The sequence below is a fragment of the Bacillus xiamenensis genome (assembly GCF_001857925.1).
GTDB classification, from domain to species: Bacteria; Bacillota; Bacilli; order Bacillales; family Bacillaceae; genus Bacillus; species Bacillus xiamenensis.
Genome location: NZ_CP017786.1, coordinates 2,076,173 through 2,133,843, shown reverse-complemented (window position 1 = coordinate 2,133,843; position 57,671 = coordinate 2,076,173). Strand labels below are relative to the sequence as shown.

The following is a 57,671-nucleotide window of genomic DNA, read 5'->3' as shown; positions in this document are numbered from 1 at the left end:
AGTTGAACTGCTTGTCTTGTTTTCTCCTGAGGACTGCTCAGCCGTTCCACATGCTGTGAGCACGATACCTAGTAGTAGTATTAAGAACGGTAAACCGACGATTTTCTTCATTTTTTTCACCTCATGTCTTTGTATCGTCTTATAACATAATATTTTAAGGTAAATTTAAGGTTTTTTGAAACCTTTTTTTTGTTACAACGTCTATATCTAGGTTCAGAGTAAAAAAATAACTTGTTTATCAAGATTCGTAAACCTATAATCATGGAAGAATCATAGAAAAGGTGAGGGACATTATGAGAGCTGAAAGAAAAAGAAAGAAGAAAAAGGTTCTTTGGATTGTTTTATCGATTATTGGCTTGTTCGTTTTAGTTACTGGCGGATATGCCTATCATCTTTGGAACACAGCGGCATCAACGGTTGCAGGTATTCAGGAAAACTTAAAGAAGTCAGATAAGCGTGACAAAGATGTCGATTTAAGTAAGAAAGACCCGATCTCGATTTTAATCATGGGTGTCGATGAAAGAAAGAATGACCGCGGCCGTGCAGATACATTAATATACATGACAGTCAATCCGAAAACCAAAACAACCGAGATGGTGAGTATCCCGCGTGATACGTATACAAAAATTGTCGGAAAAGGCACAATGGATAAAATCAACCATTCTTACGCTTTCGGCGGTACACAAATGGCAGCAGATACAGTAGAAGAACTGCTTGATGTACCTGTTGATTACTTTTTTAAAGTAAACATGGAAAGCTTTAAAGATATTGTCGATACACTTGGCGGCATCACAGTGAACAGCACGTTTGCTTTCAGCTATGACGGCCATTCATTTGGTACAGGAGAGATTAACCTGAACGGCGATGAAGCCCTTGCCTATACAAGAATGAGAAAGCAAGACCCTAAAGGTGACTTCGGGCGTCAGCAAAGACAGCGTCAGGTCATTGAAGGCATCATTGCAAAAGGAGCTAACATCTCATCTATTACGAAATTCGGCGATATGTTTAAAGTTGTTGAAAACAACATGAAAACCAACATGTCCTTTGACGATATGTGGACGCTGATGAATGATTATCGTGATGCAAGACAGAATGTGAAACAGCACGAGCTGAAAGGCACAGGCACACGAATCAATAACATTTATTATTATCAGCTTGATGACAGCAGTTTAGCGAAAGTGAAGAAGGAATTGAAGGAAAGTTTAGAACAGTAAAAAACGAAGACTACGTGAATGTAGTCTCAGATTGTAGAGAAACTCATGTTTTTCTACAATCTTTTTTATTTTCATCGTAATGATGGTGGATAAGATTGAATGAAAAAGGCCTCCCACACACCTAGCCTAGCTTCGCTAGGTGTGTGGCAATCTTCTTCATGTTCTGACAGGCAGCTGTGAGAAGCACTTGCTCACTCACATTTTGTTTTCCCCTCAACCGGCAGTAGCGAAGCCCATGCAGTTGTTTTGAATCTGCAAAGCTTCGCTCTATTTTTTCTTTTCTTTTTTTGTATAGCTCTTTTCCAGCGGGAGACAGACGATTTTGTCTGACCTTTTCTTTATGTTCCTCCCACACATGTCTTGAGATGACCTTTTGATGATTTTTAGATCTTGTACAGTTTTCAAGAAAAGGACACGAAGCACATTTTTTGGGATCTGATTTGTAGAACCTATAACCTTTTCGATCAGTTGTGGTATATGAAAGCTTTTCACCCTTCGGGCATATGTAGTGATCGTGTTCAGAGTCATACTGAAATTTCCACTTCTCAAATAATCCTCTTGTTGGATGAAAGCGTCTATGTGCGATAACACCAAAAATACGTCGATCGGATAAACCTTTACAGATTGGGGTTGTCAAATAACCAGAATCAAGGGCAACAGCTTCTACTTGAAAACCAAATCGTGCGATTTGGTGATCCAGTCGTTCAAGATATGGTACAGAATCGTGGACATTACCTGGTGTGACATGAGCATCAGTGATGATATTGTACTTCATATCTGTTGTACGGTGGTCTAGGTAGAAAAAGCCTTCTGGCTTGTTTTCACGATAAAGATAGCCACTTTCAGGATCAGTCTTACTTTGACGAATGTCTTTTTCCGTTTTCACCTCCTCTTTTACCTTTAAGGGCTTTTTTCCGTGTGCCACCCGATCTTCTTGGATCGCTTCTTCTAAATCATTTATATAGTTCTGGGTATCTTGTTCAATCGTTTTTCTCGTATATTTATGTTTATTGGCATTGGCTTTAAGATGAGTTGAATCAGTAAAAAGAACGCGGCCTCCTACCATATCATGATTGATAGCTTGAAGCACGATCTCGTCGAAAATGTCTTGAAAAATCGTTGTATCTTTGAATCGAGTACGACGATTCCAGCTAATGGTCGAGTGATGAGGAACGGGGTCATTGATGTTCAAACCTAAAAACCATCTATACGCCATGTTATAGTAAATTTCTTTTTCAAGTTGTCTTTCAGAACGGATACCGTACAGGTATCCGATAAACATCATTTTGAACAAAATAAGCGGATCAAGAGAAGGGCGACCTTTATTCTCGCTATAATACGGTCTTACTTTATCTACGATAAATGAAAAATCAATGTACTGATCAATTTTACGAAGCAGGTGATCCTCTTCGACCAGTTGATCTAGCAATACAAATTCGGCTTCGTGCTGAGAAGAATTTCTAGTGTGGAACATGAGAAAAACACCTTCCTTTAGTATGCTTTTCTCTATTATAAAATGAGGGGATGGAAACTTTAAGGGAAAAATAAAAGCTGTCGAGATTTTCTCGACAGCCTGAGACTACGTGAATGTAGTCTTCGTTTTTTTATGATTGAAATGGGGCTGGCTTTTCGTCACTTAACCCAAAACGATGAAGGAGCTCTTGAACGATACGTTTCGATGCTTGTCCATCACCATAAGGGTTAGAAGCCTTCGACATGTGATCGTACTCTTGCTGGTCTTCTAACAGCTCTTTTGCCATCTGATAAATGGTTTCCTCATCTGTTCCTGCGAGCTTGAGCGTGCCAGCTTTCACGCCTTCTGGACGTTCTGTTGTATCACGCAGCACTAATACTGGCTTCCCTAAAGATGGAGCCTCCTCTTGCACACCGCCGGAATCCGTTAAAATAAAGTGTGAAGCAGCAGCAAAGTTATGGAAGTCCACCACTTCAAGCGGCTCAATTAAGTGCACACGATCGAGATCACTGAATTCCGTCTGTGCCGCATCACGAACGACAGGATTTAAATGAACAGGATATACGACCTGAACATCTTCAAACTCTTCTACAACACGTCTAATCGCTCTAAACATGTTTTTCATCGGCTGACCAAGGTTCTCCCTACGATGAGCCGTTAATAAGATCATTTTATCTGTGCCTATTTTCTCTAGAATAGGATGCTGATACTGTTCAGTGACTGTTGTTTGCAGAGCGTCAATGGCGGTATTTCCTGTGACAAATATGGTTTCTTCTTTTTTATTTTCTATTAAAAGATTCTGCTTCGCCTCATGTGTAGGCGCAAAATGAATATCGGCAATAATTCCGGTCATTTGGCGGTTCAATTCTTCCGGAAACGGTGAATACTTATTATGTGTTCTCAAGCCTGCCTCAACATGACCAACTGAAATTTGGTGATAAAAAGCAGCCAAACTTCCCGCAAAGGTTGTCGTTGTGTCTCCATGAACAAGGACAATATCAGGTTTTTCCTCTTGGAATAATTGATCTAGTTTTAACAGGGCGTTTGATGTGATTTCAGATAATGTTTGGCGTTCTTTCATAATATTTAAATCGTGATCGGGCTTGATATCAAAAGCTTTCAGCACTTGATCAAGCATTTGACGATGCTGAGCAGTCACAGTAACCGAAGATTTAATTTGTGGATATTTTTTTAGTTCAAGGACAAGGGGTGCCATTTTAATCGCTTCAGGCCTCGTCCCGAATACAGTCATTACATGTAATGTTTTCAATAGTCGATGCCTCTTTCCTTCTCAATTATTATGAGCCCATTATACAAAAATTATCTACAATTGATAATTGAACTTCATTATAGCTTAATAAAATATTTAAATAAAACATCACAATAGAGTTTGACTCCTTTTAAAAGTAAGATAGAATTTAATAGTATACTCTCTATATATACAATCGTATTTAAGGAAGGTGCAAAATTCATTGAAAAAAGTACGTAAAGCCATTATACCAGCTGCAGGTCTAGGAACACGTTTTCTTCCTGCAACAAAGGCCATGCCTAAGGAAATGCTCCCAATCGTAGATAAACCAACTATTCAATATATTATCGAAGAAGCTGTTGATTCAGGCATCGAAGATATTATTATTGTGACTGGGAAAGGGAAAAGAGCTATAGAAGATCATTTTGATTTTGCTCCCGAACTAGAACGTAATCTAGAAGAAAAAGGGAAGACAGAATTACTAGAAAAGGTAAGAAAGTCCTCTAATATTGCTGACATTCACTACATCCGCCAAAAGGAGCCTAAAGGGCTTGGTCACGCCGTTTGGTGCGCCCGTAACTTTATCGGCGATGAACCATTTGCCGTGTTACTAGGGGATGACATTGTTCAAGCCGAAACACCTGGGCTCCGCCAGCTGATGGATGAATATGAAAAAACCTTGTCATCTGTGATCGGCGTTCAGCAGGTAGCAGACAGCGATACGCACCGCTACGGGATCATTGATCCTCTTACACAAGAAGGACGCCGCTACCAAGTAAAAAACTTTGTTGAAAAGCCGCCGCAAGGAACAGCACCATCGAATCTAGCCATTTTAGGGCGCTACATTTTCACGCCAGAGATTTTTATGTTCCTCGATCAACAAGAAATTGGTGCAGGCGGAGAAATTCAACTGACAGATGCCATCCAAAAGCTCAATGACATCCAGCGCGTATTTGCCTATGATTTCGAAGGAAAACGATATGATGTCGGCGAGAAACAAGGTTTCATTGAAACGACCCTAGAGTTTGCCCTTCAGGATGAAGAGCTGAAAAAGAAACTCATTCCATTTATGAAACAGCTTCTTGAAAAAGAAGAAGCCCATTAAAAAAGCTGCCGGCATCGGCAGCTTTTCTCTTTATTTCATAACTGAAATGGTCAGCGTATGCTGTTCATTATCAATGACAAACAGATAATTTCCGCCCTTTACTGCGAATTTCGTTTGTTTCTCATTCATCCAGACATTCTGTTCTGTCAGCCCGAGTGTCGAAGGAGAAATCGTCATGATCTCGCGGAACACCATCGTATTCGCCTGTCCATTTTGAATCACATAATCCGTTTTTTCAGTCGTCAGCCGCTCAATGGCATCACCATGTTCACTTTTGACCGAGATAAGTGTTTGCATTCTTTGCTTCAGCACAGACTCCTCTTTCCCAAGGAAAGAAAGTAAGTATTCATACGAGCCTGCGGATGCGGGAGATACGTAGGAATTGAACTGTGCGGGTCCGATGGATAATGGCTTCAACTCATCTGCGTTTTGCAGCGCATTAGGTTTCGCATAATACGTCTCTGCTGCCGTTTTGATTTGAACGGTTTGTTTGTTTTCAGCCACAGCCTGTACTTCTTGTCCAAACGGCAACGTAACGTCTGCCTTTTTCTTCATGGCTTGGTCTTTATAGACTGTCATTGGATCTGCCTTGACTATGGCCAGTTGATCAATTTTTTTCATATCAGAGGCACCTTTCGTCTCATTCTTCGTTGACTGAGGCGCCTCTGTTTTATTTGATGGAATTGCACCAAATGTCGCCAGCGTACGAAGCGGGCGGTCCGAAAACATAGAAAGGGCAAGTAAGATGGTGAAGAGCGCTAAAATTGTCACTTGTAACGCTGGTCCGAAAAACGAACGTCGTTTCCCGTTCTCATGATAACGAGACACCCTTTCTGTCTTTTGTACACCTTTTCGGCCTTCCTTGTGCTTCAATTGGTATTCCTTTTTCTCTTGCTTGGATAGCTTGTTAAACCATTCAACAAACTCCTTATACTCTTTCACAACCTTTTTCGTATCATCAAACATACGAAGCTCACCATAATGCATCCAAGCAACCCGGTCACAGATTTTTTGGATTTGACTAATGGAGTGGCTCACAAAAAAGATTGTCTTTCCTTGTTCTTTAAATTCTGTAATGCGGTCCACACATTTTTGATAGAAGGTTTGGTCTCCTACAGATAACGCTTCATCAATAATGAGGATATCTGGATCAATATGTGCTGAAATGGCAAAGCCTAAACGAGATTTCATCCCGCTTGAATAGCTCTTTACAGGCTGATCGATAAAGTCGCCAATATCCGCAAACTCGACGATTTTTTCATATAGCTCGTCTATTTCTTTATTCGTCAGCCCCATCATTAAGCACTTTAATCGAATGTTGTCTTTACCGCTTAATTGATTATTCAGCCCTGCCGCAATGGCAATTAACGAAGGCTGGCCATCCATATCAATCTCACCGCTCGTCGGTGGAATGATTTTCGCTAGAAGGTTCGACATCGTTGATTTTCCAGATCCATTGATTCCTACAAAACCAATCGTCTCACCTTCATATACGTCAAAGGACACATCACGAACAGCAAAGAAACCTTTTTCATTTTTATTAGGAAAAAACAGCCCTTTAATCTTATCCGACTGTTTTTTATATAGGACGTATTGCTTGGATACGTTTCGAAACGAAACCTTTAGTTTCATCGTATAATCTCCTTACTTTTTAAAGAAAATCGACAAATTTATCCCTGAATTTCATATGAAGCAATGAACCAACTGTTAAAAGAAGGAGCGTCATCAGCCAAAAATAAAGCGTATATTTCACATCATGGAAGAACCATTCTCCCTTTAACAAGCTATTTCTGAAACCATCAATAATGTAGAACAGAGGATTCAGTCTTAAAATATCTCCTATCCATGCCTTGTCTCCAGTGAGCTTCTCTGAGATATTCCAAAAAATCGGCAACAAAAAGAAAAGTAAACGTGTCACGGATTGTAACAGAAATTGATAGTCTCTCACGAGTACGCTAATTGTTGAATTAAACAAACTAAACGAAAACATAAACGCGATCATACATATAAGGTAGTAAATATATTGTAGCCAATGCGCGTCAGGATATATGCCATAAGAAATCAGCACAATGAGATAGACACCCATCATGACAAAATAGCTAAACAAATTGGACATGATGACCACAGACGGCAGCGCACTAATCGGAAAATTCATTTTCGATACCATATTAATGCGTTTAAACACACTGTTTGATCCATCAAGAATTGTCGGGCTAATGAAAAACCACGGTATTAATCCGGCAAGCATCCAGATGATAAATGGAACCTCCATGCCTCCAATAACAATTGGCTGTCCTCCTCTAATTCCCATACCAAAAACAAACCAGTAAGCCAGCATTTGAATCAATGGATTTAAAAACTGCCATAAAACACCTAAATAATTCATCTGATATTTTGATTTTGTTTCATAAACAGCAAGTCGCATAATCAGCGGAAATGAGCCGATTTGCTCCTTCAATATCGTCAACATTGCGTTCATTGTTATCTTCCTTAGATATAAGTTTTTGGGATTACTTTTTTAAAAAGCACCGTTCATAATTGTAACAGAAGTTGAGGATTATTTCACTTTATATCATGATAAAAGGCTTACAAGCCATTAGCTGTAAGCCTTTATCCTGTTTATTTAACCTATTCAAACACTACTTCCACCACACGCTTCGATGACTCTCCGCTCTCTAAATAGCAGAACTTTTCATAAAACGGTGCGAATGAAGCTGGTAATGTAAAAGTCGGCTGTTCTGTTTCTCTTACCCATTCAATCACGCTTGATGTTTCTTTTACAAGCGGTCCTGGTGCTTCTTGTTCAAAATCGAAGTAGAAGCCTCTTAGTTTGTCACGATATGTTTCGATGTCTGGTACATAGAACAGCATCGGACGTTTGAGGTTTGCATAATCAAAGAACACGGATGAGTAATCTGTGATGAGCAGATCAGAAATCATATACAGGTCTCGAATGTCTTCGTAATGAGAGAAGTCATAGGCAAAGCCTTCATATGGTCCTAGATCAAAGTTTTCAGCGACTAAATAGTGCATACGAAGAATGATGATATATTCTTCTCCGATAGCTGCTCTCAGCTCATGCAGATCAAGGTCTAAATCAAACTTGTACTGCCCTTTTTTATAAAATTGATCGTCTCTCCATGTCGGTGCATATAAAATCAATTTTTTATCAAGCGGCAGGTTCATTTTTTGTTTGAGTGCTCTCATCGTTTCTTCATTGTTTTGATTGTGAAGGAAATCATTTCTCGGATATCCCGACTCAATCATGGTCTTCTGGAATTGGAACGCACGTGTAAAGATTTCAGTCGAGTATGCATTAGGAGAAATGAGATAATCCCAGTTCGATGCTTCTTTCGTGAAGTTCTTTTTGTATTTCTTTGTGTTTGTTCCAGGCATATGCACTTCGTCCATGTCCATCGCCAGTCGTTTTAACGGCGTACCGTGCCATGTTTGCAAATATGTTGTGTGGTCTGGTTTTGGAACCCATAGCGGCAAACGGCTGTTTACGACCCAATACTCGGCTCTTGCCATCGCAAAAATCCATTTGAATGACAGACGATTGATATAGTAGATGCCTCTTTCCTTAAACGGTGCTTCATGCCCTTTTTTAACGCTCCAGATCAGCGTATATTCAGGGTGATTTTCTTTCATATATTCATAAATAGCACGAGGGTTACAGCTGAATTGTTTCCCATTAAAGCTCTCAAAAACAACGGTTTTCTCTTTCACAGATAGCTTACTCGCCAGTGTAAAGGTCGTTTGGAACGTCCTTGTCACAAGTCGATTGCGGACTTTTTTGATTTTGCCGATTTGCTTTTTGACTTTCTTCCATTTGCTCTTCACATAGTACTTAGCACGTGTCTTCATGGTGTAATCATTAATTCGGATGCCAAGCGTTTGTCTTTTTTTCTTTCGGTACACTTCATATCGAATCGGTACATCGTTTCGTTTATGAATTTGAACAAGCCCTTTGAGTTTGTTTGAACGGTCTCCCAGCACTAAAGAAGTCGTTGTTAACGTTTCTTCCACTCCGTTAACATCGCAAATAAACTCAAGATAGAAACGATATACAAGGCGTTTGTTTAAGGAATAAGTTAATTCCTTCAAAGGGACTTCTGCTAAAAATTGATAAAGCTGTGGTGTTTGATGGTCATCACGGTATTCAATTGCTTCATCTTTTTTATGTGTGATCTTTACCGGAAAGCGGTGCTCAATTGGTTCTTCACCATTCTTCTTCAATAGAAGCTTTACTTCTTTGATTTGATATGGGTGCTCTGCACTCAGAACGCCTGCATACCCAGATAAAGATAACGTACATTCTTTGTTAAGCTCGATGTGATTGAATTTCACAACTTTGAGCTCCCGCTTGATTTTCAAAGAAGCATTTCCCTTGTCTGTACGATATGGAATAACATACAGCATCGCTTCTTTATTTTCTAAAAATGTCATCTCTGGCGTTTCAATGTCCATTTTCAAGCGACGTTTATAATATGGTGTTTTCTCTTCTATTTCAGAATCTGCATTGATATCGGCTTCTTTTACTTCCTCTTCCTCTTCTTCCGAATCAGAATCATAGGCTGAGTCTTCAAGCTCGTCTTCGTCCTCTTCTTTGTCTGCGCTCAGATAGTCCGTAACATATAAGTTATATGTCTGGCCTTGCTCTAACGAAAGCGGGAACGAAGCTTCATTCAGTACCAATTTGAATAGATTCTCTTCCTGATGAACAAGCGGAAGGAATAGTTCTTGTTTTGATACCCTTTCTCTCATAAACAGATAAAATTCTCTATCTGCTAATGGCATGTCATCGTAGATGCGGACGAGCATTTCTAATTTCTCATGATGATTTTTTAAACCTATAACGACACTCTTCTTTTGAATACCCTCTTCAATCATTAATCGTTAGTCTCCTCTATTCAAAAATCTTACCGCTATTTTGTATCATTATTTCACTTTCCAAGAATAGTTCCCCTGCTTTGTTTGATACGACCAGCCATCTATTGATGATGGTTTATTGGTCAGGAGCTCTCCCTCTACTTCTAGACGTTGCAGAACTTCTTGAAGTTCTTCTGTTTTGAAGCGAATGTAAAAATCAACATATTTCGTTTCGTTCAATTCAATGTTTTTCTTTGTTTGAAAATGACCAATTGGGAAGCTAACTTGATGGTTTTCATCAATTGTTTGAGAGATAATTTCAGCTCCATTGACTCGATCATATCCTGCAAAATCAATTTTCACATGATCCGCTTGGCTCATTTCGTCCTTCACCTCAAGCTGAAGGTGCAGAACATGGTGTTCAGAGCTTAGATCACGCAAGCTCCATTTCATGCGCTCCACGATACTTCTCAGTTCATCTTTACGCACACGGTTTTCGAGCATCTGATGAAGGGCTCTATTCCAAGCCGGCATTTCATCAGAAGGCACATGATAAAAATAAGCTTGTTCTCCCAATACCTTCTCGACATCTTCTTTATGCTTAGTATCTCCAAAGAAGACGGCATCCACTTGCTGTTTTCTGATTTGTTTAAATAATTCTCCATATTGAGAATCAATGTGGTGCGGGTTTTCCTCATAATGGGCTTCATGCACAAAAGCAGCATAATAAGTTGTTTCCGGTTGATCTATTTTAAACAGATGGCGATCTTGGTCCCGTTCCTCTGTTACCATCAGCTTTAACCGGTCATTTTGTGATTGAATCATAGATAGCCATTGCTGCTTTATATCCGCCTTCTTTGAAAATGTTTGAATTCCTGTTTTTTTATACCAATTAATATGGCGCACTGGATTTTTTTTTGCATCACCAGAGTAGATGATCTCCATAAAGATGCTGCCATCGTCCTTGATCAATTCCTCTAAGTATAGAGCGCCTGTATGAGGAACAAAGCTTTGTACTCTGCGCAAAGCTCCCTGCCAATCGTATTCTTCCCTCTTTACTAATTGCTGCTCTTCATTATATTGATCAATCGTCCAAATGGGGAAAGAAGGCAGTTCATATCTCGTCACCTGAATGGTCGATTCATCTGCCGGAATGACCGATTCATTGATCGAATGCGGTACTTCCCCTGCAATAAACTCCGAGTAATGCCTTTTGCTCCCGCTCTCCGGTAAAATATAATGTTCGAATACATTCATGATGTCAATTTGAGGATGGAAGGCCTCCTTCATGCTGCGGATACGTTCCTTCGCATTTACATCGAAGTTCAAAGTTAAAATCACAGCACGTTTATATTCCTCAGCCAGTCGCTTTAATCTTGCATTTAAAGACTTCGTTAAACTATCATCCTGTTTTGGCACATCACCTACAATAAAGTAGTAGTCCATATCAGGGATACCAACTGATGTCATTGTTTCATGTGGTTCAGGTTGATCCAATGTGTGTTCAACTTTTTTCTTCATCCAATTTTGAAACACAGGAAGCTCTCCTTAAAAATAATGATGCCTTGCTCATTGTATTTTACATGAAAAAGCACTTCTCACCAAAAGATAAGAAGTACTTTTTTTCAATCTATTAAAGTCCCGCAATTTCTTCCTTAATTTGTGTTGTCGAGATACCTTCTGTTCTCTTCAAGTAAACGACTTCACAATACTCTTTCAAGAAATCGAATTTGCCTTCCCAGTCATCTCCCATGACAAATACATCAATGTCATGCTCTTGTACATCGCGGACTTTTTGATCCCAGCTATTTTCTGGAATGACTTCGTCTACATAACGAATGGTTTCTAAAATCAGCTTTCGATGCTCGTAGCTATGATAAGCCTTTTTTGATTTTTGTAAATTAAATTCATCTGTAGAGATGGCCACCACTAAGTAATCTCCGAGCTGCTTTGCACGCTCTAGCAGCTTGATGTGCCCCCAGTGTAATAAATCAAATGTACCGTAAGTAATAACTTTCTTCATTGTAAACATAAACTCCTTTCTTTCATCCTTATTCGTCTGCTTCAAACAGTAATGTTTATCCGTAATCCTATTATCATCGATTCATATTTTTTCGCTCTTCGGAACCTCATTATATCACAACGCCCAACAAACGTTAAGCAGATGTAAAGACAAACTATTTCCAATTTAATGGGCACGAATGAAAAAGTCCGAAAAATCAATGTTTCACTAGGCTTCAGTCCTATGAAGTGATGAAAATGTCACGAAATTTAAAGGATTGTAAAGTTATTGTTAATATTTCATGGAGCAACTGTGATAAAATGATGAGTAGGTGAAGAATGAATTTACAATGAACGTTCATAGATAACAAGATAAAAAGGGGGTCTGAGCAATGCAAACAGAAATGGTCTCTAACCTTTCTTATGTAAATGGCGACTTAGAAGAATTTATCAGCTATATCAATCAACATCATATTTCCCAGAGAAGAGGCGCCATGATTGCGACGGTGAATCCAGAGATCGGCTATGCAGTCATGAAGGATGATGCGTACCATCAAGTGGTCTCTTCTGCGGATTATGTACTGCCGGATGGTGTAGGTGTTGTGTTGATGTCACGTATGACACAAAGTCCATTGAAATCAAGAATTGCAGGTTTTGATGTGTTCATGTCTATGCTCGATCTTGCAAACAAGCAATCTAAAAGTATCTTTTTATATGGGGCGAAAAAAGAAGTGCTTGAGGCTGTCAAACAGCGGATTGATTCGGAATATCCAAATGTGGTGATCGCAGGCAGCTGTGACGGTTATCAAGCCGACAAACGTTTTGTGGCAAAACAAATTGCTCGTTCAAAACCAGATATGGTATTTGTTGCTTTAGGTTATCCAAACCAAGAGAACTTTATTTATGAATACCGTCATTTGTTCCCGCAAGCTGTTTGCATCGGTTTAGGTGGAAGCTTTGATGTATTTAGCGGAACGGTGAAACGTGCACCACGCTGGATGATCAAAACAAATACAGAATGGCTGTACAGACTGATTGTCAATCCGTGGAGATGGAAACGAATGCTGAATATTCCGAAGTACGCTTTTGCCGTATTAAAAGAAAACAAAGGGAAAAAGCGCTACTATCCTGAGCAAGTAAAGGATCAGACGAAGCAGCTGTGAGAGACTGATACATGATGAATATACGCTCACTGATCATCTCATGTTATGCAGCTTTTGTGTCTTTCATTGGATGGCTGATGAGCGGCGTGAAACCTCGTGAAAACCAGGTGACGCTGCTTGTTTCATTCCAAGAGAATGCAGCTGCTCTCATTGATGCTTATCAACAACAGGCGAATATGACGATGAAGCTCACTGTCCTCTATACGAAGCATGCTTCCGTGATAGAAAAGGACGTGCCTCATGTGTCATTTCGCTATTTTCATGAAAAAAATCCCTTCCATCTCATTCAATGTATGTATACGATGCTGAAAAGCAAAGTCGTTGTCACGGATAATTATTTTCTGATGACAAGTGTGCTAAGAAATAGACCTTCTACTACTTGTATTCAGGTGTGGCATGCCAATGGCGCTTTGAAAAAGTTCGGTCTTGAAGACGCTTCAAATCGTGACCGAAGTTCTCGTGATCTGAAACGCTTCAAGCGGGTCTATGCGTCTTTCGATTATATCGTCACAGGCTCAGATCAAATGCGTGAGATTTTTAACACTTCATTTGGCGTCGATGACGATCGTTTTTTACCAACAGGTGTGCCGTTTACGGATGTGTACTATGATCAGCGCCCACCTTCCTTTGATACAGATGTTTTCCCAAAAGGAAAAAAAATCTTGCTTTATGCACCGACCTATCGAGATTTCGCTATGGACGATCTTGTCCTACCCTTTTCAAAAGAGCAATTGCAGAAAGAACTGAACGGTGACTACATCCTGCTCGTTAAGCTTCATCCTGCGGTTAAACATTTAGCCAAAGCTGAAACAGATGGTGAATGGATATTTGATGTGTCCGATCAGCCGCTCTATCCTTTGCTCTATGCCTGTGATGTCTTGATTACGGATTATTCGTCAATTGTGTTTGAATATGCGCTGCTTCAAAAACCTGTTTTATTCTTCACTTATGATCTAGAAACTTATCGAACGAAACGCGGCTTAGTCGATCATTATGAAGACATCATTCCAGGAAAGGCTTGCGTGACTCATGACATGCTCTTAAAGGAGCTAATGCAGCTAAACGAAGCAGACAATCGAGCCTTATTAAAAACCTTTGCTGAGGAATGGAACCAATATTCAAAGGGGCAGTCAAGTAAACAGCTCTTATCATTTATCGAACAGCAGCTCTTACACAAAAAACGTCCGGCTTCTCAATAGGAAGCACGGACGTTTTTTTATTGGTTATACACCGGAATATCATAATACAGCGTATAGTTATCAAGTAAGTTATATAAACTATACATACGAGTGACCTGTTTATAAGCCCATCCAATATCCGTTGCATATTGATGAGTGGCTGCCGCAGACCAGCGCATTTTATAAATCGTATCTTGTTGGTATGTGGCGTTATTGATATAGCTGTTACCAATGAATTTTGCCCCGCCGATAATGGCTGCTTCTGGCGTAAACCATTGCTGTTCATACGCATACTTTGCACCAAGGTAATTCGGATTGCTGTCATATGCACCAATGCCATACATATTATATACGATCTTATCATTAAATTTCGTACCGTTCGCTAAAACCGAACTTCCGTTACCAGTTTCAAGCAGCGCATGAGAAATTAAATAGATTTCGTTGATATGATACGTTTTCGCTGCTGTAATAAAGGCTTGTCCTTTTCCAGCTAGAATACCTTTCCCTGCTAAAATCTTCGAATTGACTTCAGCCGGATCGAGATTCGCAGCTTCAGAGAGTTTGAGAAATTGAAAATATGATGGCGTACCCTCAACGATATTGGCTGGGTCTACATATTTTAATACTTCTGCTGAACTCGCATTTCTCCAGCCAAGGCTGATCTTTATCCAGTTTCCTTCTTTCCCAAGCTGTTTCACTTTTGTGCCCTTGTTCAGCTGTGCCACAATGTTGCTTGAAGAACTTGAATCCGGTGTAGAACGTACATTTAACCCATCCGTATTCACTGTTGAAGTCGCTGCGTCTACATATGTCGCATACACATATGCCGCACCATCTGTCTGTGGTGACACCTTCATTTGTTTGTTCACCATCTCATTGACAGTGAGGTTATAATTCGTTTGCATAACCATTGGACCATTTTTGATTTTGGTTGCGGTGGCTGTCCAGCCATATTGGCTTTTCACAAAAGCAATGGCCGCATTGGCACTGGTTAATCCGGTGAATTGCTGCGTCATGTTGATTTTATATACCGGTGATGTTGTCGTTGTATAAGCTGCTGTTTCATTCCGTTTTTTGAAAAATGTCATGCCTTGATCACGCAATGCAGCAGTCGAAATGACACCTGTTTTGATCTGATATTGACCATAATCGGTTGTACCCGTTTTTTGGGCGGCCGCCTTCATTTTTTGTTTCGTCAAATAGCTAAGTGCTTGATTGAGTTTTGTCTGATTCACAGTCGCCTCTGTTGTGATACGGTATTGCTTGACAACTTCTGTTAAAGTTTTTGTACTACTGGCAACCCCATTTTTCTCAATGATTTCTTGCGCCTGCTTCACTTTGTTTTGATCATATACAGGTGTTGTCACCAAGCTATACGCTTTGGTGACGGCTTGCCCCTGGGCTGTTGTGATGTTACTTGTTACCTGTTGTGCCTTTAAGTATTCGGCACCTTTATTCACTTTTGCCTGGTCCATTGCTTGATTGACGACAAGTCGATACGTGCTGTCAGATGCTACACCTGTTTTTTTCGTTGTTGCGGACACCTTTTTCTTTTGGAAGAAAGCGGCTGCTTTTTTCGCTTGATCATCACCCAAAAGATTCCCAGTCACTACTTGATATGGCTGCGTAGAAGATATTTTTTTGGACGTATAGTGCCATTTCTTTTTCTTGAAAAAGTCCACTGTTTTTGCGTAAGCCGTATCGTTTAATTGATTGAGCTTCACGATATAATTTTTCGTTTTCCCTACTCGCTGCAACGTACCGGCAGCACCAGTTTGTTTCTTGATCTGCGCTACAGCTGAGGCTGCTTGTTTGCTGTCTTTGAAATAGCCCGATTCCATGCTATACACATTTTTAGCAGCTCCTGCCTTCTGAATCTTCCCGCTGATTTTTGCTTCTTTTTGCAGCTGGGTCAGAAGGATCTGGGCTTTAGACTGGTTAGCTTGTGCAGCTGATGTGACGATGTAATACGGCTTGCCTGCAGCCACCGTTTGAAGCACTGCTTTTATACCAGATTCCTTTTGAAAGCCTTGCAGGATGGTATTTGCCTTACTTTGTCCAACAATATTGCCTGAGATCAGCTGATACACGGTGCCCGCTTTGCTTTCAGTTTGGTATGTACTAGTGACTCCGACCTGCTTTTGTAATTCCGTCTGAATATTTTTGACCTTCGTTTCTGAATCAATGACTCCTGAAATGACCTGATAAGAAGGTTTGCTTTGATTGATAGGTTCATAGGAGCTATTGAGCCCTGATGTTTTCGTCAGCTCTAATGAGAGCTTTTTCGCCTGGCTTTCATCGTTGATTGGGTCAGATACGACCTTTTGTAAAGGAAGGCGGTCACCTACTGGAGACACAGTACCGCTCATGCCCAGCTCCTTTTTTAATGCCGTAGCACTTGCACTTGCTGCAGCTTGTGAGTCATATCCTGAGGCAATGAGTTGATAGGTTGATGTATTTCCTGAGGTTTGATAAGTGGCTGTCCACTTTTTGTCCTTTTTCAATGCGTCAACTGCTTTTTTCACTTCTGCTTCTGTTGTAAATACTTTTGAGGTGCTGATTGTATAAATGGATTGATCGACATAGGAGGCTGCTTGTGCTTCTTTGCCTGTGTGTAATGTCATACCAAAGGCAGCTGCGAGTAACATAATCTTGATGGTTTTTTTCACGTTCCCTGTCCCTCTCTTAATTTTGCATATAGTCTACTAATCTCTTTATCGACAAAAACATCAGACTTTGTTAACAGAATAAGATTAATATATTTAAATTCCATGAAAAATGTCATTTTCGGGGGGACTTTTACCCCAATACATCATCTTAAATTTACTTTAAAGATAAAATGATTTCTTAATTTTCCTTTAAAGATATGGTATCATAAAACATTATTTGAATTTTCTATCGATAATTTCAAATTCACTTCTATTGTCAATAATAACGAATTTTTTGACTTTTTCAATAGTATTATTAAAAGGAGTCATAATGATGAAAATGAAAAAGAAAATCTCCAAACAGAAAAAAATATTAAAACGAAAAATAAAATTTTTAAAAGATCCTTTAATGAATTTTACTAAGGATCAAAGGCACCAAAGAAATAATTTGTATGCATTCTATTATCAGCGTTTTGATGTTGTTGAAAAAACCGTACTTTATGAATCTAGAGATGGAAAAAGTATGACCGATAGTCCATTAGCCATTTTTGAATATTTGCTACATAAGCCTAATTTTAAAGACTATACACACATTTGGGCAATTGAGGATTTTGAAATGTTAAAACCAATTTTAGATAAGTATACCGATTATCAAAACATCATTTTTGTAAAGCGTAATTCTAAAGATTATTTGAAATACTTAGCTACTGCAAAATATTTAATTAACAACTCTACTTTTCAACCATTTTTTATATGTAAAAAGGAACAAGTCTATATCAATACATGGCATGGCACACCTTTGAAATATATGGGCTTTGATATTCCAGGAAACCCTGCACATTCTCAGAATGTATTGAGAAATTTTTTAAACTCTGATTATCTCATTAGCCCAAATGAACATACAACAAGTATGTTTATAAATAGTTATAAGTTGAAACATCTTTTCTCGGGGGGAATTATAGAAGAAGGGTATCCAAGAATTGATTTAACGTTGAATACCAATCCTCTTGAATTTAAAAAAGACCTTCACTCTTTTGGGGTAGACCTTTCTTTAGAGAAAAAAACCATAGTATATGCACCTACTTGGAAAGGGACAAGTGTAGGTAAAGTTAAAAACAATTTAATTCAGATCACTTCTGACCTGAATTACTTACACGAACGTTACAGTCAAGAATATAATATTCTTCTTAAGCTTCATCCATTCCTGTATCACCAAGCCAGTCAATTAGTAGAATTACAAGGTCGACTGATACCAGACTTTGTCGATACAAATATGCTGCTAAGTGCGACCGATTTATTGATCACTGACTATTCAAGTATATTTTTTGATTTTCTAGTTACAAATAAACCCGTTCTTTTTTATATGTGGGATGCAGATGAATATAATGAAGAGCGAGGCATGTATTTTAATCTTAAAGACCTTCCTGGTCCCCGTCTTTATAATATTAAAGATTTGGCAGATTCAATTGCTTGTATAGAAGACATAAATTCAAGATTTAAACATCAGTATAATCGATTTAAACATGACTTCACAAAACATGACGATGGTAAAGTGACTGAAAGAGTTGTTAAAGCTATTTTCAACAAGGATACGGAAACCATCCGTTTCATCAATACTTTTCATGAAAAAAAAGAAAAGATATTGATTTACCCTGGGGGGATGAAAAATAATGGTATCACTTCCTCTTTCATTAACTTAACACAAAATATTGATTATCATAAATATGATGTTAGTTGCTTTATGAGTACACCAAACTCCAAAGAAGTATTAAATAATATTGCTAAAGTCAATAAAAATGTCAGGTTTATTTTCAAGCCAGGCCTACCTGTCTATACTTTACAAGAAGTTTATAAAGATAAATTCATTCATAATCGTGGAGTAACAGGTAAACTAGGAGAAAGGCTCTATCCACAAGATGCTTATTACAGAGAATTCAGCCGCCTTTTCGGAAAATCCACTTTTGACCATGTCATTGATTTTAGCGGCTATAGTTTATATTGGGCTAAATATCTCGTTTCTGCAGATGCTAAAACAAAAATATGTTTTATGCATAATGATCTTCTCTCAGATAGCGAAAGAACGATCAATGGTAAGAAGCCTCATAAAATAAATTTGAGAGGTTTATTCACCATATATCATAAATTTGATAAGTTGGTTAGTGTTTCTAAAGGTACAATGGAATTAAACAAACAGAATTTATCTAACTATGCAGATGAAAGTAAGTTTGATTATGTGATGAACTCAATCAATCCAGACAAAATTTTAGGAACAGAATTACAATCTAGTGACCAAAACACATCAAGCCTTATCCTATCAAATAAGCCTTTTAAATCAAGAGCAAAAATTTTAAGCAGCAAACATGATAAAATCTTTCCTACATTAGTAGAAGATGATCTCTCCACTTTTTCAAACAAAGAGTTTGAAAACAAAGTGGTGATGATTACAAGAAAAGCTGTAACAAAACAAAACGAAGTTCTATATAAGTTCTCTTATGAAGATCATGTTGTAGGATGGTTAAATAAAAAATCTTTCAAACTTCTTCCAGATAGCATTATATGTGAAGAAGAAGTTCATAGATTGGCAGTCATTACCAATCCTAATCGTAATGATATTTGGACAAAGCCCTATAAAACGAAGGGAATTAAAAAGGTTTCTTCGAGTCACCCCTATAAGAATATTATTGTAGAGATAGATCGAGAAGCTAGAACTGAACGTTCACTCTACTGTAGATTCTATATCAACAAACAACTAATAGGCTGGATAGACTCATCAGCACTAAAAATACTGCAGAATTATGAAGTAAATGGTGTTCCATCTGAGGAAAAACAAGTAATGATTGAAAATGAAAAAGAAACATTATTGAACAAAAATTACCACGAACACGAAGAATTTATTCGCTCATTGCACAATAGAACACTTTTAGAAAGAAAAATAAATAAGAAAATGAAAATTGTCCATACAGAGAATCATACAATATGGACAAAAGCATATCCAAATTTCGGATTTGCTAAAGTCTGCAGCGCTGAGTTATATAAAGATGCTATTGTGACTGTACACAAGAGCCACAAAACAAAAGAAGCGACATATTACCAATTTTCTTTAGACGGAAAAGTGATTGGATGGTTAAATGTAAGAGCGTTTAAAACATTAGATCATCAAACTATTTTAAACCGTAAAGAAGTGAGCTATTCTGCTTCTCTGCATTTAAATGAATTTAAAATTTATAAAAAAACTAGTGAAAATACTAGGTTTAAAGTCTTAAAAGATTATTATCTGTACAATCAAAAAGAAGTTGATATTACTGAAGAAATTACCACGCCTATATCAACTTACTGTTCCATAGAGCTTAATAATGAAAAAGTCGGATGGGTAGATAAAAAGGCACTTGAAATTCATGAAGTTCAAGGGTTTAAAATAGGAAATAGGTTTGTTCCTTATCCTTCCAAAGAACACTATAATTTTGTTAATATGGGACGTTTGTCTCCAGAAAAAGGACAAGATAATTTAATTACTGCTTTTAAACAACATGTAGAAACCAATGCAAATAGCAGACTATATATTCTCGGCGATGGCCCTCTTAAAAATGACCTTCAAAAGTTAATAGACAAATTAAAATTGCAAAACTATGTGTTTTTAGTAGGCCAAGTTGAAAATCCATTTACCATCCTAAAAATGTGTGACTGCTTTGTTTTATCATCGCACTATGAGGGCCAGCCAATGGTACTTTTAGAAGCAATGACGCTAGGGATGGATATCTTGGCAACAGATATTATTGCCAATCGAACAGTTTTAGAGAATGGTAAATACGGTGCTTTAGTCAATAACAGTGTCGATGGGCTTGTAGGCGGGCTTAATAACTTTAGTACCCATACAAATCCTACTTATGCTACATTCAATTACAAAGAGTACAATAAAAGAGCAATGGATACTTTTTATAAAGTGTTAAATTAACTAGAAAAGACTTTCAAGCTGTATACCACACTTGAAAGTCTTTTTCTTTTTATATATGTGACACAATGAGTTCACAAGATCCTTCAATCGAGAAGCTCCCTGTTTCAGCTGGCAGGATAAAATGAGCCCCTTTTGGCAGTGGGTACGTGTTCCCATTATGCTCTAAAGACCCTTCCCCATTAATAACACTGCACAGCAAAAACGGATAATCCTGCGAAAGCTCTACTTTTTGATCAATTTCCCATTTATACACAGAGAAATATTCTGCTTCGACAAATGTTCGAATGGTCACCCCTGGACGAGTTTCTACTGATTCATCTGCATAACCGTCTACATGAGGAACCGTTGTGACATCAATAGCTTGCGCGAAGTGAAGTTCACGCTCATTGCCATTTTGGTCTTTTCGTTCATAATCATACACCCGGTAAGTCGTATCTGAGCTTTGCTGCGTTTCAAGGACAAGCGTTCCTTCACATAGCGCATGAATGGTTCCGCTCGGCACATAATAAAAATCGCCAGGCTTAATTTTCACTCGCCGCAAGAGACCTTCCCAATCTCCGCTGTTCATCATGGTCACCAGCTCAGTTCGTGTTCTTGCATTATGACCATAAATCATTTCTGCTCCTTCTTTGCAGTCAATGATGTACCAGCACTCTGTTTTTCCAAGCTCTCCATTTTCATGTCTTCCCGCATAATCATCATCTGGATGTACTTGAACGGATAAGTCTTGGTTTGCATCTAAAATTTTGGTTAATAGCGGGAAGCGGTCGCCTTCTATTCCCCCGAACAATTCTCTGTGATTGTCCCAGAGTTCGATCAACGTTTTCCCTTTATATGGACCGTCTTGCACGACACTTGGTCCGTTTGGATGAGCAGAAATTGCCCAGCATTCTCCCGTTCGATCAGAAGGAATATCATAGCCAAATTGATCTCTTAAGGCTGTACCTCCCCATATTCTCTCCTTCAATTCAGGCAGTAAAAAAATTGGTGACTGCTTCATTCAGGATGACTCCTCCCTTTGCTACCCTTTGATAACCCTTGCCAAGCATGATGAAAACTAGCAAGTCTCAACTTTTATTATGACGCTATCTAAAGAGAAGTCAATCCTTTCAGTACACCGAATGAAAACGATAACACCCAAAATGTTTCACCCTTTAACTGAGCCTGCAAGAAGCCCTTTCACAAAGTATTTTCCAAGCAGAATATACACCAAAAGGGTCGGCAGTGCTGCCAAAATAGCCCCTGCCATCTGGACATTCCATTGTACAATTTGACTGCCTGATAGATTTTGCAAGGCAACCATGACCGGCTGATGCTCCGCAGTGGTCATCGTGACCGCAAATAAAAACTCATTCCACACATTTGTGAACTGCCAAATGGCAACCACGACAAATCCCGTAATAGAAAGCGGCAGAATCATATGTCTGAAGATCCCGATAAACCCTGCTCCATCCATTTTCGCCGATTCAATCATTTCATCAGGAATGCTCACATAGAAATTGCGGAACATAAGTGTTGTGATTGGCAGGCCATATACGACATGGACAAGCACAAGGCCTGGAATGGAGTTATACAAACCAATTTCACGTAAAAATTGAATGAGTGGAATGAGAATGCTCTGATACGGAATAAACATACCGAACAGCATCAACGTAAACACCACTTCTGACCCTTTGAAACGCCATTTGGACAGTACATACCCATTCATCGCACCTAATACAGCAGACAATAAGGTAGCAGGAATGACAAGGTAAAGAGAATTCATTAAATTGGGCGATAATTTTTCAAAAGCGATTTGATAGCTTGAAAAATCGAGTGTAGACGGAAGCGACCACATTCGCTCAAGCGTGACTTCACCTAATGGCTTTAAGCTTGTAACGAGCATGACATAGACAGGCATGAGAAAAAATAGACTGCACAACATCAGCAGCGCATAGAGAACTGGACGAACGAACCTTCTTGCGGTCATGATGAAGCCCCCTTCCGGCTAGACAGGAGATACGGTACGATAAAGACCGCAACAGAGATCAGCATGACGATTGCAATGGCGGCACCGCCTGCATAATGGTTTCCTCTAAAGGTCATTTCGAACATATAAACACCCGGCACATCGGTGACAAAGTTCGCACCTGGTCCTGTCATCGAGTAAATCAAATCGAAAATCTTCAAAGAAATATGAGCCATGATAATAATAACACTCGCTGTAATTGGTTTTAAAAGCGGGAAGATGATTTTCCGGTAGATTTGCCACTCAGTGGCTCCATCCATTCTAGCAGCCTCTCTCACTTCCTCTGGGATGCCTCTAAGACCTGCCAAATACATCGCTAGTGAGAACCCTGTCATTTGCCACACAGCTGCAATGACGACTGCAATCATTGCAGCTGGTACACCAAATTCAATTTTCCCCCATACAAATCCAGCTAAAATGTTCGTATCAGTGTACCACTTTGGCTGGATGCCAAGTGTTTTCAAAAACAGATTCACGCCAGTTGACGGATTTAAAATCCATTGCCACACGACACCGGTGACAACGAAGGAAAGGGCCATTGGAAAGAAGAATAAATTCCGAAAAAGTGATTCACCCTTGATTTTCTGATCTAGTAAAATGGCCAGTACAAGCCCTGAAGCAATGACCGCTCCAATAAAAAACAGTGTAAAAAAGACCGTGTTCCGAAGATCTGACTGAAATCGGAAATCTTGAAACAGCATGACATAATTGCGTATACCCGCAAAAGAGAAATCAGGAACAAGCGACGTCCAGTTGGTTAATGAAACATAACCTGTCCAGCCAATAAAGCCGTAAACAAAGATGAATAACAAAACAGCTGATGGTGCTAAAAATAGCAGGGCAAGCAACTGGTCTCCATTCCATTTTTTCCGAACACGTTTCACTTTTGCCGCTGGTGTTTTTGTGATCGGCGATGTGTCCATGCGCATGAAGCTACACTCCTTTTTAAAAAAGAGGCGGTGCCTATCGGCCGCCTCTTTAGACTTTATTTCATTGCATCTTTTAAAGAAGAAACAAACTGACTGCTGTCTTTTTGTGTCACGAAAATATTGACGGCTTGGTTTGCCTTCGTCACAAAGCCTTCTTCAGCAGCTGAGCCATGTGCGAGGGACGGCGCCAGCTTTGACTCTTTAAATGCCTTCATGGCCGATTTTCCATATTCATCATATTTTGATACATCTGCATCCACACGCGCCGGAATGGATCCCTTCAGCGGATTAAACGCATCCTGACCTTCCACAGATCCCAACACAGATAAGAACTTCTTCACGTTTTCTGGCTGTTTGACACCCTTTGGCAGTCCGAATGTATCAGTGATCACCATAAAGCTTCCCTCCGTACCAGGCGTTGCCACGTATCCGAAGTCTTTGTTCACCTTCAAGTCCAGATCATTCACAAAGTATCCCTTTGCCCAGTCGCCCATAACATTCATCGCTGCTTCCCCTTTTGCCACGAGCTGTGAGGCATCCTGCCAGTTACGAGAGCTATGATCGTCATTGACGTATTCGAGCATACGTCCAAAGATGTCTGCCGCTTCCTTCACCTTGGCGTCATCCAGTTTCAAGTCGCCCGTCCAAAGTTTCTGATAATCATCTGCGCCTAATACACCAAGCAGCACACTTTCAAACAAATGAGTAGCTGCCCATGGTTCTTTATCTCCAAGCGCAAGTGGTGTAATCCCTTTTTTCTTTAATGCATCTGCTGTTTTGAAAAATTCATCAAATGTTGTGGGCGGCTCTAAGCCTTGATCTTCAAAAACCTTTTTGTTATACCAAAGCACATTGCCTCGGTGAATATTCACTGGAACGGAATAGATTTTCCCATCTTTGCTCACAAGGTCAATCAGTGATTCTGGAAATTTGTCCTTCCAGCCTTCTTTTTCATAAAGATCATCCAGCGGCTCCATTTTACCTGCCGCGACCCAGCTTTCATTCAGCTCTGCCCCGCCATGTACTTGGAAGGTAGCTGGCGGATCATTCCCTTGCATCCGGCTCGTCAGAACAGCCTTGGCATTCGTACCAGCGCCACCAGCGACAGCTGCATTTTCAATTGGAATGTCTTTATTTTTCTCTTCAAACAATTGAATGAGTGCCTTCAGCCCGTCTTCCTCACCTGCACCAGTCCACCAAGAGAAAATTTCTAGCTTCTCCGCTCCGCCCTCTTTCTTTGCATCTGAGTTCGTCGATGAACTGCAAGCAGAGATGACCAGCATACAGAGTGCCAATAAAGTTAAGCCTAATTTAAATTTCATCATGGATCCCCCATCCCTTTTTTGTAAGCGTTATCAAAATAAGTATACTGGCAGATCCTTGCTTTTTTTCAGGCAAATTTCTTCACTTTTTTATGAAATTCTTCATTTTTTTACGACCTGTTTTCGATATTCTTTCGGTGAACAGCCGACCGTTTTCTTAAAGACACGACTGACGTAATTCGGATCTGTATATCCTGCTTGATAGGTAATTTCTTTTAAACTAAGCGAACTGTCTTTGAGAAGCTTCTTAATTTTGTCCAGCCGGCAGGTCGTCACATATTCTTTAAACGTCAGACCGGTCTCATCTTTAAAGCGTTTTGTGAAATAAGTTGGGCTTAATTCGACATAGGCAGCGGTTTGCTCCAGCGTGATATTTTCATAAAAATGTGTTTTAATGTATCGTTTCGCCCGCTCTATGTCATTCACTGTCTGAGTTCTTGCTTCATACAGGTCAAATAAATGCTCACAGCATTGGCGGCATTCTGCTTCCGTAGTGATCGTTAAAACAGGTAAATCTGCTCGAAGTCGTGACTTTAATAAGATGAGCAGCTCTTTTACATGTGAAATGGTCGCTCCTTCTAAATAAAAGGCATCATAATATGCTAGGGCGTCCTCTCTCCTCCCTTCTTCTAGTGCAAGCATCATGTCATCGGCAAGCTCCGGCAGATTCATTAATGGAATGGATTGCAGCTCTGTGTTGTAAAAACCATAACGAACAACGCCGCCATCCTTTTTGCGCTGATAATAGGACAGCTTAGCCTCTGCTGCACTTTTTTGAAGATGAAGCGGGTTGGAGACTGGGTGTCCCATGCCAACGACAGGGGAAGGCTGTTCTCTTGTCATGGCAGCTCGAATGGCTTGAAGTACGTCCGCCTTTAGCTGCCCCGGTGCTTGATGGCTATAAATAAAGCACGTCATCAGCCCGCCGCCCGCCTGAATAGGCACCGCATTAAAAAGAGCGGATTTCTGTAAATCAATCAGTAACTGATCCCCGCCAGTCCGCTGAACAGCGATGACGAGGCCTGCTTTAAATGCCTGAAACAGCCGCTCAAACTCCATCGAGGTATCAGGCTGTCCGTTGAATACATGGGCTTCCAGCCACTTTGACTGCTGAATGACTGCTTCTTCCTGCCGCTGAGAAGCCTCCCGCTGAATTTCAGCTGCAACAGACCGAATGACTTTAATGGTTTCGTCTTTGTCAGCTGGTTTGACGAGGTATTGTTTGACCCCTTCCTGCATGGCTTGCTTGGCGTAATCAAACGTATCGTAGGCTGTCAGCATAATAAATTTTGTGTATGGACAGCTTGCTTTGATCTGTTTGATCGCTGTCAGTCCATCCATGCCAGGCATCTGAATATCCATGAGCACAAGGTCAACTGGCTCTGATCGTACAAATTCAACCGCTTTCTTTCCATTCTCAGCTTCCCCTGCAATATGACACTCTGGCAGCCATTCGGTCATGAACTTACGCATCGCCATCCGCTCAATTTTTTCATCATCTACAATCAGCACGTTCAACATGCTCGTTCCTCCTTTATCGGAATCGCCAATTGAATGGTGGTGCCTTCATTTGGCTTTGAATCAATTTGAAGCGCATCCTGCACCCCGTAAAATAAACGCAGTCTTGATATCACATTTCGAAGACCAATCCCTGTCGAGTGGCCTTTACTGAGTGTGTTCGAATCATCCTCTTCTTGCGATAGCAATCTCTTTTTCTCTCTATCACTGATTCCAAGTCCATTATCCTGAATCCGAATCATCACAAAGCCTTTGTCTCGATAGATAGAGAGCTTAACAAGCCCGTTCTCCTCCTTTGGTTCTACCCCATGAATAAAGGCATTTTCGACAAGCGGCTGTAAGGTGAGACTTGGAATATGAACAGATAGACATGACTCATCTATGGTCGTTTTACATGTAATGCGATCGGCAAATCTCGTTTCTTGTATATGAAAATATTCTTTGACCACTTTCACCTCTTGTTCTAACGTGACGGACGTGCTGAGAGGAGATAACGAATACCGCATCAGTGTAGAAACAGATTGAATCAATTTCGATGTCGCATCAGCTGACTCTAAGTAAGCCATACGTGATACGATGTTTAATGTATTAAATAAAAAGTGTGGATTCATTTGGTTTTGCAGTGTTTTCAACTTCATGTCTTTGATTTTTTGATCTAAGGCAGCCTTTTGTTTCATCTCTTCAATCATCACCTTCATCTCTTGCCGCATTCGTTGAAAGGCATCATTTAACACAGAGATTTCGTCCTTTGATGTCACATGCAAATTCGGCCCATCAAAATGACCTTCTGATACTTCTTTGGCACTCCGAGATAGATGAACAATTGGTCTTGAGATTCCGCCAGCAATCATATAAGCCATCCATAATGCGATCCCTATGGATAACGTAAACAGGCACAGAGTAAAGAGCGCATACGTATGATGTCTTTTTTGAAGTGATTGATAGAGTACCTGATACTCAGATAATTCATCATCCAGAAGGGTCATCGTCTGCTCTTGTATATAAGAGGAGACGGTTCTTACTTCTTTCACACTTGCAGCATATTCTTTGATTTTCCCTTCTTTGACATGAGTCATGGTCGCATCACTTTCATTCATGAGCGTCCGCATCATATATTGATATTTTTCAATGGAGGGAATTGCGGCATGAAGCCCTGCATCTTTCAGGAGCATCTGATCATAGGACGTCATTTTCTGTTTCGATTCACCATATTCTTTAGCAAACTGTCGGTCCTTTTCAATGGCATAGGCATTGACCTTTTCATACATCGTTTTTGCTTCTGTCGATATATCATTCAGCAGGAGAAAGGAACGAAAGCTCTTGCTATATTCTGATGTTATTTTCGAGCTGCTCCAATAAACAAAAAAAGCGGCCACGTTGCCAAGGAGCACAAGGATTAAAAATGCCAATAATAATTTACTTCGAATCCGCTTCATGGCTGAACCCCCTGCAGCTTTTCTGCTTGATAAAGAGGCAGGTCCTTCCGCCGAATCACACTGGTTCCCGTGTACTGAAGCGGCTCTTCTTTTTCACCTTTTTGCAAACGAACAAGTGATTCAACCGCTTGGTAGCCCATTTCATAAGGATGCTGCACGACCACCGCATCAATTTCTCCTTCATCAAGCGCCTGAATCGTATCAGGCAAAGTGTCAAATGCGAGCACATAAAAATCAGCAGAAGATCGATATTGCTCTGTTGCTTGAATGATGCCTACACCGTCTAATGCACTTGTTCCATAAAATGCAGTGAGCTCCGCATGATCGTTTAGTAGTTTATACGCAGCACCGGAAGCCCCTGATTTCGTAATGGCTGATTCTTCTATGCCAACAAGATGAATGCGTTTTTCAGCAGAAACTGCATCTCGAAATCCCTTCACGCGAAGCTTCTGGTGGATCGCATCAAGCCGCCCCGTGACAATGCCAACATACTGTTCGCCTTTTGTATCTGCGATGAGCGCCTGTCCTGCAATAAAACCTGAATAATAATTATCCGTTCCAACATACACTTGGCGCTTGCTCTCCTCTGCATCGGTATCGACTGTGACGACATCAATCCCTTTTTCCCTCGCTTTTTGAAAGAGAGGCTTGTATTTCGTCGCATCAAGTCCCTGCGTCATAATGCCATCTACATGCCCGGCAATCGCCATATCAATGGTTTTCAGGTGATCATCTACATCAGCCTGCTTTGGACCTAGATATTCAAGATACACACGATGAACTTCAGCCGCATCAGCAGCTCCCTTTTGCACCAATTGCCAATATTCATTATCAAGTTCCTCCGGCACAAGGACAAAGTGATATTGATATGTTGACACCGCCTTTTCGGAAGCGCTTTCAATTTTAACTAGATCTAGACCTAATACACATAAAAAACCCACGGATACCACACAAAATGTGAGAAATGCGCCCATTCCAATCCACTTAGACCATTTCACGCATATCCCCCTCCTTCCATTGTTACCGCATAAAAAAAAGAGCTGCTTATAAAAGCATACTCTCTCGACCTCTATAATTCCTTTGTCATAAATAAACTGTTTGGATCTTCTTGATATGAACCAAAAGGCGGGCAATATTGAAACCCAAAGCTTTCATATAATTTTCTTGCCGGTTCAAAGAAAGCAATCGCACCCGTTTCAAGGCTGACTCGTGTATAGCCTCGCTTCTTCGCCTCTTGGAGAAGATGGGTAAGCAGATGCTTCGCTACCCCTTTTCGCATATGGGCTGCCGCTGTCCTCATTGATTTGAGTTCCCCATGTTCACTTGATAACTCCTTGATGGCTCCGCAGCCAAGAAGCGACTCCCCATCCCACACACTCCACACTGTGACATCTTCTTTTTTCAAATCATCTAGTGGAAGAGCATGAATGCTTTCTGGCGGTGAATGCTTCTTCATCTCTACTAAATGGCCGGCAATCAACTGTTCTATCCGTCCATCTTTTAGTTCATCTTGTTGAATGTACATACCAATCTCTCCTTTATACACATTGTACGTGAAAAGGTGCGTCTTCCCCGCTATGATGTCAGATAAACGAACAAACAACCGGCATCCATGAGCCAGTTGTTTGTTGTCATCTATATGATGGATGAGGAGAGAACAGCTTGTAATTCTTCTGCTGTACTGCTTTCAAGCTGGCTGCCGACACCTACGGCCACTGCTCCTGCTTCGAGCCATTTAGGGACATCAACTGGATGAATACCGCCAGTTGGAATGAATTCAATTTCAGGAAATGGACCTTGTAAGTTTTTCATATAGGACAAACCGAAGGAGCCGCTCGGAAAAAGTTTTAACAAACTGTATCCATTGGCTTTTGCCTGCATGATTTCACTCGGGGTCAGGACACCTGGTACATAGAGTGTATCGTGAAAGGATAGATGCTCTCCGATTACAGGAAGATATCCCGGGCTGACAATAAACTGAGAGCCTGCCTCAATGGCTGATTGTGCCTGTTCAAGTGTCGTAATGGTTCCCGCTCCAACAATGAGGTCTTGCTCATGCCGAAAGGATGCGATGATGCGTTCGGCATTTGGGGTAGTATACGTCACTTCAATGGCACGCACCCCTTTTTTCTTTAAACGCTCAATCATCCCTAGCCCCTCTGCCTCACTATCTGCTCTAACTACTGCAATCAGTTTACAAGCCGAAAGCTGCTCTTTAACGCTCAAACTTGCTGACTTTCCCATACTTCTCATCCTCCTTCATTTCGTTTCGCCTTTGATATCGTTTTGCTTCTTTCATAAATGCCTGAAGCTTCTCCCGCGTAGGCAGTCCATCATGATCTCCTGGCGACATAACCGCAAGTGCCCCAATGGCATTACCCCTTGTCACGGATTTTTCATATGATAAGCCGTCAAGCAGGCCACTAATGACCCCAACTGCAAATCCATCACCAGCACCAACCGTATCAACGACATCTTGAACATGAAAACCCTCGACAATGCCTTGACCGGCTGCACTTTTAAAAAAGGCACCTTCCGCTCCGAGCTTAATGACCACGAGTTTGACACCTTTTTGCAAATAAACGTCTGCAATCTCTTCCGGCTCATGACACCCAGTGAGTCTTTGCCCTTCTGCAAGTCCGGGGAAAAACCAATCTACTTGAGAAGCCATCTGGTTCACCGTATGAATCATATCTTCTTCCTCTTCCCAAAGCTGAAACCTAAGGTTCGGGTCAAATGAAATCGTTTTTCCTGCTCCCTTCATTTCTTTTAGGGCATGAAAAGAGAACGCTCTCATTTCACTGGACACTGCAGGTGGAATGCCTGTCAAATGAAGGTGTCCGGCCTGATTAAAATAGGCGGAAGGAAAGTCGCTTGGATTCATGGTGCTCGCAGCAGAGCCTTTCCGGTAATACGTCACATCCGGATCTCCATTGATGACTTTTGATTTCAGCAATATCCCCGTTTGAGACCCATCATTTGAACGGAGCACTGCATTTGTATCGACCCCTTCTTTTTGAAGCTCTTCTAAAACAAATGTGCCAAGTGAGTCTGCTCCGACTTTGCTCATCCAGCCTACCTCAAAGCCTAACCTTGCCAAGCCGATAGCGACGTTACTCTCTGCACCAGCAAGTGCTTTTTGGAACGTATTCACTTGATGAAGCTCCCCAATTTCTTTTGCATAAAACATCGCCATTGATTCCCCAAATGTGATCACATCCAATGCTTTCACTCCATTCTCCCCTTTCTTGGTACCGGTTTCAAATTAGTTGAAAAAGAGAGAGCATGCACGTATGGATACTCTTCTCTGCCTTCGCTTATATAGATTTTCTCACCATGATTTCACCATCGAGTTGAATGGTTTGGGGAGCACTTTCATCCCCTTCAAGCCGCGTTTTGATTTTTTGCATGGCTGCTTTCCCCATTTCATGAGATGGCTGTGCAACCGTTGTGATTCCTGGACCTATCAGCTTATACCATTCTGTATCATCAAATCCGGCAATGCCTGTCTCCTCAGGAATCTTTACCCCAAGCTCCACGAGTTCACTGATGAGCTTCAGCATGAGTAATCCATTGCCGGCTAAAATTGCTTTTTTCTGGTTGTTTGATTGTAAAAAACGACGAACCTCATGCCGCATTTGTTCCTTTTGCTTCAAATTGATTTCTGCAATCATGGGCTTCTTATGTTTACTCATGACCGTCTGTTCATATGCTTCTTTCCGTTCTTCACGAGGACTAATCCCATCGACCGGCTCAGTAAAGAAAGCGATGTGCTCGTAGCCTTTTTCATACATTTGATGGAGTAGACGAATCGTGATATCTCGGTTATTCGTTGTCACAGTGTCGACCTTGAGTTCAGGTAATTTACGGTCCACAAGAACAATCGGTACACCGTTTTTCTTAAAATCTTGCAGAATGTCATTGTTTTGACCAGTCGTATTGATGATCAGCCCTTCAATATAATGCGCATTCAGCTTCAGAAGCATTTCTCGTTCTTTTTCTGGACGATTATCTGTGTTGCACACCATGATGCTGTAACCATATTCATCACAAATTTCTTCAACACCGCGAAGTGTCGCCACAGAGAAAGGATTCGTAATATCGGCCACAATAAAACCAATGACCTTGCTTTTTCTTACTTTCAGCCCTTGAGCAAGCTGACTCGGACGATAATGGAGCTCATCAATGGCTTTTTTAATCTTTTTTACTTTTTCAGTAGAAATTTCATTTGTTCTGCCATTGATGTACCTGGATACAGTTGATTTTGAGACACCTGCATAAGCTGCAACTTCGTTAATGGTGACCTTCGTTTGCTTTTTCTCTTTCATTCAAAAAACTCCCACGTTCGATCTTCTGATTTGTTTCGAAACCGATTTCAAATAAACTTAAAAAGAGCATATCATAAGTTGATGAATATCAGAAGATTTTTTTTTATAATCATGAAGAAAAATCCTTTTATATAAATAAAGAAAACGATTTCAAATTAACGGTTGACGCCGCTCTCTTTTTCCTCTAAAATTTTCCTTGAAACCGATACCAAATAAAATATCCATATGTTGTTTCAGATGGAAAGGGAGGCTTATCTTAAATGGAAAATCGTTATGCTGTACATCCTGAGCAGGTCAAGCGTTTTACAACAGAGGAACTTCGTCGTCATTTTCATATTCCTACACTATTTGTCAGTGGTGAATTGAAGCTGTATTATTCGCATGAGGATCGCGTGGTGATTGGTGGCGTCATGCCAAAATCAGAACCGATCAAATTGGATGCCGGCGACTTTTTACGTACGGATTATTTCCTTGAAAGACGGGAGATTGGCATCGTGAATGTCGGCGGGCAGGGAACGGTCACAGTCGATGGTGAGTCTTTTGTGCTGGAGCATAAAGATTTCTTATATATTGGACTTGGACACGAACATGTAGAATTTGCTAGCTCATCAGGCGAGCAGGCCAAGTTCTATCTTGTGTCAGCCACTGCTCATAGAGCGTACCCTACGCAAAAGGCAGCCATCGCTGACTTAACACCGAATCACTTAGGGGAAGCGGCGGCCTCAAACGTACGAAATCTGTATCAAGTCATCCATGCAGACGGCATCCAAAGCTGTCAGCTGATGATGGGGATTACTCAGCTTGAAACCAACAACACATGGAACACGATGCCTGCTCATATTCATGATCGGCGGATGGAAGTGTACTTATATCTTGATATAGAAGAAGATGCACGTGTCTTTCATTTTATGGGGGAGCCATCTGAAACGAGACATCTCGTTGTTGCAAATGAAGAAGCGGTCATTTCACCTGCGTGGTCCATTCATTCAGGCTCAGGTACAGCGAATTATTCATTTATTTGGGCAATGGCGGGAGAAAATTACACGTTCAAAGATATGGACTTTGTCCCAATGGACCAGTTGAGGTAATGAGATGACGACGACATCCTATGTAGCGTCCCTCTTTTCCCTTGAAGGCAAAACAGCTCTTGTCACAGGTCCTGGAACTGGTATTGGTCAAAGCATCGCTGTGGCGCTTGCCAGTTCAGGTGCAGATATCATTGGCACATACCACCATACACCCCTTGATGAAACAAAATCGCTTGTTGAACAGACGGGCAGATCATTTCATGCGGTTCAAGTAGACTTTGCAGATCCTCCGTCTGCTCAGCAGGATATCGATGCCCTTTTAAAACAGCATACAATTGATATTTTAATCAATAATGCTGGTACTATTAAAAGAGAGCAAGCGGCTCATTATTCAGAGGAAGACTGGCATACGGTCATCAATGTGAATATGAACAGTCTCTTTTTCCTCACGCAAAAGGTCGGACAGCAGATGCTGAAAAAAGGGCAGGGAAAAATCGTCAATATCGCCTCGCTTCTATCGTTTCAAGGCGGTGTCTTTGTCCCGGCCTATACGGCGAGTAAGCATGCAGTCGCAGGGTTGACGAAAGCTTTTGCAAATGAATGGGCAAGCCAGCACATTCAGGTGAATGCGATTGCCCCAGGTTATATTGCAACCAATAACACGCAAGCCATTCGGGACGATGAGAATCGGAATGAAGAGATTCTCAAACGAATCCCTGCTGGACGCTGGGGACGGCCTGAGGATCTAGCCGGTGCCGCCGTATTCCTCAGCTCACCCGCCTCCGATTATATGAACGGTCATATTTTAGCCGTAGATGGCGGCTGGCTTGCGAGATAAACATATGGAGAGAATTCCTATTTTCAGGGATTCTCTTTTTTCTATTTGCATAATTCTCCCCCTTCCGAGTCACTCTATAAAAAACATGATATGAGGGTGAGGTAATATGAAAAGTCGTATTGAACCAGATATACAGTCCGTCATCAAGCGCGTCAAAAGCTTTGCGGGGAAAAGTGATGATATCGTGTTCCATTCTTTTTCATTTGGTCCTTCCACTATCTCTGCATGTCTCGTGTACGTTGAAGGACTCACAGAATTCGAGATGCTTTCCAAACAAATCATTTCACCAATGCAAAAGGAACTGAAGATCACTGAAGTCGATCACACTACACTTCCTTCCCTTTCTAAAACATTCTTTGGCATTCAAAATGAAGTACTGGTAGATATAAACCTTGCCATTGAGCAGTTATATAGCGGCAGGGCTATTTTATTTGTGGATGGAGCGACGCAAGCGCTTGCGCTCCAAACAAATCTTTTTCAATTTAGAGAAGTAGAGGAGCCGCAATCTGAAGTCCTTGTAAGAGGGCCACGGATTGGATTTATTGAGAACCTTGAAAAAAACACAGCTTTACTTCGTGAACGGGCAAACGATCCGAACCTTGTCATTCAAAAGGTAAACATAGGTACTCGTAACAAGAAGTCTGCCGCTCTCGTGTATGTTCGTGATATTGCAGATCCCAAACTAGTAGAAGATGTTCAATCTCGCATGAAGCGAATCAAAATGGACGATATCCCTGAAACCGGCTATATCGAACAGCTAATCGAGGACAGTCACGTCTCCATTTTTCCACAGATTCAAAACACAGAACGCCCTGACCGGGTGATCGCCGCTGTGCTTGAAGGGAAGATTTCCATTTTACTCAACGGTACGCCTTTTGCGCTCATCATGCCTATGACACTGACTGCCTTGATGCAATCGCCAGAGGATTATTATCAGAGGTGGACAAGCGCCACCCTTTTACGTTTACTCCGTTATATTGCGGTACTGCTGACTATTTTTTTACCAGGACTCTACATCGCCCTTGTTTCCTATCATCCCGGCTTATTACCAACACGAATGGCACTCACCATCGCAGGTAGCCGGCAAAATGTTCCCTTCTCTCCTGTCGTTGAAGCCATCCTCATGTCGTTTACGATTGAACTGCTGCGGGAAGCCGGGCTTCGCCTTCCGAGGGCGATTGGGCAGACGATTGGACTGATTGGCGGTGTCATTATTGGGCAGGCAGCTGTACAAGCCAATATCGTCAGTGCATTAATGGTCATTATTGTGTCACTGACTGCCTTGGCCGATTTTACTGCACCCTCATATGACTTTAGCTTCCCATTACGAATTCTGCGGTTTATGGCGATTTTCAGTTCAGCGATGTTTGGGTTATACGGCTTAATCATGTGCTATTTATTTGTGCTTTGCCACTTGATGCAATTAAAGACCTTTGGTTTCGACTATTTCACACCTGTTTTGTCTTCACCGTTTTCAGACTTAAAGGATACGTACGTTCGTTTACCGATAGGGCTATTTAAATCGAGACCGAAAACAACCAAGACAAAAAATATCAAAAGACAAGGAGAGTAAACGATGTACAGAGCTGAGAAGCTATCATTGTTACAAGTCACCATTCTGTGCAGTTCTACAATGATAGGCGCTGGAATATTAACCATTCCACGCAGTTCTGCCAATTCAGGGTTCCCTGATGGCTGGATCATTGTATTAATACAGGGAGTCATCTTTGCTTTCATTGCGTTTTTGCTAGGTTGGATCGCTGAAAAGAATGCACCGGACACCATTTTTGAGTCAAATACAAGAGGAGCCGGCGCATTCTTTGGCACGATGTTTAATTTAATGCTAATTGCATATTTACTAGCCATTGTCGGCTTTGAGGCGCGTGTACTTGGGGAAGTGGTTCAGTTTTTCCTGCTGCAAGAAACCCCTATGACGGTGATTGTCATGATTTTTTTACTCGTGGCGATCTATCATTTGAAAAGCGGGATCTTTCCAACAGTAAAAATAGTGACATATATTTATCCAATCACCATGGTCATCTACATTGGACTCATGCTGTTTTGTCTAAAAATATTCGATTTTGATTATTTACGCCCTGTCATGGCGCACGGTTTTAGGGATTTTCGTAACCTGTTTCCTCAAACCTTTATTCAATTTACAGGCTTTGAAGTGATTTTGTTCGTTATACCGCTTATGTATAAAGAGAAAAGGTCGAAAGCGAAATGGGCGGCAGCAATCGGTGTCGGGATCACATCTCTTGTCTATTCCCTCACGCTTTTTGTTGTGATTGGCTCCATGACAGTTGGAGAAACGAAATCCCTCACGTGGCCGACAGTTTCTCTCATTCAAGCGCTTGAAATTGAAGGCGTATTTATTGAACGATTTGATATTTTCTTACTGACGATTTGGACATGCCAGCAGTTCATTTGTATGCTTGGTTTTTTCCAATTTGCCATTAAAGGCTGCCAAACAGTCTTTAAGACCACCAATTTAATGAGACTGCTATGGGTGCTATTTGTGATTTCCGCAGCATTGTCTCTTTTTCCGAGAAATATCAATGAAGTCTTTTACTACTCTACTTTACTCGGCTATTCGCTGTTCGCTATTTTAGCCATTCCTTTTATAACAGCTGTTCTTCTGATGATACGTAAAAAATGGGGAGGTCGTTCTGCATGAGAGGACGTCATTTATTGCTATTGTCTATGTCCTGCTGTCTTTTACTACTATCAGCAGGCTGCTGGGACTTAAAGGATATTGAAAAATTATCGTTTGTGCGTGGTGTTGGCATTGACGAGGAGGGTGACAACGGAGTCAAGCTCACCTATCAAAACCTTGTACCAAAAATGGGTGGAACACAAGAAACAGACTCTCCTGGCTATGTGAATGTGGTCTCGAAGGGGAAAAATGTACTGGAGGCTGTGAGTACCGTTGCCTTGAAAGGACCGCCGATCTATAGTGATCATCTTAAAATCTTTTTGTTCGGCAAAAATCAAGCAGAGCATCATGATATTCAAGGGACACTGAATCACTTTATACGAGATGATGAGGTTCGAAGAAGCAGCTACATCCTAGTGTCACGAGGTGATGCGTCAAAGGTGATCAACCAAAAATTAAAATCACAGCAAAAGGTTCCAGTTGAGCATATCTTTGAAACATCGAAAAACCGGAGCTTTAACGGAAAGATTTTACTGCCGACACGTATTGGCCGAGCGTCCGATTACTTTCAGATGGGCACAAGCTTTCTTGTCCAAAGTGTGGATGTAGTAGACGGTGAACTCACATACGATGGAGCAGGCATCATCCATGGGAAAACGAGAAAGCTCATAGGATTCATCCCAGCAAAAGATGTCCAATCCTTAAACTGGGTCATGAATCGCATTTCAGGCGGAGTCGTACCAGCCACCTACAAAGGCTTTCCAATCACGTATGAAATGAAGCAAGCAAAATCAAAGGTCGAACCTTATCTGAAGGATGGAAAGATTTCCTTTACCATTCATGTGACAACAGGCGGGAAGCTATCAGAGGATCAATATCCCCCTGAAAACTCATTCGATGAACATTACATCAAACGATTTGAGCGCATTTTTGCCAACAAAATGAAGGAGCGGATTCATAAAGCTGTTAACCACATGCAAAAAGAAGTTGGTGTTGATCCGATCTTTTTAAATCAGCAGGTGCGCATCAAGTATCCTGATTTTTGGGAACAGCATCGAGACGAGTGGGACACACTATTCCAAGAAGTAGACATTGATTATAAGATAAAAGTCAACATCTTAAACTTTGGTGCAGAGGGCGCAACGAAAAGCTTTAAATGGTAACAGCAAAAAGGCGGTTATCCCATGGGGGAACTGCCTTTTTTACGAGCCACAATTAAAAGTTGGTATAATGTCACGTGATCGGATAATGCTTTTGTTTGAAAGCCAAGTGCTTCTCCTACTCTCGCCACTTCGTCAAAAAATAATTGGACGTTTTGATCAATTTGCACATTGATTGGCTGTGTGTTCACAAGGTCAAACAAATGCTCTGGAAAGAGTGCGCTCATCGTTTTTGGTGTGAAAAACCTCATATGCGTTCGATCTAGAATCCCCGCATCTTGATACGTAAAATCACCTGTCATTAATGGCAGGAGCACTTCTGCATGCATCATATTAGGCAAGCAGCAAATGATCACGCCCCCTGGCTTTAAAGATGCGTGCGCTTGAGCAATCAGTTCCCATGGATCTGACATATGCTCTAATACATCAGAAAATATGATGGCATCAAAAAAAGTTTCCTTCTCTGACCACGGATACTCATCTGCTTTTGCCTCAATGACTTCTTTGTAATATGCCTTTGCAATCTCTGCTTTTAGTGCATCTGCCTCCACTCCGTACATGTCAACAGACTGCCGATTGATAAGCTCAAGTCCTGTCGCCCCTGCACCGCATCCCATATCCAGCACACATACGGCATCCTTAGGAAGCAGAGCTGCAAAGTATGGATGGGGCGCTATGAGGTTTAAATCAATGCCCCATTTATCTAAAAACCGAAGCCTGTTCTCGGCAAACAGTGTAGAGATGTTTGTCTCCTGATTCGCATGGAAGGTTGCATGACCGTGATGATGCACAAATGAATCATGGACGATTTGCAGCTGATATCCCTTTAATAATGAACGCAAACAAAGGTCGTCATCTTCAAATGACCCATATCCAAACCGCTCATCAAAAAACCCCACATCCTTGATCAGCTTTCTTTTTACCAGCAAACAAAACCCAACAAGTCTATGCACATACGTCCTCTGACCTTTCCTCGCAGCCGTATATTCCTTAGCAAAAGCAGGAAGCTCCTTCACATCTGTGTACGATGGATGAACGAGCTGAGGACCACTCACATAATTAGAGACTGGTCCCACCATGCCAATACGTTCTGATGCAAATAATGCCTCTTTTAATGGAGAAAGCCAGTTTTCAGTTACGATCGTGTCGTTATTTATAAAGAGAATACTGTCTCCTGTCGCTCGTTTCGCTCCTTGATTACAGCCCTTTGCAAAGCCTTGATTCTTCTCGTTATCAATGAACACGACATCTTCCAGTTCTCTGATATATTCCTTCGTACCGTCTGATGAGGCATTATCTACTACGATGAGTTCATATTGGTCACTTCGGGTATGCTGCTTGATGCTGTCGATACATGTTTTGGTTAAGTGCAGTTCGTTGTACGTCAGCATGACAATGCTCGTTTTCCCTTTCATCTCACTCCACCTTTCGCCCGCCTGTTCCATATGTATGTCATATGCAGCACGTTCAGAAGATGAGAGATTGTCTTTTCTTGATTAAACGTTTGTTTAACAAAGGGCTAAAATGAACTTGATTTATCCCTTTGTCTTCTTTTCATCGTGATAGAGAACCTTTGCATTCTAGGAAGGACGAGTACCGGCGCGGAGCGAATTTGACATTCGTGAGCACCGGCACGCAGGACTGCGGGCGAATGCGAGGGTTTTCTACACGCTGAGACTAGCCGCTGTATGCAGCTAGTCTTTTTTATACCGTTTCCCCTTCATCATTGACGACGGTGCGGTTTCTCTTTTTTAAATCTGCTTCAATCTCTTCAAGACTTTTCCCTTTCGTTTCTGTGACTAAGTATTTCACAAACAAGAAGACGCCTATGCCAATGACCGCATAAATCAGGAACAGATGACTGATGCCAATCGCACTTAACAAAGCTGGGAATGTAAGCGAGATGATCAAATTCCCTGTATGAAGCAGGAAGGTCGATACCCCCGTACCGATTCCCCGGACATGTACTGGGAACAGCTCTGGCAGCATCACCCATACGACTGGACCCCAGCTGACAGCAAAGATCACAATGAAGAGTCCTAAACAAATAATCGTTGTCCATCCAGCGGCTGTTGATCCTTCGAAAAATCGGTTCACTACCGACAGGACAATTAAACTAAGGACCATACCGGCATTCCCAAATAGGAGTAACGCTTTACGCCCGACACGATCAATGATTTTGATCGCCACAAACGTCATGACGACATTGACCGCACCAATACCCACAGTTCCTAAAATCGCCGCTGAATCGCCAAAGCCGACACTTGTGAATGTTTTAGGTGCATAGTAAATGATCGTATTTGTACCAATAAACTGCTGTAAAAAGGCTAAACCGACACCAGCGATTAAAGCTGGGCGCACCCATGGTTCAAATAACTCCTTCAAACCGCCCTTCTCTTCACTTTCCGCCTTTTGTATATCTGACATTTCTTCTTCAACTTCTTGCTTACTCTGTCTAAGTTTTGACAATATCTCTTTCGCCCGCTCCCTCTGTCCATGGACAAACAGCCAGCGGGGGCTTTCAGGCATAAACAAAATACCAAATAATAATAAAACAGAAGGAACAACGGCAATCCCAAGCATCAGACGCCATGCCTCTGCATCCGCTAAAACGTAGTTCACGATATAGGCGAGAAGAATACCGAATGTGATCATGAGCTGGTTTAAAGAGGACAGTGCCCCTCTTGATTCCTTTGGAGCAAGTTCAGATAAATATAATGGAACAATCGTCGTCGAGCAGCCTACTGCAAGCCCCAGTACGATTCTGAATAAGACCATCATCTCCGTATTTGGTGCAAGAGCTGTTCCAAATCCGCCAATAATAAATAAAATCGCTGCGGCGATAATGGCTTTTTTCCGTCCAAATTGGTCTGTCAGCTTCCCAGAAAGAGAAGAACCAAGCATCGCCCCAATTAAAATCGAGCTGACGACAAGCCCCTCTGTAAACGCATTTAAACCTAAATCGTCTTTCATAAATAAAATGGCGCCAGAAATGACACCTGTATCGTAACCATATAAGGCGCCGCCAAGTGCGCCGAAGAAATAAAGCCAACCATTCCGATTTTTCATGCTCATAACCCCTCTTTTATCTATGTCTTGACTGGATGATTCTCTATGAAAAATCATTTTCCTCACTTCCTGCCAATTCAAACATTTCGATGTTTTATGACAAATATATTTCATTTGCGTATCATCGAAACTTTTTATGAAGAACATACGTCAATTAAGCGTTGGTGAAAAAAATGTCGCACTATATCCCGTTTTAAGGTATATTTGTTTTAGTTTGTAAACATGAAGAAGGACATCTTTACTATAAAAATCATAGCGAGGGTTTAAAATATATGAATCAATCACGAAGCAAACGCAAAGGTAAAAAGCGTTTAAAACCATGGGTGAAAGTCACTCTTTTTATATTTGGTATTCTTTTACTGACAACCGCTTCTGTCACAGGCTATGCCTACTATAAAGTGACAACTGCTGCGAAAAAAGCACAAGTATCTCTAGAACGCGGTGCACAATCAGTCAAACGGATTGAAGCATTCGATCCTGGGAAAGACAGCTTTTCTGTCTTACTTCTAGGAATAGACAGCAGATCAGGCGAAACAGTTAAACAAGCACGAAGCGATGCCATGGTCTTGGCGACAGTCAACCGTACAAATAAAACCGTGAAATTATTAAGCATTCCAAGGGACTCCTATGTGAATATTCCAGGTCATGGCTATGACAAAATTACACATGCCCACGCATTTGGTGATGCAGATTTAACGGTGAGTACAGTGGAGAATTTACTAGATATTCCAGTTGACTTTGTCATTGAAAGTAATTTCAAAGCATTTAAGGAAATTGTGAATGAACTTAATGGTGTTTCTATTAACATTAAAGATGAATATGTAGTCAAACAGATTCAAAAAGATACAAAGGGCAAGGTTGTGCTTCAAACGGGGACGCAGACACTTAATGGCGATCAAGCTCTCGCCTATGTGAGAACGAGAAAAGCAGATAATGATTTAATGCGCGGACAGCGTCAAATGGAAGTATTAAAAGCCATTTTTGATAAATCAAAATCATTAACATCTATTCCGTCATATGACAATATCATTGATACACTTGGTGAGAATGTCTCAACCAACCTATCCATGAAAGAATTAATCGGCCTCTTCCCGCTTCTGACTTCATTGAAATCTGTTGATACCATTCAATTAAAAGGATCTGACTATCAGCCAAACGGCGTTTATTATTACCAATTAGATCAAAATCAACTGAACGAAGTAAAAGCTGAATTAAAGAAACAGCTTGAATTATCGTAAGCAGAAAGAGCTAAAATGATTTTTATTTTAGCCCTTTGTCTTCTTTCCAGCGTGACTTGAAAACCTTTGCAGTCTAGGAAGGACGAGTACCGGCGCGGAGCGAATTTAACATTCGTGAGCACCGGCACGCAGGACTGCGGGAGAATGAGAGGTTTTTTTCTACACGCTGAAAGCGTCCCTTTGGGCGCTTTTTCTTTTGACCTTGATCATTTGTCCATTTTTGTTTAGCCTTGATCATGAGGAACCCACGATTTTTTATTCTTTCATGAGAATGAAGGAAATCGTACATACTTTTGAAGAAGCGATTGCTTGAACGAAGGAGGATTTGACAACAATGAGAAAGATGATTGCGATTGATTTGGACGGCACACTCTTAAATACAAAAAGTGAAATTTCCATACAAAACCGGCAGGCATTGATTCGTGCGAAGGAGGCTGGATATATTGTAACCATTTGTACAGGGCGGGCGACTTTTGATGTGAAGAATCTTCTTGGTGATTTGGACATTCCCATTATTGCGGCAAACGGAGGAACAGTCCATACGGAAGGATACAAGCTCTTTAGCAGAATCACACTTGATCAAGAAACAGGGAAACGTGCTGCTAAGGCATTAGTGGAACGGAACATTTACTTTGAGGTATATACAGACGATGCCCTCCTCTCCCCCTTTGATGGAAAAGAGAAGCTGAAAGCAGAATTTGATGTGCTCAAAAGTGCAAATCCAAATGAGGATGCAGCTGATTTATGGGAAGGGGCCATGACCCAATTTAAACAATTTGGCATCAAACCAGTAGATGATATCCGCCAGATTTTCGAATCGAATGAATCGACCTATAAATTACTGTGCTTCTCATTTGATATGAACAAGCTGCAGGAAGCACGAAATCTTCTTGCCGAGATGCCTAAGCTCTCATTGACTTCGTCTGGAAAACATATCATTGAGGTGCTGCCGAAAGAGTCAGGGAAAGGACATGCCCTTAAAAAGCTCGCCGCCCATTATGGCGTAGACCGCTCCAATATTTATGCGATCGGTGACAGCCCTAATGATCTATCCATGTTCGAAGAAGCCGGTCACCGAATTGCGATGGGGAATGCGGTGGATGTCATTAAAGAAAAGAGCACATACGTCACAAAAGGCAACCACGAGGATGGCGTCGCCTATTTTATTGATCTGCTTTTACAGAATCAATTCCAAGAAAAAAAGACGCTTGTCTGATCAGCGCCTAGTGAGAAGTCCAGAAGTCCGATCCGCGTGTTGGTCGGGCTTTTTCTTTATTTTTCGATTCTAACAGCCGTCTCATATTTATCCTTCCAGTACGAGCTTGTTTTCATATTGGTAATGACAACGCCATTTGAGACCGTCACATGAATGACTTGATTTGATCCTGCATAAATGGCCGGCATCAATGAAGTCCCATTGAAGAAAACGAGATCTCCCGGCTTAAGTTCCGAACGTTTCACAGGCGTTCCTGCTTTGATTTGTCCTGATGCATAGCGGGGCAACTCAATGCCAAGCACTTCTTGATAGATAAACTGTGTGAATCCTGCTGTATCAAATCCTTGTTTTGGGTTCGTACCGCCTTTCACATAAGGAACTTCCCCAATATACGTAGCGGCTTTTGAAACGACCTTGTCTTCCTTCGCTAGTTTCAATTCAGTTAATCGTTTCGCACCTGTCCATTTCTCGCGCCAATATGATTCAGACAAATAAGAGATCGTCACACTTTCGGAACGGCTCGCGTGAATAAAGCGGTCACCTCCAATGTACATCCCTACATGAGAAATCCCTTTTTTATACGTGTTGCTAAAAAAGACAAAGTCCCCAGGACGAATATCGTCTAGTGCCACTTTCTCTCCAACCAGCCATTGCTGTTCAGCACTTCTAGGCAAATAAATCCCAAGTGATTTTTCAAATAAATATTGTAAAAAGCCTGAACAATCAAAACCGACTTTTGGATCTGCTGCACCAAACACATAAGGAATTCCTAGATATTTCATCGCATCTTTCACAAGTTGATCATCCGAGATTTCTTGGGAGGCAGGCAGCCGTTTGACCGCATAAAACCGGTCTGTCCAATATTTGCTTTTGCTGACATCTGTTTTCACCACACCTTGACTGAGCGTGATGTGGATCACCTGATGGTTTCCAGCATACAAAGCCACATGTGTCGGAATATCTTTTGTTTCATCAAGACTGCGGAAATAGACAAGGTCTCCAGGCTTTGCTTTCTCCCATGATACCTTTTCCCCAAGCTGATATTGATCAATCACCTTTCGCGGCAAATCGAATGTACCGGATGTTTTGTATACATATTGAATAAAGCCAGATGCATCAAACCCCGTTTTTGGATCGGTTCCTCCTTTATGATAAGGGGTACCCATCAGCGTTTCCGCTTGCTCTAAAGGAGATTTTGTTTGAGCAGACACCTCTGATTGAGACATAAACATCAGTCCTACGAGTGCACATCCTCCAAGCAGCATCCCTTTCCATTTCATAATCTATTCCCTCCTTTCTTCTATAGTTTCGGCAAGACACCTTTCATTTTACACCTTTTTTCGCCAAAAAAGAGCACGCAAGGCGTGCCCTCATTTCACCATTATTTACTTGCTTCCATTTTTGACTGCTTTTGCTGTTCGATTTTCTGCATTTCAACTGAGATCTTTTGTTTTTCATGATCTGTGAGGCTATCACTAAATTTAAAAGCAGACATAAAGACAAATACTAAAATTAACGCAACAAACGGCCAGCTTGCTTTTAGGAATTTCATTTCTTATCCTTCCTTTCGTTTTCTTTTAATGTTTGAACTTTATCGGCATGATCGACTTCAAAGAAAATATGTCCGTCTTTTTCTTTCCAATCCGCATTCGTGCCATTTGTCAGCATACGGATAATGGATTTTGATTCAAAGGATCCTGCTTTGACTGGAGCAGGCGTTGCTTCTTTGATATACATTGGGATCACTTCAAAAGTTGCTTTTCCATCTTCATTCAGATGATACTGAACAAGTGCAGAATCACGTGTTCTTGACCAGCCTTGGTCAAAAACAAAGTTCCCTAGGCTATAGAAAATCGCTGTTCCATTGTAGACTTCCATAGGCTCAAGAACGTGCGGATGTGCACCGATAATGATATCAGCACCAGCCTTTGACATCGCTCTTGCCAATTCTCTTTGTCTGTCGTTTACTTCATTGTTGTACTCCTGTCCCCAGTGAGCATGAACAACAACGATATCTGCCTTTTCAGCAGCTTGTGAAATCATCGGAATAAAGATAGATGGATCGGCTGGCAAAATACCTGCCTTGCGATTCGATGCTTTAAAAGCTTTTCCATATACATCTGTAAAACCAAGGGTAGCGATTTTGACACCATTCACTTCTTTGTACGAAATGTTCTGCTTCGCATCTTGGAGGTTACGCCCTGCCCCTGTGTATCCAATACCTGATTTTTCAAAGGCATTGATTGTGTTGTTCAACCCTTTTTCACCGTAGTCTGATGCATGGTTATTCGCAAAGTTTAGTACGGAAAAATTCAAATCCTTTAGCGTTTGGACAGACTCTTCATCTGTTTTCAAATGAATATTCTTTTGCGCCGCCTGTTCTTTATCTGATGCAACTGGATGCTCAAAATTCCCTGTTACATAATCTGACGCATCAAAATATGGTTTAGCGTAGCGAAAGAGATGCTGTTTTCCATAGCGGTCTGTCACTTTCTCTACATTTCTTCCAAACATAATGTCGCCAACAAACGAAGCGGTTAGGATGTTCTCTGGATTCTTTTCTACAGTTGGCACTTGTGCTTTCCCGATAAATGTAAATAGGAATGTACAAGCAATGACAATCGGTAAAGCAATCAGTACGTGTTTATTCGTCTTTTTCTTTTGATTCTTTGTGATTTTCAGCAGCTTTTCCTGAAAGCTCAATTTTTTATTCATCATTGGACACACCTTATCTTAAAATAGATAGTAAACATACATGATGGCAAATGTTGCACCACTTAGAAGTAACGTGCTTCCAAGGGTAATCGTAAGACCTTGCTTTTGAATTGTATTCGCAATCAATCCAGGTACGATAATTCCGATTCCGCGGAATTCTGCTATTTCAAAAGGGACCACTGGATAGAAGAAATCAAATATGAGCTTTAAGGCAATCCCTGTAATCAGCATCGCCGCAAACTTTCTGCGTCCGTACAAAATCATAAATTTTGATAGACCAAAGCGAACGATCACGTACGTCAGCAAGCTGACAGATAAGACGACTAAGATGAAGACTGGCTGGTTAAATACAAGCGCAAGATAACCTGGAACAACCAGTCCAGCTGGTACGATACCTGTTTTTTCTGCAAAGATTAAACTGAGTAGAACACCTAAAATTAACGAGATATAAAGATCTGATCCGAACATTTTCTATATTTCCTCCTAGCTGACAAGCTGCTTAATTTTGTATTCTTGAATTTTTTCGATTAAAGGTTCAGCGGCTCCGTGAATATTGCCGACTCCATAAACCACTCGATTATGAAGCTTTTTCTCAAGCATGTTCATAATTTGTTCTGTAGATTGATATTCAAGGTTGTGTAAGTGGTCAGCCGGGATTTTTCCTTCCTCAAATGCCTTCACAATTGGATCAGTCGTTTCACCAATTAAGACAAGATCACTTGCTTCAATATAAGGGAGTACATCCTCTGCAAACTGGATCGTTCTATCTACACGATCCGCACGGCAGTTCATAATAATAATCGGTTCATCTGTTGGATATCCAATTTCCTTCACACGCTTCCAAATGTTCAATGTAGATGCTGCGTCATTTGCCGCAAATCCATTTACAAAGTGGCCAGGTGTTTTCGCGTCCATTAATGGAAGAATTCTCATCGCTCCTGGATCAGGCGGCGCATTTAACATTCCTCTGAATGCCGTATCTTCATCAATCCCTAATGCTTGAGCGACACCAAGTGCAAGCGAAGCATTATCTGGGAACACCATGTACTCAAATTTCCGTAAATACTCATCAGTAATCTTGGAATTATCTGCAACAATCACTTCAGTGTTGCGTTTTTTCGCAATCTCTTTAAAGAAATCTGTATATTCACTATCCGTAATAACCAAGTGTCCATTGTAAGGAATTGTCGCTGTAAAGGCTTCAGCTATTTCATCAAGAGTTGGCCCCATTACATCCATATGATCTTCAAGAACGTTTACGATCACGCCGATATTCGCTTGAAGCAGCTCTTCCTGAAAGATAATTTGGTAATCTGGATTGACCGCCATACATTCACTGACGATGGCATTTGCTCCTCTTTCAACTGTTTCTCTCATAACTTCTTTCTGCTCACCGATATTTGGTCCTTGCGGTTTCCTTTTAATCGGTTTCTCTTCTGGCGTATCCCAATAAATCATTCTTGCATCCGTTCCTGTTGTTTTGCCGACAGTTTTATAACCTGCCTCCATTAAGATACCGGTTGTCAATCTTGTAACGGTGGACTTTCCGCGAATACCATTAATATTGACGCGCACCGGCAGGGCATCGATATTTTTCTGATGACGCTTCTTTTCAATAAAGCCAATCCCTAACATGATGACACAGGCTATAACGATTAACCACATCGCTTATCTACATCTCCTTTTTTATATGAGTGTGATATGTAAATTCAATCAACAGTATATCTGTTCAGCATAAAATCACAATCGGTATTATGTAACATAATCTTTCGCTTCCTCGTATGCCAAATTCCTCTCATCAGAAGGCGTATTTGCCTAGCTCTCGCTCAAATGAAAAGGCCAAAAGACGGACTAAAACTATTCTAAATTTCTGCTTTGAAGATGAGAAAGCGTTACCATCAAACACCCCAAAATTTTTTGTCCTTTTCTCCCTAAATTTTTCGACAATTATTAAGATGTATTTCGAATCAATGTTTTAAAACCCTTTCATCTCGATGAAATCAGTCATATCAACGCTTTAAACGAATAGTGTGTGTTTTAGAATGTTTTATCTTTTTAAATGAACAGGTTAGAAAGTCATCCTCATTCGTCAGAATGCTGCACGTTGACCTATGACAAAGGTCATATCCAAAAAAATCAAGTCTTATGCTTATTTTCGGGTCACGAAAAAATGGGATAAGATGTCAAATGTTGATCAATTTGTTATAGCTTCTCTTTACGATATTCGCTCCTTATGACCTAAACAATGAAACATTATTCATTTCTTTTTATCAAGATTCATCATTTCTTAACATTTTTAATATGATTTTAGTTGAAAGTTGTCGGTTCATGTCATCCTTTCTCCAAAGATGACGCATAAAATCATCTTCTCCGCTTACACTATGGTTAAAAAATCTGTGAGAGGAGGCTAAAGATGCCAAACACGAATGAGCAAACACGGTTACAATTCCTATCAGGCAATTTCGAAGAAAAAATTCGAATACTGAAAAAAGCATTTCAGCAAAGTGGGGATTTTGAATATCGAGAATTGATGGTAAATGAAACGAAATCTGTCCTTTTCTTTATTAAGACAAGAATTGATGAAGGCAAACTAAACGATTTTATTATCGGAAACTTGTTAGGCCCTCCTGGAAAGCAGGACTATACAAAATCTCTTAGTACGCTTGAAACAGGAGACTTAACGCTGATTACCGACAGCATTATTGCAGGAAGTATTGCCTTTCTTGATGAAAAATCCTCGCAGATCAAATTATTTGCCGTTGGACAGCCGCCGCTGCGCTCTATTTCTGAACCTTCTTCTGAGAGTATTATTGCGGGCGCACATGATGGGTTTGTTGAGAGTCTAGATACCAATTTATATTTGCTGCGTTCACACTTAAATGATCGCAAACTCGCCATCCAGTACCATAAGGTCGGCACAAAATCAGAAACAAAGATTGCCACTATTTATATTTCTGATATTGCCAATCAAGAAAAGGTAGACGAGGTCAACAAACGAATTTCTTCTATTAAAGTAGACACGCTGCTAAGCCCTGGGTCTATTGTGGAGGCAATTGAGGATGATTCGTATTCAATATTCCCGCAGCTCATAGATACGGAAAGACCAGACAAGGTGAGATCAGCGATCCTTGAAGGGAGAATTGTGGTGTTGATGGATGGCAGCCCGATGGCCCTCATTCTGCCTATTACGTTCTTTAGCTTCTTTCAATCTCCAGATGACTATAATAGCCGATGGATTCCGGCTACGTTTATTCGTATGCTACGTTATCTTGCCTGTATGATCGCTGTGATTTTGCCATCTTTTTATATTGCTGTGATTGGTTTTCATTATGAGGTTGTCCCAGATGAATTAGCGATTACGATGAAGAATTCCATTATCGGCATTCCTTTTCCACCTTTAATAGAAGCGATGCTGATGGAAATTACGATTGAGCTCATACGCGAGGCTGGGGTGCGTCTGCCAAAGCCAATTGGTCAGACGATTGGGATTGTAGGCGGTTTGGTCATTGGGGACGCTGTTGTCAAAGCTGGACTGATTTCAAACGTCCTTGTCATCGTGGTCGCAGTAACAGCCGTAGCATCCTTTGTCCTGCCATCCTTTGAAATGACGTCAACCATTCGTATGTTGCGTTTCCCCCTCATGTTTATGGCATCAATGTTTGGGTTTATTGGCATTTCCTTCGGCCTGTCTATCGTACTGATGAATTTATGCCGCCTAGAATCACTAGGTGTCCCGTATTTATCTCCAGTTGCCCCATTTAACTGGCAGGACTTAAAAGACACTGTGATTCGATTACCGATGTGGATGTACAAAAAGCGCCCTGTTTACTTAAACCCACAAAAGAAGGAGCAAATTGAAAATTTGAGAGGATGGAAAAATAAAAATGAAAAATAAAATATCTCCACCTCAAGCTGTCTTTTTTATCATTCAATCTCAAATTGGTGTCGGTATTTTAGCTCTCCCCAATTTGCTCATGAAAGACATGGGTCACGATGGCTGGATGGCGATTATTTTAGCCTGTTTTTTTATCCAAATCATCAACACTATTTTTTTATATATTATCCACAAGTATCCAGACACATCGTTTTTTCAAACGTTAATTGAGGTGTTTGGAAAATGGGTCGGCCGGTCTTTGGCGGCGCTTTATACGATATATTTCGCATCGGTTTGCATCGTCGTGCTCTCCATTTTCACAAGAATCCTTGGTATTTGGGTGCTGCCACTTACGCCCAACTGGGTCATTAATCTGTTATTGATGATATCCATTATCTATATTGCAAAAGAACAAATTACAGCGATTGTCAGGTTAAACTTTATTTTGACTCCTTTTTTACTCTTTCTGTCTCTCTTAATGTTCTATTCGTTAAAAGGGACCAATATCGACTATCTCATGCCCTTTTTCCAAATGGACCTTTCTGAAGTTGCACTTGGATTAAAGGATGTCGTTCTATCTATGAATGGATTTGAGATGATTCTTATTATCTCACCATTTATGAAAGGCAGCATCAAAGTACGGTATAAGGTGATGACCATTGCAAATATATGCACGACGCTTTACTACCTATTTATTACATTGATTTGCTTTATGTTTTTTAGTCCGATCGAGCTGAAGGTGATTCCGAATCCTGTCCTTTATTTATTAAAGACCATTTCATTCGGTATCATTGAGCGGACAGACTTAATTTTTCTCAGTTTCTGGGTGTTTGTCATTCTTGCCACACTCAGCAACTACCTTTACTTCTGTGCAAATGGTTTGTCCAGCATTCTCAAGAAAAAGGATCACAGAAAATATGTGTATGTTTTTGCCATTTTGGTCTATGCTGCTAGCTGCTTTCTTTCAACTGATAACTTTAGGATTCAGCGCTTTAATGACTTTACCACCATTGCACAGTATTCATTTATTTACACACTTCCGGTCTTTATGGCCATTATCATTTTCATCAAACATCGCAAAGGGAAGGTGAAATCACATGCGTCATAGGTTCATACTAACGCTGCTTATGTGTATTTCTCTCATCTTCATGCCTGCCTGCTGGGATCAGAATTTATTAAAAAATATCTCTCTTGTATTAACATCTGCTGTTGATCAAGGAGAGGATGACAACGCAAAGTATTCAATTACCTATCGAAAGGTGCAGCAGTCCCAAAGCATGGAGCAAGGAAATACAGGCAGTTACTTAACCACACTCCTCACAACGGAAGCACCTACTTTACGCAAGGCAAGATCGAACTTCAGCCGGATTGTGGACCAAAAAATCGACATATCCAAAATGCGGGTCATGCTCATTGGTGATGAGTTTGCACAAAATCGCCTGCTCCCTTACCTAGATATGTTTTATCGCGATCCCAAAAGCCCTTTACTCGCAAACCTGGCTGTGGTACAAGGGGGAAGCTGTGTGGATGTGATCAACGAGCTACTGAAGGAAAAGCTCATTGTAAGCGACTATTTAAATAACTTAATCACAACCGCATCACGCTCCTCCCAAGTAGCACCTAAAAACATTCAAAGTATCCGGTCTAAAATGCTCCAAACCGGCGAGGACTTCACACTGCCATTAATTCATTTCGATCAATCGAAGAAATTAATCAGCGTAAAAGGGGTTGCACTATTTGATAATGAGAAAAAGAAGGGCGAGCTGTACGGTCAAGATGCGATCTTGCTCACCGTGATGGATAATAAAATGGGCAGGTATGCCAATTTCACCAAAAAAATCAGAAATGACATGAAATTAAAGGAGAACAATTACATCACCATTCAAGTCACAGATACAAAGAGAGATATCAAGATTGAGAATCCTGGTCACCGAGACTTAACATTTTCACTCGAATATGAATTCAAGACCTCGGTTCTCGAATACCCAAAAGATAATCTTGATACAGACAAAAAAATTGAAATGCTTAACAAAAGACTTTCAGTCATTTTGACAAAAGAAGCAGAAAAAATCATCGCTACGATTCAAGAAGCGAATTCTGATGTTCTCAGCCTCGGCAGAAAATATCGGGTGAAACATTATGATGAGTATATGAAAATGAACTGGATAAAAGATTATCGCAAGGTGAAAATCATTCCAAAAATCAAAGTGAATATTACACAAACAGGCATTATTAGTTAAGAAAAGGAAGACACCCTCTTTCTTTTCTTTTTTTTATTTTTTTAAGATTGTCTTTTCAATGCTTTCGTGATAATCTATCTGTGTAAACGGTTACACATCAACGAAGGGAGGCACTCCATTGGCTACAATTAAAGATGTTGCAAAAGCTGCACAAGTGTCTGTTGCGACTGTTTCACGCGTGCTCAACGATACTGGATACGTCCATATTGATACGAAAACCCGCGTGACACAAGCGATGCAGGAGCTGAAATACTTCCCCAATGAAGTGGCACGATCCCTTTTTAAAAGAGAATCAAGATTAGTTGGTCTTATCTTACCTGATATCACAAACCCCTTCTTCCCTCAGCTGGCTAGAGGCGTTGAGGATGAGATACATGCGAACGGTTTTCGATTATTATTCGGAAACAGTGATGAAGATCGAGAGAAGGAAATGGCCTATTTACAAACCTTTAAGCAAAATCAAGTGGTCGGTGTCATCGCTGTCACAAACGAACCTGAATCGGATCTGTACAATGATGATGAGCTGCCTGTTGTGTTCTTAGACCGAACCGTTCCAAACGCACCTTCTGTTTTTGCAGATGCTATGGCAGGCGGGAAAATAGCTGCAATGGAATTAATCAAACGCGGCAGCCAGCAGGTCACATTGCTAAAAGGGCCCGCTCATCTTCAAACAGCGCGGCAAAGATTCAAAGGCGCTCTCGATGTTCTGACTGAAGAAGGTGCCAACTTCCATGTGATGTCTAACGCTTCTTTTTCCTTTCAGGAAGCCCGAAAAAGCGCCAAGGCTCTGTTTCAGCTGTACCCTGAAACAGATGGCATTATTGCCAGCAACGACATCGTAGCAACAGCCGTCATACACGAAGCGCTTCGAATCGGAAAAGCCATTCCAGATGAAGTCCAAATCATTGGATTTGATGATATTCCGCAAAGCGAACTGCTTTTCCCTTCTTTATCAACGATACGGCAGCCCGCCTATGACATGGGGAAAGAAGCTGCAAAGCTGATCATCAAAGCCATTCAGAAGCAGCCAATAGATCAATCAGTTATTCAAATGCCCGTCTCTTTTATTGAACGAGAGACCACAAGAAAGGTGGATTCACAATGAGTCAAATTGTTGTCGTAGGAAGCTGTTCCATGGATTTAGTTGTCACATCGAATAAGCGGCCGAATGCCGGAGAGACCGTCTTGGGCGAATCATTTAAAACGGTCCCAGGCGGAAAAGGCGCCAATCAAGCCGTTGCAAGTGCAAGGCTGGGCGCAGATGTATATATGGTTGGCAGAGTCGGTGATGATGCTTACGGTCAGGACATCATTCGCAATTTACAAGCACAAGGTGTTCGCACCACCTATATGAAACCGGTTACCGATATGGAAAGCGGAACAGCTCATATCATTTTGGCAGAAGGAGATAACAGCATTGTTGTCGTCAAAGGAGCAAACAATGAGGTCACACCTCACTATGTAAATGAGGCGCTTTCTTCTATTGAAGACATTGGAATGGTCCTCATTCAGCAAGAAATTCCTGAAGAAACAGTCGAAGCCGTCTGCGCCATTTGCAGTGAGAAAGGGATTCCAGTCATCTTAAATCCCGCACCAGCTCGTCAAGTGTCTCAGCAAATATTCAATCAAGCTGCCTATATTACACCAAACGAGCACGAAGCAGCTCTTATGTTTGATGGACTCACAATAGCAGAAGCTTTGCGTCAATATCCAAACAAATTACTCATTACAGAAGGAAAAAATGGCGTACGATATTTTGATGGATCAAAAGAAGTATTAGTCCCGGGCTACCCTGTCAAAGCAGTCGATACAACAGGAGCGGGCGATACCTTTAACGGAGCTTTGGCTGTAGCACTAATAGAAGGAAAGTCTCTGTATGACGCACTGGCCTTTGCAAATCTCGCAGCATCCATCTCTGTCACTAAATTTGGCGCACAAGGCGGCATGCCGACAAGAGACGAATTGGAGAAGAAAGAATGAAAAAAAACGGCATATTAAACAGTCATATCGCCAAGGTGCTTGCTGACCTTGGTCATACAGATACAATCGTCATCGCTGACTGCGGTCTGCCAATTCCAGAAGGTCCAATCAAGATCGACCTTGCATTATCAATCGGCACACCATCCTTTCAGGTGGTCACATCCCTCCTGCTTCGGGAAATGGCCGTTGAAAAAATCACCGTAGCCAGTGAAATCAAAGAAGCCAATGAGAGAGATCATTTGTTTTTAAAGGAAGCGCTCTCACATCCTTTAGATGAAGTAGACCACGAGACGTTCAAAGACATGACCAAACAGGCAAAAGCAGTCATTCGAACGGGCGAAGCGACCCCATACGCAAACTGCATTCTTCATGCCGGTGTCATCTTTTAAAAGGAGGAACCACATATGAACATTGAGATGCATAACATCCATAAGGCCTTTGGGAAAAACACCGTTCTATCCGGGGTCTCCTTTGACCTCGTCACAGGTGAAGTCCATGCGCTCATGGGTGAAAACGGAGCAGGAAAATCCACTTTAATGAACCTGCTGACAGGCCTTTATTCAGTGGATCAAGGAACGATTCAAATTGACGGAAAAGAAACCGCTTTCAAAAGTCCGAAAGAAGCTGAACAGCACGGAATCGCCTTCATTCATCAGGAGCTGAACATATGGCCTGATATGACCGTACTCGAGAATTTATTCATTGGAAAAGAAATCTATACAAAGCTTGGTCTCCTAGACACCAAGAAAATGAAAGCCCTCGCCCAAGCGCAGCTGGACCGATTGTCTGTCAACCTCTCACTTGATCAAGAGGCAGGAAGCTGTTCTGTAGGACAAAAACAGATGATTGAGATTGCAAAAGCGTTAATGACAGATGCGAAGGTCATCATCATGGATGAGCCAACGGCTGCTCTCACAGACAGAGAGATTGACAAGCTATTTCAGGTCATTGAATCACTCAAAAAAGAAGGCGTTTCCATCGTCTATATTTCTCACCGTATGGAGGAAATCTTTGCGATCTGTGATCGAATCACGATCATGCGTGACGGAAAAACGGTCGATACGAAAGCGATACCAGACACAAATTTTCATGAAGTCGTCAAAAAAATGGTCGGCCGCGAATTAACAGATCGTTACCCTGAGCGCACACCTTCTAAAGGTGATGTTGTCCTAGAGGTCAAACAAGCGACGAGGAAAGGACGATTTCAAGATATCAGTTTCTCAGTCAGAGCAGGAGAAATCGTCGGTGTCGCCGGCTTAATGGGAGCTGGCCGGACGGAAATGATGCGGTCGCTATTTGGCCTCGATTCACTTGACCAAGGGGAAATCTGGGTACACGGAAAAAAGGCTGTCATTAAAAAGCCAAGTGATGCCGTCAAGCTAGGCATTGGCTTTATCACAGAGGATCGCAAAGATGAAGGACTGATGCTGGATGCATCTATTCGAGAAAACATCAGTTTACCTAACTTAGACAGCTTCTCTCCAAAAGGGCTGATTGACAAGAAAAATGAACAAGATTTTGTAGACCTGCTCATCAAAAGGCTGACGATCAAAACAGCTTCATCTGACATTTCTGCACGCAGCCTGTCTGGTGGAAATCAGCAAAAAGTCGTCATCGCCAAATGGATCGGCATTCAGCCGAAGGTATTGATTCTAGATGAGCCGACAAGAGGTGTTGACGTCGGGGCGAAACGAGAAATCTATCAGCTCATGAACGAGCTGACGGATCGAGGCGTTGCGATTTTGATGGTCTCCTCTGAGCTCCCAGAAGTTCTAGGGATGAGCGACCGAGTGCTGGTCATTCATGAAGGAACCATCAGCGGAGAATTAGATAAAACAGAAGCCACACAAGAACGAATTATGACACTAGCTACAGGAGGGAAGTAACATGAAACCACTTACTTCAAATGGACGATTCGACCACATCATGCAAAAGCTTGGGCCATTCTTAGGACTCATCATCCTTGTCGCCATTGTTTCTATTTTAAATCCAGCCTTTTTAGAGCCATTAAACATTTTAAACTTACTAAGACAAATCTCCATTAATGCCCTCATTGCCTTTGGAATGACGTTTGTTATTTTAACCGGAGGGATTGATTTGTCTGTCGGTGCAATTCTAGCGCTGTCTAGTGCTCTGACCGCCGGCTTTATTGTGTCTGGCATGGACCCGATTCTCGCCATCATCGTTGGATGTATCATCGGTGCCATTCTTGGAATGGTCAACGGTCTTTTAATTACAAAAGGAAAGATGGCTCCTTTTATCGCAACACTTGCCACGATGACGATTTTCAGAGGATTGACGCTTGTTTATACAGACGGAAACCCCATTACAGGGTTAGGCTCTAACTATGCGTTTCAGCTATTTGGCCGCGGATATTTCTTAGGTATCCCTGTTCCAGCGATCACCATGCTTCTCACCTTTATTGTGCTTTGGGTGCTGCTTCATAAAACACCTTTCGGCAGAAGAACGTATGCCATCGGAGGAAATGAAAAAGCTGCGCTCATCTCAGGCATTAAAGTACCACGCGTGAAAATCATGATTTATTCATTAGCGGGCTTCATGTCTGCTTTAGCAGGGGCGATTTTAACCTCTCGACTAAACTCTGCTCAGCCAACAGCTGGTACGTCGTATGAGCTTGATGCGATTGCTGCCGTTGTACTTGGCGGGACGAGCCTGTCTGGCGGAAGAGGACGCATTGTTGGCACACTGATCGGGGTACTCATCATCGGGGTCTTGAACAATGGGATGAACTTACTTGGTGTTTCATCATTCTATCAGTCTGTTGTGAAAGGGATTGTCATCTTGATTGCAGTCCTACTCGACAGAAAGAAATCTGCTTAAGGAGGCAGCTGCTATGAAAAAATATGTAATCCTGATCATGACTCTCTCATTATTCATGCTTTCTGCCTGCTCGCTAGAACCGCCAGAGTGGGCCAAATCAACAAAGGATGGCAAGAAAAAAGATATTAAAATTGGTCTGTCGATCTCGACGTTAAATAACCCATTCTTCGTTTCTCTCAAAAACGGTGTGACAAAAGAAGCGAAAAAGCTTGGCATTGAAGTGGTCATTGCAGATGCACAAAATGATTCAGCCAAACAAACAAGTGATGTTGAAGATTTAATTCAACAAGGGGTCGATGCATTACTCATTAACCCAGCCGATTCCTCTGCCATCTCAACCGCTGTCGAATCAGCAAATGCTTCAAATATACCTGTCATCACATTAGACCGCTCAGCAGAAAGTGGAAAGGTAGAAGCAC

48 protein-coding genes (2 of these 48 running past the window's edge) are annotated in these 57,671 nt (G+C 41.2%); 21 read left to right on the top strand and 27 right to left on the bottom strand.

Translation table 11 applies throughout. From position 1 onward, the window contains the following. Window positions 1–111, bottom strand: the 5' portion of a protein-coding gene (locus BK049_RS10765; protein ID WP_071168490.1) for a LytA. The gene continues 213 nt to the left of window position 1, outside the view; the window shows 111 of its 324 coding nt (coding positions 1–111); its start codon is at window positions 109–111; the stop codon falls past the left edge of the window. 182 nt (window positions 112–293) lie between these two features. Here BK049_RS10765 and tagU point away from each other — a divergent pair, with 182 nt between their 5' ends. After that, complete coding sequence (gene tagU / locus BK049_RS10760) at window positions 294–1,214, top strand: polyisoprenyl-teichoic acid--peptidoglycan teichoic acid transferase TagU (protein ID WP_008357528.1); 921 nt, start codon at window positions 294–296, stop codon at window positions 1,212–1,214. A gap of 121 nt (window positions 1,215–1,335) precedes the next feature. On the opposite strand, the gene BK049_RS10755 is transcribed toward tagU, so the two are convergent. Both BK049_RS10755 and wecB read right to left on the bottom strand, forming a co-directional pair. Further along, window positions 1,336–2,688, bottom strand: a complete 1,353-nt coding sequence (locus BK049_RS10755) for an IS1182 family transposase (protein WP_071167934.1) — start codon at window positions 2,686–2,688, stop codon at window positions 1,336–1,338. A 130-nt stretch (window positions 2,689–2,818) separates the two neighbouring features. Beyond that, window positions 2,819–3,958 (bottom strand): non-hydrolyzing UDP-N-acetylglucosamine 2-epimerase, encoded by a 1,140-nt coding sequence (gene wecB, locus BK049_RS10750; protein WP_071168489.1) that lies wholly within the window; start codon window positions 3,956–3,958, stop codon window positions 2,819–2,821. Between the two features lie 202 nt (window positions 3,959–4,160). Here wecB and galU point away from each other — a divergent pair, with 202 nt between their 5' ends. After that, on the top strand, window positions 4,161–5,042 hold the full coding sequence (galU, locus tag BK049_RS10745) for a UTP--glucose-1-phosphate uridylyltransferase GalU (RefSeq protein WP_071168488.1): 882 nt from the start codon (window positions 4,161–4,163) through the stop codon (window positions 5,040–5,042). Between the two features lie 30 nt (window positions 5,043–5,072). On the opposite strand, the gene tagH is transcribed toward galU, so the two are convergent. The 5 genes from tagH to tagD form a co-directional block, all read right to left on the bottom strand. Next, complete coding sequence (gene tagH, locus BK049_RS10740) at window positions 5,073–6,674, bottom strand: teichoic acids export ABC transporter ATP-binding subunit TagH (protein ID WP_071168487.1); 1,602 nt, start codon at window positions 6,672–6,674, stop codon at window positions 5,073–5,075. 19 nt (window positions 6,675–6,693) lie between these two features. After that, entirely contained in the window at window positions 6,694–7,521 is an 828-nt protein-coding gene (locus tag BK049_RS10735; RefSeq protein ID WP_008357537.1) for an ABC transporter permease, read from the bottom strand. A gap of 149 nt (window positions 7,522–7,670) precedes the next feature. Continuing rightward, the gene (locus BK049_RS10730) at window positions 7,671–9,935 is read right to left on the bottom strand and encodes a CDP-glycerol glycerophosphotransferase family protein (protein ID WP_071168486.1); all 2,265 of its coding nucleotides are present in this window, start codon (window positions 9,933–9,935) and stop codon (window positions 7,671–7,673) included. A gap of 48 nt (window positions 9,936–9,983) precedes the next feature. After that, window positions 9,984–11,450 (bottom strand): alpha-glucosyltransferase N-terminal domain-containing protein, encoded by a 1,467-nt coding sequence (locus tag BK049_RS10725; RefSeq protein ID WP_071168485.1) that lies wholly within the window; start codon window positions 11,448–11,450, stop codon window positions 9,984–9,986. 97 nt (window positions 11,451–11,547) lie between these two features. After that, on the bottom strand, window positions 11,548–11,937 hold the full coding sequence (tagD, locus tag BK049_RS10720; RefSeq protein ID WP_008357543.1) for a glycerol-3-phosphate cytidylyltransferase: 390 nt from the start codon (window positions 11,935–11,937) through the stop codon (window positions 11,548–11,550). Between the two features lie 370 nt (window positions 11,938–12,307). On the opposite strand from tagD, the gene BK049_RS10715 reads away from it, so the two are divergent. Beyond that, window positions 12,308–13,078 (top strand): WecB/TagA/CpsF family glycosyltransferase, encoded by a 771-nt coding sequence (locus BK049_RS10715; protein ID WP_071168484.1) that lies wholly within the window; start codon window positions 12,308–12,310, stop codon window positions 13,076–13,078. A gap of 11 nt (window positions 13,079–13,089) precedes the next feature. Beyond that, entirely contained in the window at window positions 13,090–14,277 is a 1,188-nt protein-coding gene (locus BK049_RS10710; RefSeq protein ID WP_008357547.1) for a CDP-glycerol glycerophosphotransferase family protein, read from the top strand. A gap of 17 nt (window positions 14,278–14,294) precedes the next feature. Here BK049_RS10710 and BK049_RS10705 read toward each other — a convergent pair whose 3' ends face one another. Beyond that, the gene (locus tag BK049_RS10705; RefSeq protein WP_071168483.1) at window positions 14,295–16,925 is read right to left on the bottom strand and encodes an N-acetylglucosaminidase; all 2,631 of its coding nucleotides are present in this window, start codon (window positions 16,923–16,925) and stop codon (window positions 14,295–14,297) included. A gap of 313 nt (window positions 16,926–17,238) precedes the next feature. Here BK049_RS10705 and BK049_RS10700 point away from each other — a divergent pair, with 313 nt between their 5' ends. Next, on the top strand, window positions 17,239–20,856 hold the full coding sequence (locus tag BK049_RS10700; protein ID WP_244887339.1) for a CDP-glycerol glycerophosphotransferase family protein: 3,618 nt from the start codon (window positions 17,239–17,241) through the stop codon (window positions 20,854–20,856). A 49-nt stretch (window positions 20,857–20,905) separates the two neighbouring features. On the opposite strand, the gene manA is transcribed toward BK049_RS10700, so the two are convergent. The 11 genes from manA to BK049_RS10645 all read right to left on the bottom strand — a co-directional run bounded on the left by manA (window position 20,906) and on the right by BK049_RS10645 (window position 32,397). Beyond that, window positions 20,906–21,856: a mannose-6-phosphate isomerase, class I gene (gene manA, locus BK049_RS10695; protein ID WP_008357550.1), complete on the bottom strand. Its 951-nt coding sequence runs from the start codon at window positions 21,854–21,856 to the stop codon at window positions 20,906–20,908. Between the two features lie 147 nt (window positions 21,857–22,003). Then, window positions 22,004–22,825, bottom strand: coding sequence for a carbohydrate ABC transporter permease (locus tag BK049_RS10690; protein ID WP_008357551.1), 822 nt, complete (start codon window positions 22,823–22,825; stop codon window positions 22,004–22,006). Beyond that, window positions 22,822–23,793, bottom strand: coding sequence for a carbohydrate ABC transporter permease (locus BK049_RS10685; protein ID WP_174549229.1), 972 nt, complete (start codon window positions 23,791–23,793; stop codon window positions 22,822–22,824). The genes BK049_RS10690 and BK049_RS10685 overlap by 4 nt, the downstream gene beginning before the upstream one ends. Before the next feature lie 56 nt (window positions 23,794–23,849). Beyond that, on the bottom strand, window positions 23,850–25,118 hold the full coding sequence (locus BK049_RS10680; protein ID WP_071168482.1) for an ABC transporter substrate-binding protein: 1,269 nt from the start codon (window positions 25,116–25,118) through the stop codon (window positions 23,850–23,852). A 99-nt stretch (window positions 25,119–25,217) separates the two neighbouring features. Next, on the bottom strand, window positions 25,218–26,636 hold the full coding sequence (locus BK049_RS10675) for a response regulator (protein ID WP_008357558.1): 1,419 nt from the start codon (window positions 26,634–26,636) through the stop codon (window positions 25,218–25,220). Then, window positions 26,630–28,069, bottom strand: a complete 1,440-nt coding sequence (locus BK049_RS10670; RefSeq protein WP_008357560.1) for a sensor histidine kinase — start codon at window positions 28,067–28,069, stop codon at window positions 26,630–26,632. The genes BK049_RS10675 and BK049_RS10670 overlap by 7 nt, the downstream gene beginning before the upstream one ends. After that, complete coding sequence (locus tag BK049_RS10665) at window positions 28,066–29,067, bottom strand: sugar-binding protein (protein WP_071168481.1); 1,002 nt, start codon at window positions 29,065–29,067, stop codon at window positions 28,066–28,068. The genes BK049_RS10670 and BK049_RS10665 overlap by 4 nt, the downstream gene beginning before the upstream one ends. Window positions 29,068–29,138: 71 nt before the next feature. Then, on the bottom strand, window positions 29,139–29,594 hold the full coding sequence (locus BK049_RS10660; RefSeq protein WP_071168480.1) for a GNAT family N-acetyltransferase: 456 nt from the start codon (window positions 29,592–29,594) through the stop codon (window positions 29,139–29,141). A gap of 110 nt (window positions 29,595–29,704) precedes the next feature. Beyond that, window positions 29,705–30,313 carry a bifunctional 4-hydroxy-2-oxoglutarate aldolase/2-dehydro-3-deoxy-phosphogluconate aldolase gene (locus tag BK049_RS10655; RefSeq protein WP_008357566.1) on the bottom strand — a complete coding sequence of 203 codons (609 nt, stop codon included), beginning with the start codon at window positions 30,311–30,313 and terminating at the stop codon, window positions 29,705–29,707. Further along, window positions 30,285–31,301, bottom strand: a complete 1,017-nt coding sequence (locus tag BK049_RS10650) for a sugar kinase (RefSeq protein ID WP_071168479.1) — start codon at window positions 31,299–31,301, stop codon at window positions 30,285–30,287. The genes BK049_RS10655 and BK049_RS10650 overlap by 29 nt, the downstream gene beginning before the upstream one ends. Window positions 31,302–31,386: 85 nt before the next feature. Further along, window positions 31,387–32,397, bottom strand: a complete 1,011-nt coding sequence (locus BK049_RS10645; RefSeq protein WP_071168478.1) for a LacI family DNA-binding transcriptional regulator — start codon at window positions 32,395–32,397, stop codon at window positions 31,387–31,389. A 260-nt stretch (window positions 32,398–32,657) separates the two neighbouring features. Between BK049_RS10645 and kduI the strand changes: the two genes are divergently transcribed. The 5 genes from kduI (at window position 32,658) to BK049_RS10620 (ending at window position 38,082) form a co-directional block, all read left to right on the top strand. After that, a complete protein-coding gene (gene kduI / locus BK049_RS10640; RefSeq protein WP_008357573.1) occupies window positions 32,658–33,485 on the top strand; it encodes a 5-dehydro-4-deoxy-D-glucuronate isomerase in 828 nt (275 codons plus the stop codon). A gap of 4 nt (window positions 33,486–33,489) precedes the next feature. Further along, window positions 33,490–34,263 (top strand): 2-dehydro-3-deoxy-D-gluconate 5-dehydrogenase KduD, encoded by a 774-nt coding sequence (gene kduD / locus BK049_RS10635; protein ID WP_071168477.1) that lies wholly within the window; start codon window positions 33,490–33,492, stop codon window positions 34,261–34,263. Window positions 34,264–34,369: 106 nt separating this feature from the next. Next, window positions 34,370–35,836 (top strand): spore germination protein, encoded by a 1,467-nt coding sequence (locus tag BK049_RS10630; RefSeq protein ID WP_008357577.1) that lies wholly within the window; start codon window positions 34,370–34,372, stop codon window positions 35,834–35,836. A gap of 3 nt (window positions 35,837–35,839) precedes the next feature. Continuing rightward, the gene (locus BK049_RS10625; protein ID WP_071168476.1) at window positions 35,840–36,940 is read left to right on the top strand and encodes a GerAB/ArcD/ProY family transporter; all 1,101 of its coding nucleotides are present in this window, start codon (window positions 35,840–35,842) and stop codon (window positions 36,938–36,940) included. After that, the gene (locus BK049_RS10620; RefSeq protein WP_071168475.1) at window positions 36,937–38,082 is read left to right on the top strand and encodes a Ger(x)C family spore germination protein; all 1,146 of its coding nucleotides are present in this window, start codon (window positions 36,937–36,939) and stop codon (window positions 38,080–38,082) included. Before BK049_RS10625 ends, BK049_RS10620 begins: the two co-directional genes overlap by 4 nt. A 14-nt stretch (window positions 38,083–38,096) precedes the next feature. Here BK049_RS10620 and BK049_RS10615 read toward each other — a convergent pair whose 3' ends face one another. After that, window positions 38,097–39,494, bottom strand: coding sequence for a bifunctional glycosyltransferase family 2 protein/class I SAM-dependent methyltransferase (locus BK049_RS10615; protein ID WP_071168474.1), 1,398 nt, complete (start codon window positions 39,492–39,494; stop codon window positions 38,097–38,099). 289 nt (window positions 39,495–39,783) lie between these two features. Next, complete coding sequence (locus tag BK049_RS10610; RefSeq protein ID WP_145939406.1) at window positions 39,784–41,148, bottom strand: sugar porter family MFS transporter; 1,365 nt, start codon at window positions 41,146–41,148, stop codon at window positions 39,784–39,786. A gap of 272 nt (window positions 41,149–41,420) precedes the next feature. Between BK049_RS10610 and BK049_RS10605 the strand changes: the two genes are divergently transcribed. Together BK049_RS10605 and BK049_RS10600 are read left to right on the top strand one after the other, a co-directional pair. After that, window positions 41,421–42,386, top strand: coding sequence for an LCP family protein (locus BK049_RS10605; protein WP_071168473.1), 966 nt, complete (start codon window positions 41,421–41,423; stop codon window positions 42,384–42,386). Between the two features lie 334 nt (window positions 42,387–42,720). Next, window positions 42,721–43,602, top strand: coding sequence for a Cof-type HAD-IIB family hydrolase (locus BK049_RS10600; protein ID WP_008354793.1), 882 nt, complete (start codon window positions 42,721–42,723; stop codon window positions 43,600–43,602). Between the two features lie 56 nt (window positions 43,603–43,658). On the opposite strand, the gene BK049_RS10595 is transcribed toward BK049_RS10600, so the two are convergent. The 5 genes from BK049_RS10595 to pgsB form a co-directional block, all read right to left on the bottom strand. Beyond that, window positions 43,659–44,882, bottom strand: a complete 1,224-nt coding sequence (locus tag BK049_RS10595) for a C40 family peptidase (protein ID WP_071168472.1) — start codon at window positions 44,880–44,882, stop codon at window positions 43,659–43,661. A 101-nt stretch (window positions 44,883–44,983) separates the two neighbouring features. Further along, window positions 44,984–45,154, bottom strand: a complete 171-nt coding sequence (edmS, locus tag BK049_RS19515; RefSeq protein ID WP_008354797.1) for an extrachromosomal elements maintenance protein EdmS — start codon at window positions 45,152–45,154, stop codon at window positions 44,984–44,986. Next, the gene (locus BK049_RS10590) at window positions 45,151–46,317 is read right to left on the bottom strand and encodes a CapA family protein (protein WP_008354799.1); all 1,167 of its coding nucleotides are present in this window, start codon (window positions 46,315–46,317) and stop codon (window positions 45,151–45,153) included. The genes edmS and BK049_RS10590 overlap by 4 nt, the downstream gene beginning before the upstream one ends. Window positions 46,318–46,335: 18 nt before the next feature. Then, on the bottom strand, window positions 46,336–46,785 hold the full coding sequence (pgsC, locus tag BK049_RS10585; protein WP_007497520.1) for a poly-gamma-glutamate biosynthesis protein PgsC: 450 nt from the start codon (window positions 46,783–46,785) through the stop codon (window positions 46,336–46,338). A 15-nt stretch (window positions 46,786–46,800) separates the two neighbouring features. Next, on the bottom strand, window positions 46,801–47,982 hold the full coding sequence (gene pgsB / locus BK049_RS10580; protein WP_008354802.1) for a poly-gamma-glutamate synthase PgsB: 1,182 nt from the start codon (window positions 47,980–47,982) through the stop codon (window positions 46,801–46,803). Window positions 47,983–48,730: 748 nt separating this feature from the next. Between pgsB and BK049_RS10575 the strand changes: the two genes are divergently transcribed. From BK049_RS10575 to rbsB, 9 genes are all read left to right on the top strand, one after another. Next, the gene (locus tag BK049_RS10575) at window positions 48,731–50,212 is read left to right on the top strand and encodes a spore germination protein (RefSeq protein WP_071168471.1); all 1,482 of its coding nucleotides are present in this window, start codon (window positions 48,731–48,733) and stop codon (window positions 50,210–50,212) included. Next, window positions 50,202–51,299, top strand: a complete 1,098-nt coding sequence (locus BK049_RS10570; RefSeq protein ID WP_071168470.1) for a GerAB/ArcD/ProY family transporter — start codon at window positions 50,202–50,204, stop codon at window positions 51,297–51,299. Before BK049_RS10575 ends, BK049_RS10570 begins: the two co-directional genes overlap by 11 nt. After that, window positions 51,289–52,431 (top strand): Ger(x)C family spore germination protein, encoded by a 1,143-nt coding sequence (locus BK049_RS10565; RefSeq protein WP_071168469.1) that lies wholly within the window; start codon window positions 51,289–51,291, stop codon window positions 52,429–52,431. Before BK049_RS10570 ends, BK049_RS10565 begins: the two co-directional genes overlap by 11 nt. A 118-nt stretch (window positions 52,432–52,549) precedes the next feature. Then, window positions 52,550–53,536 carry a LacI family DNA-binding transcriptional regulator gene (locus tag BK049_RS10560; RefSeq protein ID WP_071168468.1) on the top strand — a complete coding sequence of 329 codons (987 nt, stop codon included), beginning with the start codon at window positions 52,550–52,552 and terminating at the stop codon, window positions 53,534–53,536. Continuing rightward, window positions 53,533–54,411: a ribokinase gene (gene rbsK, locus BK049_RS10555; RefSeq protein ID WP_071168467.1), complete on the top strand. Its 879-nt coding sequence runs from the start codon at window positions 53,533–53,535 to the stop codon at window positions 54,409–54,411. The genes BK049_RS10560 and rbsK overlap by 4 nt, the downstream gene beginning before the upstream one ends. Next, entirely contained in the window at window positions 54,408–54,800 is a 393-nt protein-coding gene (gene rbsD / locus BK049_RS10550) for a D-ribose pyranase (protein WP_071168466.1), read from the top strand. The genes rbsK and rbsD overlap by 4 nt, the downstream gene beginning before the upstream one ends. Window positions 54,801–54,815: 15 nt before the next feature. Beyond that, the gene (locus tag BK049_RS10545; RefSeq protein ID WP_071168465.1) at window positions 54,816–56,297 is read left to right on the top strand and encodes a sugar ABC transporter ATP-binding protein; all 1,482 of its coding nucleotides are present in this window, start codon (window positions 54,816–54,818) and stop codon (window positions 56,295–56,297) included. 1 nt (window position 56,298) lies between these two features. Then, the gene (gene rbsC, locus BK049_RS10540) at window positions 56,299–57,252 is read left to right on the top strand and encodes a ribose ABC transporter permease RbsC (RefSeq protein ID WP_071168464.1); all 954 of its coding nucleotides are present in this window, start codon (window positions 56,299–56,301) and stop codon (window positions 57,250–57,252) included. Window positions 57,253–57,265: 13 nt separating this feature from the next. Next, a protein-coding gene (gene rbsB / locus BK049_RS10535) for a ribose ABC transporter substrate-binding protein RbsB (RefSeq protein ID WP_008354820.1) crosses the window boundary here: on the top strand, window positions 57,266–57,671 show its start. It continues 512 nt past the right edge of the window; the window shows 406 of its 918 coding nt (coding positions 1–406); its start codon is at window positions 57,266–57,268; its stop codon lies off the right edge, out of view.

Excerpts from the sequence above, each read along its gene's own strand:
- BK049_RS10755 (WP_071167934.1), bottom strand. The coding sequence starts at position 2,688 with ATGTTCCACACTAGAAATTCTTCTCAGCACGAAGCCGAATTTGTATTG.
- BK049_RS10715 (WP_071168484.1), top strand. The coding sequence starts at position 12,308 with ATGCAAACAGAAATGGTCTCTAACCTTTCTTATGTAAATGGCGACTTA.
- BK049_RS10575 (WP_071168471.1), top strand. The coding sequence starts at position 48,731 with ATGCCAAACACGAATGAGCAAACACGGTTACAATTCCTATCAGGCAAT.
- tagH (WP_071168487.1), bottom strand. The coding sequence starts at position 6,674 with ATGAAACTAAAGGTTTCGTTTCGAAACGTATCCAAGCAATACGTCCTA.
- pgsB (WP_008354802.1), bottom strand. The coding sequence starts at position 47,982 with ATGTGGTTAATCGTTATAGCCTGTGTCATCATGTTAGGGATTGGCTTT.
- kduD (WP_071168477.1), top strand. The coding sequence starts at position 33,490 with ATGACGACGACATCCTATGTAGCGTCCCTCTTTTCCCTTGAAGGCAAA.
- pgsC (WP_007497520.1), bottom strand. The coding sequence starts at position 46,785 with ATGTTCGGATCAGATCTTTATATCTCGTTAATTTTAGGTGTTCTACTC.
- BK049_RS10605 (WP_071168473.1), top strand. The coding sequence starts at position 41,421 with ATGAATCAATCACGAAGCAAACGCAAAGGTAAAAAGCGTTTAAAACCA.
- BK049_RS10600 (WP_008354793.1), top strand. The coding sequence starts at position 42,721 with ATGAGAAAGATGATTGCGATTGATTTGGACGGCACACTCTTAAATACA.
- BK049_RS10630 (WP_008357577.1), top strand. The coding sequence starts at position 34,370 with ATGAAAAGTCGTATTGAACCAGATATACAGTCCGTCATCAAGCGCGTC.
- BK049_RS10570 (WP_071168470.1), top strand. The coding sequence starts at position 50,202 with ATGAAAAATAAAATATCTCCACCTCAAGCTGTCTTTTTTATCATTCAA.
- edmS (WP_008354797.1), bottom strand. The coding sequence starts at position 45,154 with ATGAAATTCCTAAAAGCAAGCTGGCCGTTTGTTGCGTTAATTTTAGTA.
- BK049_RS10545 (WP_071168465.1), top strand. The coding sequence starts at position 54,816 with ATGAACATTGAGATGCATAACATCCATAAGGCCTTTGGGAAAAACACC.
- rbsD (WP_071168466.1), top strand. The coding sequence starts at position 54,408 with ATGAAAAAAAACGGCATATTAAACAGTCATATCGCCAAGGTGCTTGCT.
- BK049_RS10670 (WP_008357560.1), bottom strand. The coding sequence starts at position 28,069 with ATGAAGCGGATTCGAAGTAAATTATTATTGGCATTTTTAATCCTTGTG.
- BK049_RS10685 (WP_174549229.1), bottom strand. The coding sequence starts at position 23,793 with ATGCGCATGGACACATCGCCGATCACAAAAACACCAGCGGCAAAAGTG.
- BK049_RS10730 (WP_071168486.1), bottom strand. The coding sequence starts at position 9,935 with ATGATTGAAGAGGGTATTCAAAAGAAGAGTGTCGTTATAGGTTTAAAA.
- kduI (WP_008357573.1), top strand. The coding sequence starts at position 32,658 with ATGGAAAATCGTTATGCTGTACATCCTGAGCAGGTCAAGCGTTTTACA.
- BK049_RS10655 (WP_008357566.1), bottom strand. The coding sequence starts at position 30,313 with ATGGGAAAGTCAGCAAGTTTGAGCGTTAAAGAGCAGCTTTCGGCTTGT.
- manA (WP_008357550.1), bottom strand. The coding sequence starts at position 21,856 with ATGAAGCAGTCACCAATTTTTTTACTGCCTGAATTGAAGGAGAGAATA.
- tagD (WP_008357543.1), bottom strand. The coding sequence starts at position 11,937 with ATGAAGAAAGTTATTACTTACGGTACATTTGATTTATTACACTGGGGG.
- BK049_RS10675 (WP_008357558.1), bottom strand. The coding sequence starts at position 26,636 with ATGTTGAACGTGCTGATTGTAGATGATGAAAAAATTGAGCGGATGGCG.
- BK049_RS10660 (WP_071168480.1), bottom strand. The coding sequence starts at position 29,594 with ATGTACATTCAACAAGATGAACTAAAAGATGGACGGATAGAACAGTTG.
- BK049_RS10690 (WP_008357551.1), bottom strand. The coding sequence starts at position 22,825 with ATGACCGCAAGAAGGTTCGTTCGTCCAGTTCTCTATGCGCTGCTGATG.
- BK049_RS10625 (WP_071168476.1), top strand. The coding sequence starts at position 35,840 with ATGTACAGAGCTGAGAAGCTATCATTGTTACAAGTCACCATTCTGTGC.
- BK049_RS10565 (WP_071168469.1), top strand. The coding sequence starts at position 51,289 with ATGCGTCATAGGTTCATACTAACGCTGCTTATGTGTATTTCTCTCATC.
- BK049_RS10610 (WP_145939406.1), bottom strand. The coding sequence starts at position 41,148 with ATGAAAAATCGGAATGGTTGGCTTTATTTCTTCGGCGCACTTGGCGGC.
- BK049_RS10595 (WP_071168472.1), bottom strand. The coding sequence starts at position 44,882 with ATGAAATGGAAAGGGATGCTGCTTGGAGGATGTGCACTCGTAGGACTG.
- BK049_RS10700 (WP_244887339.1), top strand. The coding sequence starts at position 17,239 with ATGAAAATGAAAAAGAAAATCTCCAAACAGAAAAAAATATTAAAACGA.
- BK049_RS10735 (WP_008357537.1), bottom strand. The coding sequence starts at position 7,521 with ATGAACGCAATGTTGACGATATTGAAGGAGCAAATCGGCTCATTTCCG.
- BK049_RS10710 (WP_008357547.1), top strand. The coding sequence starts at position 13,090 with ATGATGAATATACGCTCACTGATCATCTCATGTTATGCAGCTTTTGTG.
- BK049_RS10590 (WP_008354799.1), bottom strand. The coding sequence starts at position 46,317 with ATGAATAAAAAATTGAGCTTTCAGGAAAAGCTGCTGAAAATCACAAAG.
- BK049_RS10645 (WP_071168478.1), bottom strand. The coding sequence starts at position 32,397 with ATGAAAGAGAAAAAGCAAACGAAGGTCACCATTAACGAAGTTGCAGCT.
- BK049_RS10680 (WP_071168482.1), bottom strand. The coding sequence starts at position 25,118 with ATGATGAAATTTAAATTAGGCTTAACTTTATTGGCACTCTGTATGCTG.
- rbsK (WP_071168467.1), top strand. The coding sequence starts at position 53,533 with ATGAGTCAAATTGTTGTCGTAGGAAGCTGTTCCATGGATTTAGTTGTC.
- tagU (WP_008357528.1), top strand. The coding sequence starts at position 294 with ATGAGAGCTGAAAGAAAAAGAAAGAAGAAAAAGGTTCTTTGGATTGTT.
- rbsC (WP_071168464.1), top strand. The coding sequence starts at position 56,299 with ATGAAACCACTTACTTCAAATGGACGATTCGACCACATCATGCAAAAG.
- BK049_RS10620 (WP_071168475.1), top strand. The coding sequence starts at position 36,937 with ATGAGAGGACGTCATTTATTGCTATTGTCTATGTCCTGCTGTCTTTTA.
- BK049_RS10615 (WP_071168474.1), bottom strand. The coding sequence starts at position 39,494 with ATGAAAGGGAAAACGAGCATTGTCATGCTGACGTACAACGAACTGCAC.